At 37.6% G+C, this 57,671-nt stretch carries 58 protein-coding genes, 1 rRNA gene and 2 riboswitches (1 of these 61 running past the window's edge); of the genes, 44 read left to right on the plus strand and 15 right to left on the minus strand.

The features are described 5' to 3' along the window. A 5S ribosomal RNA gene (gene rrf / locus J2S13_RS07435) occupies positions 1-104 on the plus strand; the annotation flags it as partial. Between the two features lie 86 nt (positions 105-190). Here rrf and J2S13_RS07440 read toward each other — a convergent pair. The 5 genes from J2S13_RS07440 to J2S13_RS07460 form a co-directional block, all read right to left on the minus strand. Continuing rightward, positions 191-946: an amino acid ABC transporter ATP-binding protein gene (locus J2S13_RS07440; protein ID WP_307257112.1), complete on the minus strand. Its 756-nt coding sequence runs from the start codon at positions 944-946 to the stop codon at positions 191-193. A 16-nt stretch (positions 947-962) separates the two neighbouring features. Beyond that, positions 963-1,676, minus strand: a complete 714-nt coding sequence (locus tag J2S13_RS07445; RefSeq protein WP_307257113.1) for an amino acid ABC transporter permease — start codon at positions 1,674-1,676, stop codon at positions 963-965. A 12-nt stretch (positions 1,677-1,688) separates the two neighbouring features. Further along, complete coding sequence (locus tag J2S13_RS07450) at positions 1,689-2,405, minus strand: amino acid ABC transporter permease (RefSeq protein WP_370873983.1); 717 nt, start codon at positions 2,403-2,405, stop codon at positions 1,689-1,691. Positions 2,406-2,609: 204 nt separating this feature from the next. Continuing rightward, positions 2,610-3,461 carry a transporter substrate-binding domain-containing protein gene (locus J2S13_RS07455; RefSeq protein ID WP_307257115.1) on the minus strand — a complete coding sequence of 284 codons (852 nt, stop codon included), beginning with the start codon at positions 3,459-3,461 and terminating at the stop codon, positions 2,610-2,612. A 110-nt stretch (positions 3,462-3,571) separates the two neighbouring features. Continuing rightward, entirely contained in the window at positions 3,572-4,720 is a 1,149-nt protein-coding gene (locus J2S13_RS07460; protein WP_307257116.1) for an acyl-CoA dehydrogenase family protein, read from the minus strand. 427 nt (positions 4,721-5,147) lie between these two features. Here J2S13_RS07460 and rfbC point away from each other — a divergent pair, with 427 nt between their 5' ends. The 5 genes from rfbC (at position 5,148) to J2S13_RS07485 (ending at position 9,014) form a co-directional block, all read left to right on the plus strand. Beyond that, on the plus strand, positions 5,148-5,696 hold the full coding sequence (gene rfbC, locus J2S13_RS07465; RefSeq protein ID WP_307257117.1) for a dTDP-4-dehydrorhamnose 3,5-epimerase: 549 nt from the start codon (positions 5,148-5,150) through the stop codon (positions 5,694-5,696). Positions 5,697-5,867: 171 nt separating this feature from the next. Further along, the gene (locus J2S13_RS07470; RefSeq protein ID WP_307257118.1) at positions 5,868-6,632 is read left to right on the plus strand and encodes an enoyl-CoA hydratase-related protein; all 765 of its coding nucleotides are present in this window, start codon (positions 5,868-5,870) and stop codon (positions 6,630-6,632) included. A 246-nt stretch (positions 6,633-6,878) separates the two neighbouring features. Then, the gene (gene ssuE, locus J2S13_RS07475) at positions 6,879-7,400 is read left to right on the plus strand and encodes an NADPH-dependent FMN reductase (RefSeq protein ID WP_307257119.1); all 522 of its coding nucleotides are present in this window, start codon (positions 6,879-6,881) and stop codon (positions 7,398-7,400) included. Positions 7,401-7,513: 113 nt separating this feature from the next. Next, positions 7,514-8,488 (plus strand): S66 family peptidase, encoded by a 975-nt coding sequence (locus J2S13_RS07480; RefSeq protein ID WP_307257120.1) that lies wholly within the window; start codon positions 7,514-7,516, stop codon positions 8,486-8,488. Positions 8,489-8,879: 391 nt separating this feature from the next. Continuing rightward, complete coding sequence (locus J2S13_RS07485) at positions 8,880-9,014, plus strand: hypothetical protein (protein WP_307257121.1); 135 nt, start codon at positions 8,880-8,882, stop codon at positions 9,012-9,014. Between the two features lie 86 nt (positions 9,015-9,100). Here J2S13_RS07485 and J2S13_RS07490 read toward each other — a convergent pair whose 3' ends face one another. The 4 genes from J2S13_RS07490 to J2S13_RS07505 all read right to left on the minus strand — a co-directional run bounded on the left by J2S13_RS07490 (position 9,101) and on the right by J2S13_RS07505 (position 12,016). Then, the gene (locus tag J2S13_RS07490) at positions 9,101-10,438 is read right to left on the minus strand and encodes a nucleoside recognition domain-containing protein (protein WP_370873985.1); all 1,338 of its coding nucleotides are present in this window, start codon (positions 10,436-10,438) and stop codon (positions 9,101-9,103) included. A 25-nt stretch (positions 10,439-10,463) separates the two neighbouring features. Continuing rightward, on the minus strand, positions 10,464-11,204 hold the full coding sequence (locus J2S13_RS07495) for a FeoB small GTPase domain-containing protein (protein ID WP_307257123.1): 741 nt from the start codon (positions 11,202-11,204) through the stop codon (positions 10,464-10,466). Continuing rightward, positions 11,194-11,448 carry a FeoA family protein gene (locus J2S13_RS07500; RefSeq protein ID WP_307257124.1) on the minus strand — a complete coding sequence of 85 codons (255 nt, stop codon included), beginning with the start codon at positions 11,446-11,448 and terminating at the stop codon, positions 11,194-11,196. Before J2S13_RS07500 ends, J2S13_RS07495 begins: the two co-directional genes overlap by 11 nt. 250 nt (positions 11,449-11,698) lie before the next feature. Continuing rightward, the gene (locus J2S13_RS07505; RefSeq protein ID WP_307257125.1) at positions 11,699-12,016 is read right to left on the minus strand and encodes a thioredoxin family protein; all 318 of its coding nucleotides are present in this window, start codon (positions 12,014-12,016) and stop codon (positions 11,699-11,701) included. Between the two features lie 200 nt (positions 12,017-12,216). Between J2S13_RS07505 and J2S13_RS07510 the strand changes: the two genes are divergently transcribed. The 3 genes from J2S13_RS07510 to J2S13_RS07520 all read left to right on the plus strand — a co-directional run bounded on the left by J2S13_RS07510 (position 12,217) and on the right by J2S13_RS07520 (position 14,988). Beyond that, complete coding sequence (locus J2S13_RS07510) at positions 12,217-13,386, plus strand: FtsW/RodA/SpoVE family cell cycle protein (protein ID WP_307257126.1); 1,170 nt, start codon at positions 12,217-12,219, stop codon at positions 13,384-13,386. Positions 13,387-13,528: 142 nt separating this feature from the next. Then, a complete protein-coding gene (mscL, locus tag J2S13_RS07515) occupies positions 13,529-13,915 on the plus strand; it encodes a large conductance mechanosensitive channel protein MscL (RefSeq protein ID WP_307257127.1) in 387 nt (128 codons plus the stop codon). A 155-nt stretch (positions 13,916-14,070) separates the two neighbouring features. Beyond that, positions 14,071-14,988: a proline dehydrogenase family protein gene (locus J2S13_RS07520; protein WP_307257182.1), complete on the plus strand. Its 918-nt coding sequence runs from the start codon at positions 14,071-14,073 to the stop codon at positions 14,986-14,988. Positions 14,989-15,082: 94 nt separating this feature from the next. On the opposite strand, the gene J2S13_RS07525 is transcribed toward J2S13_RS07520, so the two are convergent. Then, a complete protein-coding gene (locus tag J2S13_RS07525) occupies positions 15,083-15,214 on the minus strand; it encodes a YuzL family protein (protein ID WP_307257128.1) in 132 nt (43 codons plus the stop codon). 205 nt (positions 15,215-15,419) lie between these two features. On the opposite strand from J2S13_RS07525, the gene J2S13_RS07530 reads away from it, so the two are divergent. The 18 genes from J2S13_RS07530 (at position 15,420) to sufB (ending at position 35,236) form a co-directional block, all read left to right on the plus strand. After that, entirely contained in the window at positions 15,420-17,801 is a 2,382-nt protein-coding gene (locus J2S13_RS07530) for a 3-hydroxyacyl-CoA dehydrogenase/enoyl-CoA hydratase family protein (RefSeq protein ID WP_307257129.1), read from the plus strand. 68 nt (positions 17,802-17,869) lie between these two features. Beyond that, positions 17,870-19,048, plus strand: coding sequence for an acetyl-CoA C-acetyltransferase (locus J2S13_RS07535; RefSeq protein WP_307257130.1), 1,179 nt, complete (start codon positions 17,870-17,872; stop codon positions 19,046-19,048). Positions 19,049-19,078: 30 nt separating this feature from the next. Beyond that, the gene (locus J2S13_RS07540; RefSeq protein WP_307257131.1) at positions 19,079-20,866 is read left to right on the plus strand and encodes an acyl-CoA dehydrogenase FadE; all 1,788 of its coding nucleotides are present in this window, start codon (positions 19,079-19,081) and stop codon (positions 20,864-20,866) included. 500 nt (positions 20,867-21,366) lie between these two features. Further along, positions 21,367-21,723 carry an arsenate reductase family protein gene (locus J2S13_RS07545; protein WP_307257132.1) on the plus strand — a complete coding sequence of 119 codons (357 nt, stop codon included), beginning with the start codon at positions 21,367-21,369 and terminating at the stop codon, positions 21,721-21,723. A 100-nt stretch (positions 21,724-21,823) separates the two neighbouring features. Next, positions 21,824-22,207 (plus strand): glycine cleavage system protein GcvH, encoded by a 384-nt coding sequence (gcvH, locus tag J2S13_RS07550; protein ID WP_307257133.1) that lies wholly within the window; start codon positions 21,824-21,826, stop codon positions 22,205-22,207. A 202-nt stretch (positions 22,208-22,409) separates the two neighbouring features. Continuing rightward, complete coding sequence (locus J2S13_RS07555; RefSeq protein ID WP_307257134.1) at positions 22,410-24,857, plus strand: Lon protease family protein; 2,448 nt, start codon at positions 22,410-22,412, stop codon at positions 24,855-24,857. Between the two features lie 219 nt (positions 24,858-25,076). Then, the gene (locus tag J2S13_RS07560; RefSeq protein WP_307257135.1) at positions 25,077-25,436 is read left to right on the plus strand and encodes a toprim domain-containing protein; all 360 of its coding nucleotides are present in this window, start codon (positions 25,077-25,079) and stop codon (positions 25,434-25,436) included. Next, positions 25,436-25,747 (plus strand): thioredoxin family protein, encoded by a 312-nt coding sequence (locus J2S13_RS07565; RefSeq protein WP_307257136.1) that lies wholly within the window; start codon positions 25,436-25,438, stop codon positions 25,745-25,747. Before J2S13_RS07560 ends, J2S13_RS07565 begins: the two co-directional genes overlap by 1 nt. A 286-nt stretch (positions 25,748-26,033) precedes the next feature. After that, on the plus strand, positions 26,034-26,384 hold the full coding sequence (locus J2S13_RS07570; RefSeq protein WP_307257137.1) for a hypothetical protein: 351 nt from the start codon (positions 26,034-26,036) through the stop codon (positions 26,382-26,384). A gap of 106 nt (positions 26,385-26,490) precedes the next feature. Then, a riboswitch (SAM riboswitch) is annotated at positions 26,491-26,592 on the plus strand. A 119-nt stretch (positions 26,593-26,711) separates the two neighbouring features. Next, positions 26,712-27,737 carry a methionine ABC transporter ATP-binding protein gene (locus J2S13_RS07575; RefSeq protein WP_307257183.1) on the plus strand — a complete coding sequence of 342 codons (1,026 nt, stop codon included), beginning with the start codon at positions 26,712-26,714 and terminating at the stop codon, positions 27,735-27,737. Continuing rightward, entirely contained in the window at positions 27,730-28,398 is a 669-nt protein-coding gene (locus J2S13_RS07580) for a methionine ABC transporter permease (RefSeq protein WP_307257138.1), read from the plus strand. Before J2S13_RS07575 ends, J2S13_RS07580 begins: the two co-directional genes overlap by 8 nt. Positions 28,399-28,414: 16 nt before the next feature. After that, entirely contained in the window at positions 28,415-29,263 is an 849-nt protein-coding gene (locus J2S13_RS07585; protein ID WP_307257139.1) for a MetQ/NlpA family ABC transporter substrate-binding protein, read from the plus strand. Positions 29,264-29,582: 319 nt separating this feature from the next. Further along, entirely contained in the window at positions 29,583-29,741 is a 159-nt protein-coding gene (locus J2S13_RS17030) for a YuzK family famiily protein (protein ID WP_503128654.1), read from the plus strand. Between the two features lie 303 nt (positions 29,742-30,044). Beyond that, positions 30,045-30,830, plus strand: coding sequence for a Fe-S cluster assembly ATPase SufC (sufC, locus tag J2S13_RS07590; RefSeq protein ID WP_307257140.1), 786 nt, complete (start codon positions 30,045-30,047; stop codon positions 30,828-30,830). A gap of 18 nt (positions 30,831-30,848) precedes the next feature. Continuing rightward, positions 30,849-32,159, plus strand: coding sequence for a Fe-S cluster assembly protein SufD (sufD, locus tag J2S13_RS07595; protein ID WP_307257141.1), 1,311 nt, complete (start codon positions 30,849-30,851; stop codon positions 32,157-32,159). Continuing rightward, a complete protein-coding gene (locus J2S13_RS07600) occupies positions 32,159-33,388 on the plus strand; it encodes a cysteine desulfurase (protein ID WP_307257142.1) in 1,230 nt (409 codons plus the stop codon). The genes sufD and J2S13_RS07600 overlap by 1 nt, the downstream gene beginning before the upstream one ends. Then, positions 33,378-33,812, plus strand: a complete 435-nt coding sequence (sufU, locus tag J2S13_RS07605) for a Fe-S cluster assembly sulfur transfer protein SufU (RefSeq protein WP_307257143.1) — start codon at positions 33,378-33,380, stop codon at positions 33,810-33,812. The genes J2S13_RS07600 and sufU overlap by 11 nt, the downstream gene beginning before the upstream one ends. Before the next feature lie 26 nt (positions 33,813-33,838). Continuing rightward, a complete protein-coding gene (sufB, locus tag J2S13_RS07610) occupies positions 33,839-35,236 on the plus strand; it encodes a Fe-S cluster assembly protein SufB (protein ID WP_307257144.1) in 1,398 nt (465 codons plus the stop codon). 117 nt (positions 35,237-35,353) lie between these two features. On the opposite strand, the gene J2S13_RS07615 is transcribed toward sufB, so the two are convergent. Then, entirely contained in the window at positions 35,354-36,928 is a 1,575-nt protein-coding gene (locus J2S13_RS07615; protein WP_307257145.1) for a bifunctional metallophosphatase/5'-nucleotidase, read from the minus strand. Between the two features lie 191 nt (positions 36,929-37,119). On the opposite strand from J2S13_RS07615, the gene J2S13_RS07620 reads away from it, so the two are divergent. From J2S13_RS07620 to J2S13_RS07680, 13 genes are all read left to right on the plus strand, one after another. Continuing rightward, positions 37,120-39,729: a single stranded DNA-binding domain-containing protein gene (locus tag J2S13_RS07620; protein WP_307257146.1), complete on the plus strand. Its 2,610-nt coding sequence runs from the start codon at positions 37,120-37,122 to the stop codon at positions 39,727-39,729. Positions 39,730-39,744: 15 nt separating this feature from the next. Continuing rightward, entirely contained in the window at positions 39,745-40,692 is a 948-nt protein-coding gene (locus J2S13_RS07625; RefSeq protein ID WP_307257147.1) for a phosphate/phosphite/phosphonate ABC transporter substrate-binding protein, read from the plus strand. 90 nt (positions 40,693-40,782) lie between these two features. Then, positions 40,783-41,550 (plus strand): phosphonate ABC transporter ATP-binding protein, encoded by a 768-nt coding sequence (gene phnC, locus J2S13_RS07630; protein WP_307257148.1) that lies wholly within the window; start codon positions 40,783-40,785, stop codon positions 41,548-41,550. After that, positions 41,547-42,350, plus strand: a complete 804-nt coding sequence (gene phnE / locus J2S13_RS07635) for a phosphonate ABC transporter, permease protein PhnE (RefSeq protein WP_307257149.1) — start codon at positions 41,547-41,549, stop codon at positions 42,348-42,350. Before phnC ends, phnE (J2S13_RS07635) begins: the two co-directional genes overlap by 4 nt. Continuing rightward, entirely contained in the window at positions 42,347-43,132 is a 786-nt protein-coding gene (gene phnE / locus J2S13_RS07640; RefSeq protein WP_307257150.1) for a phosphonate ABC transporter, permease protein PhnE, read from the plus strand. Before phnE (J2S13_RS07635) ends, phnE (J2S13_RS07640) begins: the two co-directional genes overlap by 4 nt. Positions 43,133-43,679: 547 nt before the next feature. Beyond that, positions 43,680-44,525: a DUF72 domain-containing protein gene (locus J2S13_RS07645; RefSeq protein ID WP_307257151.1), complete on the plus strand. Its 846-nt coding sequence runs from the start codon at positions 43,680-43,682 to the stop codon at positions 44,523-44,525. A 78-nt stretch (positions 44,526-44,603) separates the two neighbouring features. Continuing rightward, positions 44,604-45,428, plus strand: coding sequence for a sulfite exporter TauE/SafE family protein (locus J2S13_RS07650; protein WP_307257152.1), 825 nt, complete (start codon positions 44,604-44,606; stop codon positions 45,426-45,428). After that, entirely contained in the window at positions 45,428-46,819 is a 1,392-nt protein-coding gene (locus tag J2S13_RS07655) for a bifunctional metallophosphatase/5'-nucleotidase (protein ID WP_307257153.1), read from the plus strand. Before J2S13_RS07650 ends, J2S13_RS07655 begins: the two co-directional genes overlap by 1 nt. Positions 46,820-46,876: 57 nt before the next feature. Next, positions 46,877-47,179 (plus strand): YunC family protein, encoded by a 303-nt coding sequence (locus tag J2S13_RS07660; protein WP_307257154.1) that lies wholly within the window; start codon positions 46,877-46,879, stop codon positions 47,177-47,179. Positions 47,180-47,255: 76 nt separating this feature from the next. Then, a complete protein-coding gene (gene yunB / locus J2S13_RS07665) occupies positions 47,256-48,017 on the plus strand; it encodes a sporulation protein YunB (protein WP_307257155.1) in 762 nt (253 codons plus the stop codon). A gap of 67 nt (positions 48,018-48,084) precedes the next feature. Continuing rightward, a riboswitch (Lysine riboswitch) is annotated at positions 48,085-48,273 on the plus strand. 157 nt (positions 48,274-48,430) lie between these two features. Next, positions 48,431-50,005 (plus strand): Na+/H+ antiporter NhaC family protein, encoded by a 1,575-nt coding sequence (locus J2S13_RS07670; RefSeq protein WP_307257156.1) that lies wholly within the window; start codon positions 48,431-48,433, stop codon positions 50,003-50,005. A gap of 453 nt (positions 50,006-50,458) precedes the next feature. Beyond that, positions 50,459-51,973 carry a sodium-dependent transporter gene (locus tag J2S13_RS07675; RefSeq protein WP_307257157.1) on the plus strand — a complete coding sequence of 505 codons (1,515 nt, stop codon included), beginning with the start codon at positions 50,459-50,461 and terminating at the stop codon, positions 51,971-51,973. 1 nt (position 51,974) lies between these two features. Continuing rightward, positions 51,975-52,088, plus strand: a complete 114-nt coding sequence (locus J2S13_RS07680; protein ID WP_307257158.1) for a methionine/alanine import family NSS transporter small subunit — start codon at positions 51,975-51,977, stop codon at positions 52,086-52,088. A 54-nt stretch (positions 52,089-52,142) separates the two neighbouring features. Here the strand turns inward: J2S13_RS07680 and J2S13_RS07685 are convergent, their stop codons facing one another. Next, positions 52,143-53,144, minus strand: a complete 1,002-nt coding sequence (locus J2S13_RS07685) for a M23 family metallopeptidase (RefSeq protein WP_307257159.1) — start codon at positions 53,142-53,144, stop codon at positions 52,143-52,145. 380 nt (positions 53,145-53,524) lie between these two features. Here J2S13_RS07685 and lipA point away from each other — a divergent pair, with 380 nt between their 5' ends. Continuing rightward, positions 53,525-54,448, plus strand: a complete 924-nt coding sequence (lipA, locus tag J2S13_RS07690) for a lipoyl synthase (RefSeq protein ID WP_307257160.1) — start codon at positions 53,525-53,527, stop codon at positions 54,446-54,448. A 660-nt stretch (positions 54,449-55,108) separates the two neighbouring features. Here lipA and J2S13_RS07695 read toward each other — a convergent pair. Next, complete coding sequence (locus J2S13_RS07695; RefSeq protein ID WP_307257161.1) at positions 55,109-55,780, minus strand: YhcN/YlaJ family sporulation lipoprotein; 672 nt, start codon at positions 55,778-55,780, stop codon at positions 55,109-55,111. Positions 55,781-55,983: 203 nt separating this feature from the next. Here J2S13_RS07695 and J2S13_RS07700 point away from each other — a divergent pair, with 203 nt between their 5' ends. Continuing rightward, positions 55,984-56,259, plus strand: a complete 276-nt coding sequence (locus J2S13_RS07700) for a YutD family protein (RefSeq protein WP_307257162.1) — start codon at positions 55,984-55,986, stop codon at positions 56,257-56,259. A gap of 19 nt (positions 56,260-56,278) precedes the next feature. On the opposite strand, the gene J2S13_RS07705 is transcribed toward J2S13_RS07700, so the two are convergent. Both J2S13_RS07705 and J2S13_RS07710 read right to left on the minus strand, forming a co-directional pair. Next, positions 56,279-56,593 (minus strand): cytosolic protein, encoded by a 315-nt coding sequence (locus J2S13_RS07705; RefSeq protein ID WP_307257163.1) that lies wholly within the window; start codon positions 56,591-56,593, stop codon positions 56,279-56,281. A 73-nt stretch (positions 56,594-56,666) separates the two neighbouring features. After that, positions 56,667-56,933: a DUF3055 domain-containing protein gene (locus tag J2S13_RS07710; protein ID WP_307257164.1), complete on the minus strand. Its 267-nt coding sequence runs from the start codon at positions 56,931-56,933 to the stop codon at positions 56,667-56,669. 139 nt (positions 56,934-57,072) lie between these two features. On the opposite strand from J2S13_RS07710, the gene hepT reads away from it, so the two are divergent. Both hepT and nucF read left to right on the plus strand, forming a co-directional pair. Beyond that, a complete protein-coding gene (gene hepT, locus J2S13_RS07715; protein WP_307257165.1) occupies positions 57,073-57,510 on the plus strand; it encodes a type VII toxin-antitoxin system HepT family RNase toxin in 438 nt (145 codons plus the stop codon). A 70-nt stretch (positions 57,511-57,580) separates the two neighbouring features. Then, a protein-coding gene (nucF, locus tag J2S13_RS07720; protein ID WP_307257166.1) for a 5' nucleotidase NucF crosses the window boundary here: on the plus strand, positions 57,581-57,671 show its beginning. It continues 674 nt past the right edge of the window; only the first 91 of its 765 coding nucleotides appear in the window; the start codon lies at positions 57,581-57,583; its stop codon lies off the right edge, out of view.

The following is a 57,671-nucleotide window of genomic DNA, read 5'->3' on the forward strand; positions in this document are numbered from 1 at the left end:
GCGAAGAGGTCACACCCGTTCCCATACCGAACACGGAAGTTAAGCTCTTCAGCGCCGATGGTAGTTGGGGGCTGTCCCCCTGCAAGAGTAGGACGTTGCCAAGCAAACGAGAGAATAGCGAGATATAGCTATTCTCTTTTTTTTTTTTTGCCAAATAAATTCCAGGTGCCAGGCACCATCCAGGAATTTCCTATATATAGAATGTGTAATCTTCTGGGATGACGCGTTTTAGGAATTTTTTTGTGCGTTCTTCTTTGGGGGTGGTGAATATATCGTGTGCTGTTCCTTCTTCGACGATGGTTCCTCCATCCATAAAGATGACTTTGTTTGCGACATCTCTGGCAAAGGACGTTTCATGGGTAACGACTAACATGGTCGTGCCATCTTTTGCAATATCCTTCATGACCGCAAGGACTTCACCTACAAGCTCAGGGTCTAATGCTGAAGTAGGTTCATCAAAAAGGATGATATCTGGGGTGAGTGCAATTGCACGGGCAATCCCGACTCGTTGTTGTTGTCCTCCAGATAATTCGCTTGGATAGGCATCATATTTTGTAGAAAGACCGACCCGGTCCAATGCTGCTGTTCCGATTTTTGTGGCCTCTTTTTTCGTCATTTGTCTACCAATAATTAAGCCTTCTGTTACATTTTCTAATGCAGTCTTATTATTAAATAAGTTATAGTTTTGAAAAACGAAGGCTGTTTTTTGGCGAATTTGGTGAATTTCCTTTTTAGAAGCACTGTGTAAATCAACGGATATTTCTCCAAAGTTTGCCGATCCTTTGTCAGCTCTCTCTAAAAAATTAATGCAGCGTAATAGGGTTGTTTTCCCGGAACCACTCGGCCCAAGAATGACAACGACATCTCCCTTATCTATGAAAAGGTCAACGCCTTTTAAAATTTTATTTTCTCCGAAAGATTTATGTACATTTTGGATATTTAACATGTTTTCTCCTCTCTCCTTAAGCCTTGGATATTTTGTATCGACTCAAACGATTTTCAAACAGTTTAAAAGAAAATTCAACGACACTGCATAGTAAAATATACACAATAAAAATATCTAGATAGGCTTCCACATAGTTGTATCCTGCGTTAGCTGCAACTTTTGCACGTAATGTAATTTCTTGTAGTGAGATCGCATATCCAAGTGACGTGGCTTTAATTAAATTGACCGTAGCGGTACATAAGTTTGGCATAGCCACGACTAATGCTTGCGGAATAATAATGCGTTTATAGGCTTGAAATGAGGTGAGTCCGACTGAATAGGCTGCTTCTAATTGACCTTGGTCAACAGTTTTTAGAGCAGAACGGAACACTTCTATTAAAATAGCCGTTGTACTAAACGAAAAAATAATGAATGCATACCATAAAGGGTGAATTTTATACACATCGTAAGCAATATGATATTTTTCAAAAAGCGCTTTTAAAAAGAGTGGGATACTGCTATAAATAATAAAAATTTGAATGATAATAGGTGTACCGCGAACAAACGAAACGTATAGCTTTGAAAATGGACTTAAGAGTGGAACATTGTTTAAACGAGTCATAGCTAATAAAAAACCAAGAGGGAGAGCTATAAGCAATACTACGATTGTGACGACTAATGCGGTAGGGATACCCGATAATGCCACGAAAAATGTATTAATAAAAAATTCAACATTAAACCCCCCATTCATTCGAAGCCCTCCTTATGTCATTTTTAAAGATTTTTTTCCCTTATTAAGAGATTTCTCTAGTAAGCTAAAGATTTTATCAATGAGGAGTGATAAACCCCAATAAATAATTGCAAGTGCAATGAAAATTTCTAGTGCATGGGCATTGATGTTTGCCGCTACCATTAATTGAGCTTTCCCCACGATATCAATTAAACCAATAGTATAAGCTAATGCGCCTTCTTGTAATAGAGCAATTAGACTATTACCGAGGTTTGGTAAAGCAACCAATAATGCTTGTGGAAAGATAATGCGTTTATAGGCTTGAAAGGGTGTAAGTCCTACACTTACAGCCGCCTCATATTGTCCTGTTGGAACAGATAAGTAAGCTGATCGAATTACTTCAGAAATAATGCCCGCGAACTGCAGTGCAAATGTAATGATGACAAAGTATGCACTGTGAAGATCATGTAGATTAATATGAAAGTTTTCAAAAATTAATGGAACACCATAATAAATTAAGAATAATAGCACGATTGATGGGGTACAGCGCATGATTGTAATATAGGTACTTGCTAGAAATCTTAATGAACGATAACGGCTAAGTTTCGCCATTGTTAAGAGCCATCCTAAAATTAAGCCAAAGATAACTGCAAATAAAGTAACAATAAATGTAACTTTTAAAAATGGAAGCAATTGTGGAAAGGCATTCCAAAGATAAGAGGCATCAAAGTATTTGCCCAAGTTCGCCACCGCCTTTTCGAGAAAGGCTGTTGAGTATGCTCAACAGCCCTTCATTAACATGTTTTATTTACGTATTTTCGATGTATGAAGGAGAGCCTCTACAATTCTCTAAGATTTAAATTCTACCTAAAGTCGATGAAATTGAAGCTTAGAAAATGATATAAATCTTTATTTTCCTTTTTAGATGTGCTCTTCGTGAGATGCTGTTGGATCTTATGATTTTTTCTGTGATTGGTCCTGCACTTCAAATAAATCTCGGCTATAGAATTTTTTACTTAATTCACGAAGTTTTCCTTCCTCTTTTACCTTTTTAATAGCTTTGTCATAGGCTTCGGCAAATGCTTGCTCTTTTTTATTAAAGAGTGGCCATGTTTGTATAACGGTGAACTCATTGTAAAAAATGTCATTTTTTAAATTGTGATAGGCGCCTTTTGGATTGGTTACTTGTTCATTAAAAGGTCCTTCGATCATCACTCCACCATCAACGCGTTCTTCATTCACCCATTGAACAATATCAAGGGAGAATGTGTCGCCAGCTTTTAGTTTCACTTTGTTGTCGGGATGTTTTGTATTATAATTTTCGATCAAAGTATATTGGGCGCTATTTGCCGCGATTGGAGCTAATGACAGTCCCTTTTTAGCAAACTCCTCCAAAGTATTTACCTCTTTATTTTCTTTTTTAACGACTAAACCAGTGCTACTTAATCCTAGAAATTCTTTCGGGTAAAGAAACTTTTTCGTTCGTTCTTCGGTAAAGAAAGCATTCTTTACACCGACCTGAAACTTTCCTTGTTCAACCCCTATTAATAGATCATCACTTGTTGTGCCGACATATTTGAACTTATAGTCTTTTAATTCTTGATCAACTAGTTTCATTGCTTCAATTTCATATCCAGTAGGGTTTCCTTTATCATCTATGTAGGCGATAGGGTTTAAGCCTTGGTCGAAAGCAACCTTTATCTCCCTTACCCCGTTACTATTGGATTCTCCGGAACTACAACCTATAAGTAAACCTACTGCCAACGCTCCCACTGCTGTAAATAAAAATAGTTTTTTGCGAACCATAAGTAACCATCCTTTCACTTGATTATTCTTTTCACAAGCTCGATCCCGTTTCCTCTATCACAGTCAAAACTTGAGAAATACGTAAGCCGATGACCGTGGCGCTTCCACATTTATTCCTGCAATGCCGTTATGGCTAATTTCTGAATGGTCATATCGTCCATTGGTGGGTTATGAAGGCCTGCTCTAACATTGCGATAGTAACGTTGGAGAGGGTTTGATAGTTGAAGGCTTTTTGCACCGACTACTCTCATCGCCTTATCGACAATATTAATAGCAGCATTTGTCACGGTATGTTTCGCTACACTAATTTCATTTGTAAGAAGAGGACGGCGATTTTTGTCATCGTAAGCAGCTGCCACACCATAAAGGACTAATCGCGCCTTCTCCAGTTCTAATTCTATTTCTCCTAATAAATGCTGTACGTTTGGCAATTCAGCGATTACGGTTTGGATACTGTTAGGTTGATAGGTACTGGCAAAGTGAAGGGCATAATCTCGGGCTGCTTGGGCAATCCCTAAGTAGTTAGCGGGGATATGCAGAAGCCAACCATTAATTCCCTTTCCACGCGGATGGTTAGGTAATTCGACAAGTGCCTCTTCTTGAAGCTTCACATCGGTTAAAACAAGGTCATCACTTCTAGTACCACGCATCGCCATCACATTCCAAGTGTTTTCCAACGATAATCCTTGTTGATGATGGGGAATTAAGAAAAAACCGACTTTTTTAAATTCTTCTATCCATGCAGATACAAGATAATAATCTAAAACGGGAGAGGCAGTCGTAAATGTTTTACGTCCATTTAAAATCCAGCCAGTTTCAGTGCGAACCGCTTGGGTTCCAGGGCGACCACCACGTGTTGGACTGCCTGTAATGGCTTCACTAACAGCACGATTAATATAGATCCCTTTGTTCGTCTTTTCAGCAAAAGTCTCCAGTTTCTCTTTTTCCCATAAATTTTTCTCATAAAGTTCCCCAAGTACCCCTAATGTCCATCCTAAAGAAAGGGATAGATTTTCATCGAGAGCAGCAATGGTTTCTTGAATGAGCACCATGTCATAAGTTCCAAGACCTTGACCTCCATATTTTTTCGGAACAGTGATTAATGGATAACCTAATTTTTTTAAGATTGCCGCACCTTTTTTCGGAAAGATGGCTTGCTTGTCAGCGATTTGGGCTTCACTTAAGAATTCTTCTTTATGCTTTTCGATTTGTTCCATCCATTGTGCCTGTTCATCTGTTCGTATATATAAATTTTTCATAAGTCCACCTCAATTATTCACATTGAAATACTTGAATTCAAAAAATACTTGCAATCCAAAGTAATTAAAGTGGTTTAATCATAATTCTTATATTAAATATTGTCAAATATAAAATGGAACTTCCTTTAGTAGAGGTTTTCTTGATCTCTCACTAAATGTTAGTTGAACTTATCGGACCTTTAAGGGCCGTGATCCTCACCCATCTTCATTGTTTCCAAATTATTTGGAGGTGGAGGCTTTACTGCTCGTTAAGGTATTGAGATTAATCCCGCATATTTTCACTAGAGAAAAGGTATGAATGTATTGGTCAATTTCATAAAATTCTATATAATGTAAGTATTGTTCTTTAAAAGGAACAAATTAAATGAATCGGTTTTTTAGAAGGGATATAAGTCGCAACAAATGTTTACATTATGAGGTGGATCGAATGGAAATTATTGAAACAAGTTTACCAGGTGTAGTCATACTGAAGCCTGAAATCACCATGGATGATCGTGGATTTTCATTAGAGAATTACAACGAACAGATATTTTTTGAAAAGGGGATTAAAGTCAAATTTATTCAAGAGCATCAGCTTTTTTCGGTGAGGGAACATACGGTTCGCGGTCTCCACTATCAACTGAATCCAAAAGCACAGACAAAGCTTGTCCAAGTGACAAAAGGGGCCATTTTTAATGTGGTGTTGGATCTTCGAAAAGAATCCCCGACATTTGGTAAATGGGAAAGCATTATTTTATCCGACGATAATATGGAACAATTATTAATCCCGAAAGGCCTTGCACATGGATTTTGTACCTTACTTAGAAATACGGAAGTTCAATATAAAGTGGACGAGTACGATTCCCCTGAATTAGGGCGGGGAATCTTTTGGAATGACCCTGCTTTAGCCATCGATTGGCCGATTACATCCGCTTTCTTATCGGATAAAGATCAGAAATACCCATTATTTAAAGATAGTGAACATGATTTCAAATAAGAATGTGAAAAATACGTTTATTCGTGTTAAACAATGGGGGAGGTTTGAACCCCCCTCAGGAGTTTTTCTCACAGTCTAATTGTTGACTTTAATTAACAGAACATTCAAAATATAATTAACAGCATGGCAATAAATCAGGAGGAAATAAATGATAGGTGAGGGAGTGTAGAGATGGAATTTTTATCATGGAGATCCAAAGATGAAATTGCTTATATTAGATTAGAAAATCCCCAAGAGTTTAATACGTTAACATTGCAGCTGCTTGAAGAGATGGAAGATCTATTAAAGGATATCGCGGAAAAGAGAGAAGCTAAAGTTGTGGTAATGGAAGGGTCTAATAGAGTATTTTGTGCGGGTCATAGTTTAAGGGAAATTGAGGCGAAGACCGAGCAAGAAGTCTTAACTTTATTCCAGACATGTCAACGTGTAATGAAAACGATGAGAGAGATTCCTCAGCTGATTATTTCGAAGGTTGAAAAAGCGGCTGTTGCTGCAGGTTGTCAATTAGTAGCAGCTAGTGATTTAGCGGTCGCAAGTGATCAAGCGAAATTTGCGACCCCTGGAATAAATTCTGGCCTATTTTGCAGTACACCTGCAGTGTTTTTAAGTCGGAATATCGGTCGGAAAAAAGCGGTGGAATTATTATTTACAGGGAACTTTATGTCGGCTCAAGAGGCTTTACAATATGGATTAGTCAATAAAGTAGTTCCGTTAGAAGTATTAGATGAGGAAACGGATCAACTAGCGAGGGCCGTTACAAAACAAAGTTTAAATATTATCGAATTAGGAAAAAGACAATTCTACCAGCAAATTCAAATGGAAGATTTCCAAGCCCTTAATTATGCAACAGAAGTCATTTCCTTAAATAGCAAACATCCTGATGCAAAGGAAGGAATCCGGTCCTTTTTTGAAAAACGACCTCCAGTGTGGACTTAAAACCAAAAACATAAGAACAATTAGAAAAGGAGAGCAAATCGTGAGCTCTCCTTTTTTACATTTACGATCACGTAAAGAGTCAATCGAAAGTAGAAAGTCGTTCATTTGCATGAAAATGAATGAGAGAATACGTTTCTCAATCTTTTCATATTGATCTGAAATTATGATATAGTTGCTTATGAAGAACCTACATATATTTTGGTTATTGGCCATTTAGGATAAGAAAATGAACAAGAGGTGGGTATTATGACAGAGAAAATAGTGATCATTGTAGGGAGTCCATTAAGACCGTCCCGCTCGGATGCAGTCGCCGATTATTTACAAAAAGATTTACAAGCAAAAGGAAAAGAAGTGACACAAATTTCAGTCGCAGAATTACCTGGGGAAGATGTCTTCTTTGCTAATTTCAAAAGTCCTGAAATCAATAAAAAAATAGACATCGTGAAAGAAGCGGATGCAGTCGTTTTCGTTTCCCCTGTGTATAAAGCATCTATACCGGGAGCATTAAAAGCGTTTATTGATTTAATGCCGATGGATATTTTACGAGGAAAACGTGTATTTCCAATCATGGTGGGGGGAACCATCGCACACTTATTAACAATTGAAATGGTTCTAAATCCTCTATTATCTGTGATTGGGGCTACTCATATTGCTAAGGGAGTGTATATTATCGATCAAATGATCGAAATCGGTGAAAATGGGGATGTTTCAATTGATCCTGAAATTCAATCCCGCTTAAATACAAGCTTAGTTGAACTAATTGAATAGAAAAGAACAGGATGCTCGTAAATAATAGGGCATCCTCTATTTTTGATGAAAAACATTAACTTTTTTAAAAGCTTGCTTTATGATTAGGTTAAATGATGAAAGGGGTGTTTTTTATGTTTCCACCAAGACTCCAACCTGGAGATGAAATCCGTATTATTGCTCCTTCAACGAGTATGGCTGTTGTCAAAGGTAAGCAACTAGAAATCGCACAGGAAAGGCTCGAAACTTTTGGCTTTCGAGTAACGTACGGGAAGTATGTAGAGGAACATGACGAATTCTTTTCTACATCTATCCAAAATCGGGTAGAAGATTTACATGATGCATTTTCAGATCCAAATGTAAAAGCGATTTTGACTGCGATAGGAGGATATAACGTCAATCAAATCTTAACTTCTATTGATTATAATGTAATCCAAAAACATCCGAAGATTTTATGTGGATATAGTGATATTACAGCATTACAGCTTGCCATTTATAAGAAAACGGGCTTAATTACATATTCAGGACCTCATTTTTCAACATTCGGAAATGTACAAGCTTCTGATTATACGATTCAGAATTTCTTGACGGCCTTAACGAATGATGCCCCATTTGATATCGAACCATCTTCTTATTGGAGCGATGACAAATGGTATTTAGACCAAGCGGAGCGCAATTTCCATCCGCAGGGTGATTATTTCGTGATACAGGAAGGCTCAGCAGAAGGAAGGTTAATTGGCGGGAACCTCTGTACAATGAATTTACTTCAAGGGACAGAATTTATGCCATCTCTTGATCACAAGATTTTATTTATTGAAGATGACGAGGAATCCCATCCCTTATCTTTTGATCGTGATTTACAATCATTGCTACATTTACCAAGTGCGAAGAATATTCAGGCCATCCTGATCGGGCGTTTTCAAAAAGGATCCAATATGACAGACACGGCTTTATCTAAAATAATAAAAGGAAAACCTGAATTAAAGGATATTCCTATCATTGCTAATGTGAATTTTGGCCATACAGACCCAATCGCAACCATTCCTATTGGCGGAAAAGCAACGGTCATCGCCAAAAATGGCAAATCAACGATACACATCGAGCCTTGACCTAACATATAATGAGGAAAATACTTATTTAGTTTGACTCCCCTAATAGAGGGAGGACTGTCCCAAAAGCTATGATATTATAACAGTTTGATAGATTAAGCTAGGCTTTTTTTGGGACAGCAGCCTCTATTTGTTCTACGCACCCCCTTTTTTGAACATATTGAACCCGCTTCCTCCGTCTTTCTTTATTTTCACTATAAAAATCTAATTAAAATTCGATCAAAACTGTTAAAATTCTTTAACAAAATGGAAATTCTGACAAATTATGCGTTCTGGAATTGGCAAAAGGAATACAATTTTATTATAATAATAGAGAATTCGCTAGTGATGGGGGTGTAATAAGATTTAGATTAGAGGTACGATCTGAATAAAAACTAAAGAGGTTAACGTTATGACTCAAGAACAAGAAAAATTATTAGCGCTTATGCAAGAAGCGTATATTGAAGCTCAAAAAAACGATGCGAGTGTCATCAATATAATAAATTTGTTAAAAGAAAAAATGGAATTATTCACTAAACATCCATAGATTGAAAGAAAGACGATCAACTTCATTCCTAGAAAGAGGTTGATCGTCTTTCTTATTACAAAAATAAGGGGCTATTCCCGCGATTTTTATACCCACCCAAATGCGCGGACAATTTGTGCAACAGCGAATGTAACACCAATCGCAATCGAAGTTGGGAGAGCAAAAGCAACAAATGTCCATTTTTTACTTTTTGTCTCTTTGTATATATTAAATAATGTCGTACCACATGGATAATGAAGGAGTGAAAATAACATCATATTTAAAGCTGTTAACCAAGTCCATCCATGATCAAGAAAGATTTGTTTTAAAGAGTTTAAATCATCCACTTCAATCATTGAACCAGTGGATAAGTACCCCATAAGCAAGATGGGAAGGACGATCTCGTTTGCTGGTAATCCAAGAATAAAGGCCATTAAGATATACCCATCCATTCCTAATGCTTTGGCAAACGGATCAAGAAAGTTAACCATATACATTAAAATACTTGTGTCGCCAATCGAAATATTCGCTAATACCCATGTAAGAACTCCAGCAGGGGCTGCAACAATAACCGCCCTTTTTAAGACGAATAATGATTTATCAAGAGTCGCTCGAATGATTGTATTCCAAAACTTTGGTCGACGATATGGTGGCAGTTCTAATGTATAATGTGTCGGGACCCCTTTTAAAGCCGTTTTGGATAAAATCCATGAAACCGTTAAAGTCACTACGATTCCAATAAGAACCATTCCCATTACAACACCGGCAGTTACAAGTGTACCAAGACTCCCTGTGAATCCAGATGCCATAAAGAGGGAGGCCATTAAAATTAAAGTTGGCCAGCGCCCATTACAAGGAACGAAATTATTCGTTAAAATGGCCAGCATTCGCTCACGCGGTGATTCGATAATTCTTGTGGACATGATTGCTGCGGCATTACAGCCGAATCCCATGGCCATCGTTAAAGATTGTTTTCCATGTGCACCCGCTCTTTTAAATAAGCGGTCCATATTAAAGGCGACCCGAGGGAGGTAACCGTAGTTTTCCAAAAGGGCAAAAACCGGAAAGAAAATCGCCATTGGGGGTAACATGACGCTGACCACCCAACCTGTGCCACGGTAAAAACCGAGAACAAGTGCACCGTAAAGCCATTCTGGAGCATGAATCCATTTAAAAAAGGTCGTTAAATATCCTTCAAACCAATTGAAAAAATTAGCTAGCATACTTGAAGGGATATTGGCCCCCGCAATTGTAATATAAAATACGATCCCTAACATGGCGAACATAATCGGGAATCCCCATATTTTAGATGTGAAAATATGATCTAATTTTTCAGTTTGTTTCAATTTATTCTGGTCTTGATACGTAACTGTTTTGTCGCAAAGGCTTTTGGAAGTTTGATAGATTTTTGTTACAACTTCATCCCGAATATCCTCGTTAGACATTGATTTTGCTAACTTTAGAAGCTCATCATAATTGTTGGGTTTTGGTTCGGTATGCGAAGTCATGGTTCAACACCTCCTGCTCTTGTTTTTTTCTTTCTGAATACGTTTTTAATAATGATTCATCCCCATCAAGTAGGCGTAAAGCCATCCAACGTGGTGGTACATCAATTCCGAACGTCTCCTCTATATAAGGAAGTAACTTTGCTATTTTTTCCTCAATTTCGTCTGAGTAGGTCATTCTATATGGATTGGTTGAAATTTTCCCCTCCATCATTCGGTCAATCGTATCTAAAAGTTGGTCGATTCCAATTTTATTTCGAGCTGATATTTTGATCACCGGGACTCCAAGCTTTGTCATCAGGGCTTGATGATGAATTTCAATTCCTTTTTTCTTTGCTTCATCTATTAAATTAATACATACAATGACATTGTCCGTCATTTCTAATACTTGTAGGGCTAAATTTAAATTGCGTTCAATGGAAGTAGCATCTAACACAACAATTGTAATATCTGGGTGTTCAAATATAATATAGTCCCGCGCCACTTCTTCATCCGCTGAATTGGAAAAAAGCGAGTAAGTTCCTGGCAAGTCAATCATCGTGTAATGCTTTCCTTTATGGGAAAACTCTCCTTCTGCATGGATAACTGTTTTTCCTGGCCAGTTACCTGTATGTTGTTTTAAACCAGTCAATGTATTGAATAATGTGCTTTTTCCAACATTCGGATTACCGGCTAACGCGATTTTGATTGGTTGATTATGTTCCATAAGAGATCAACTCCCCGAAAATTTGTGAGCTTTCTTCTTTTCGAAGTGCAATGGTCGTATTGCTAACACGAAAGGCGATGGGATCTCCTAATGGACTTTTTTGTAAAACGATTACTTCTGCAGAGGGAACGAATCCTAAGTCCAGTAATCTTCTTCTCATCGTTCCTTTCACCTTTAATTCTTTTATTTTAATACAATCACCTGTTTTCGCTTCATTGAGAGCGATGGTTTCGGGATTATTCATTTTAAACTTTACCTCCCGCTCATGTTTTGCCTGTATCACAATATGTTTCTCGTGTGCAACTTTAGGATATTTATATCATATTCCGGAAGAGTAAGTTTGTCAAAACATTAACAAAAAAATAGGGAAAATTTATATGGAGAAAAATGAAAATCCTAAAGGATAGGATATCTATATGGAAAGAATTTTTCCTAAACAATCAAAAAGCCGCATAAATTTGAGCGGCTTTTTGAGGAAATGACTATTTCATCCGTTATTTATTATTTTGGAGAAAATCTTGGACTTGTTCTGGAGATTTTGCATTTGCACTATGTAAGTGAGCAATTTTTTTGCCATTTTTGAAAATAAGTAAACTTGGAATTCCCATGACATCATATTGATCGCTAATATCTGGAAGTTCATCTTTATTTAACTCATACCAGTCGTATTCATCATGTTCCTTAATAATGTCATCAATAAACATATCCATTCTTCGGCAATCTGGGCACCATGTCGTAAAAAATTTAACAATAACCGGTTTTTCTTTAGCAATTAATTGTTCGAAAGTCGTTTTGTCTTCTATTAGTTTCATTGTCAATCCCTCCTAACTACATTTTACGCAAAGAAATGAGGAAGATTCAATCTTGAAGATATGAAAAGGAGTGATTTTACCCTTTTTCCTCCTACATATCAAAATAACCACAATTTTCATATGCTTATCTATTGTGAAATTTAGTACAACAGGTATAATGTTAAAGGGATATTGTATTTTTAGAGTAGAGGAGACAATCGATGACTTCTCATAACCAAAATAAAAGTAGAATTGATTATAATTTAGTTTTTATCTTGATTTTGCTGTTTTTAGTGAGTTGTATTTCCATTTATAGTGCACAAACAACAGGGCAATATAAAGATAATTTTATGATCAGGCAAATTGTGTATTATATTATTGGAATCTTTATTATTCTTGGGGTGATTCGCCTTGATTCGGATCAGCTATTGAAGCTATCTTGGTATGTATATGGATTTGGACTCTTTCTTTTGGTATTACTAATTATTGCGCCTTATAGTATTGCACCAGTTGTAAATGGGGCGAAAAGTTGGTTTGTTTTACCGGGAATATCCATACAACCATCTGAATTCGTCAAAGTATTTTTGATTGTGACTCTTTCAAGGGTACTTGTCGATCATCATCAAAAAAATCCAGTTAAATCGACTGAATCTGATTTAATATTATTGCTTAAATTAGGTGGAATAACGGCAGTTCCATTATTATTGATCATGCAGCAACCAGATTTAGGAACTGGGTTAGTACTTATTTCAATCTTAATCGGAATGATTTTTGTTTCAGGAATTACTTGGCGTATTTTGCTCCCCATTTTCGGTACAGGGATGGCACTTATTTCTGCTATTTTGTACCTTGTGCTTTGGCATCCTCAATTATTAGAAAAATATTTAGGTGTTAAACAATATCAATTTGGACGGATATATTCTTGGCTTGATCCTTATACCTATGAGAGCTCAACGGGTTTCCATTTAACGAAGTCTTTGCTTGCCATCGGTTCCGGACAAACAGGTGGGAAGGGATTTGGCTATCGCGAAGTCTATTTGCCGGAAAGTCATACCGATTTCATCTTTAGTGTGATTGGAGAAGAATTTGGTTTTATAGGGGCAAGTATTGTCGTTAGTTTGTTTTTTATGCTCATCTTCCATATAACCAAATTAGCGTTAGAAACCAAAATCCCATTTTACTCCTATATGTGTGCAGGGGTCATTTCAATGATTACATTCCACGTATTCCAAAATATTGGAATGACGATCGGGTTATTGCCAATCACGGGGATTCCTTTACCATTCATCAGTTATGGAGGTAGTTCCCTAATGGGGAATATGCTCGCTGTTGGTTTGATTTTTTCGATTTATTTTAATGAAAGACATTATATGTTTTCCTCTTATAATTAAAAGAGCAGGCATAGATCCTAAAGATGCCTGCTCTTTTGCATTTTTTTAATACATCTTGAAATCAACCAGCTGATCATGTAAAAATAAAAATAATGTTGTTTAGCTTGGTAAAAAACGAAGGAAAGATGAAGGTGTGAGAATAATGTGGAATGATTTCAAAAAGTTTGCCATGAAAGGGAATGTGATCGATTTAGCTGTTGGGGTGATCATCGGTGCTGCCTTCAGTAAAATTGTTTCCTCCCTTGTTGATGACATCATTATGCCATTATTTGGATTTGTCTTAGGAGGCATTAATTTAAAAGGGTTAGAGTGGACAGTCAATGAGGCCGCAATCAAATACGGAAACTTTCTACAAACAATTGTAGACTTCTTTATTATTGCGTTTTCCATTTTCATTTTTGTCCGACTGATCAGCCGGATGAGAACAAAAAACGATGAAGTGAAAGAACAAGCTCCATCCTTAACAAACGAGGAAAAATTATTAATGGAGATTCGCGATTTATTAAAGCAAACAAAAGAAGGATTGTAGACAATTATAGAGGAATGAGGGAAGCTTTATTTGCGGTTTCCTCCATTCCTCTTTCTTCAATTTAGACAAAATAATATTCAAAACATTTCCAAAATATGATAAAATAAAAGAGTATATGTAACCGCTTTCATAACCAATTTAGGGGGTTACGAATGATGGAAATGATGATGAGGAATTTCTTTTTATTTTTATCTAAAAACCGGATGCTAACGAAAATGTCAAAAAAATATGGTCGAAGATTTGGTGCCGCACGTTTTGTGGCGGGCGAGACAATCGATGAGGTTGTCCAAGTGATCAAGAATTTAAATGAATCCAATTTAAGTGTGACCATTGATCACTTAGGAGAATTCATTAGTTCCGGAGAAGAAGCAAATGAAATGACATTGCAAGTGATAAAGGCTATTAAAGCCATTCGACATAAACAACTGGATTCTCAGATCTCTGTCAAACTCACTTCCCTAGGGATGGATATTTCTAATGAAATCGTTATGCGTAATATGCAAAGAATTCTTCGTGTAGCAGAGGAGAACGATGTGTTTGTTACGATTGATATGGAAGATTATGCTCACTGTCAAAGAACTTTAGATCTTTTCAAACAATTAAAGAAGGAATTTCATCATGTAGGAACAGTCATTCAAGCTTATTTGTACCGCTCAGAAAAAGATATAGAAGACTTAAGGAAATACTCTCCTCATCTTCGGTTGGTGAAAGGGGCTTATAAGGAATCCAAAGAAGTAGCCTACCCAATGAAGAAAGATGTGGATGAAAACTTTAAAAAAATCATTAAAATGCATTTAATCAATGGAAATTACACAGCTATTGCCACACATGACGATCAAATAATCGAATATACGAAGCAAATTATAAGAGAACATAAGATTCCAACAGATCAATGCGAATTCCAAATGTTATATGGAATTCGACCTGAAAAACAAATGGAATTGGCAAAGCAAGGGTATAAAATGAGAGTATATGTTCCTTATGGAGGGGATTGGTATGGATACTTTATGAGAAGGCTCGCCGAACGTCCTGCCAATGTGTTGTTTGTTTTAAAAGGAATGATGAGAAAATAAAGAATGGAATGGGAAGCGGACGGAACTTTTTTAAAATATCGAATTTGATTATTTTGACTATAACAAGATCGCCCCGTCCATTTCCAATCACCCACTATTTTTTATATTGATTGTTTTGACTATTAACTTTTCCACCGCCATCATATTCTACATTTGGACCGGCATTTCCCTTAACACTTGCAGCACTAACGCCTGCCTTCGAAGGGCTTTTCTTATGTTTCGCCATAATCTACACCTCCAGGAAATCAATTCTCGTTTTTACCCTTTCCAAATAATGAAAGAATATGTGAATTTTCCTTGAATCATAATATTTTGAAAATTTTATTGTTTTTAAACATAAAATATATTGCGATATTGATCATTATCGTTTATATTAGAGTTATCAATAAATGAATGAGTATTCATTCAAGGATACAAAGGGGGAAAATACTTTGGTTCAGCGTATCAATAAAGCAGCCGTTCTAGGATCTGGAATTATGGGATCAGGGATTGCGGCACATTTAGCAAATATAGGAATCCCTACATTATTATTGGATATTGTACCTCGTGAATTGACAGATGAAGAAAAAGCGAAGGGACTGACACTTGAAGATAAAGTTGTGAGAAACCGTTTTGCGGAAGGTGCTTTGAAAAAGCTTTTAAAACAAAAACCAGCACCATTAACTTCTAAGAAAAACTTAAACCTCATTCAAGCTGGAAATATGGAAGATGATATGGAAAAGCTTTCTGAAGTGGACTGGATCATTGAAGTAGTGGTGGAAAACCTTGATATCAAAAAGAAAGTGTTCGAACAAGTAGAGCGCTATCGGAAAGAAGGAAGCATTGTTAGCTCCAATACATCAGGTATTTCTATTGAAGCAATGTCTGAAGGTCGGTCAGAGGAATTCCAAAAACATTTTCTTGGAACACACTTCTTTAATCCGCCTCGTTATTTAAAATTACTCGAAGTTATTCCAACGAAACAAACGTCCCCTGAAGTACTTGAATTTATGAAACAGTTTGGTGAGGATGTTCTAGGAAAAGGTGTAGTTCTTGCGAAAGATACTCCGAACTTTATTGGGAATCGAATTGGAACTTATGGGTTGCTTGTAACTGTTCAAGAAATGTTGAAAGCAGGATTAAGTGTAGGAGAAGTGGATTCCATCACTGGCCCTTTAATCGGTCGTCCAAAAAGTGCAACATTCCGCACATTAGATGTCGTAGGTTTAGATACTTTTATTCATGTTGCCAACAATGTATATGAAAAAGTAGAGGGAGAAGAGAAAAAGATTTTTGAAATTCCATCCTTTATGAAGACAATGTTAGAAAATGGCTGGTTAGGTTCTAAATCAGGACAAGGATTCTTCGTTAAAAAAGGAAAAGAAATCTTAGAATTGAACCCAGAAACATTAGAATATGAACCTCGCAAAAAACTAAAATCAGCGGCAGTAGAAGCTAGTAAACAAGCAAAAGGAACTGTAAACAAAATGAAAGCGCTTGTTTATGCAGATGACCCAGCTGGAAAGTTTCTATGGAGTATATTAGCCCCTGTATTAACGTATTCAGCGGAATTACTAGGGGAAATCGCGGATGATATTGTAGCGATTGATCAGGCAATGAAATGGGGATTTGGCTGGAAATTTGGTCCATTCGAAACATGGGATGCCATCGGCGTAGAAAAATCTGTTCAAAAAATGGAAGCAGAAGGAATGAAAGTGCCTGTTTGGGTGAAAGAGATGGTGGCAAACGGACATCCTTCTTTCTATAAAGAAGATGAAATTTCAATGTTCTATCAAAATGGAGAATATAAACCAGTTCCTCAAAATCCTAAAGTGATTGATTTAAGACAATTGAAAAAACAAGGCAAACTGATTAAGAAAAATGCGGGAGCTAGTTTAATAGATATCGGCGATGGAGTAGCATTACTGGAATTCCATTCACCTAATAATGCACTTGGTTTAGATACGATCCAAATGATTAATTACTCCATTGATGAAGTGGAGAAGAACTATAAAGGACTCGTTATCGGGAACCAAGGGAAAAACTTCTGTGTAGGCGCGAACCTTGCCATGATGTTAATGGAGGCTCAAGATGACAACTACTTTGAATTAGATATGGTGATCCGTAATTTTCATCAAGCGATGATGAAAATCAAATATAGTGCAAAACCGGTTGTTGCTGCACCATTTGCGATGACTCTTGGTGGAGGAACGGAAGTATGTTTACCGACAGCACATATTCAAGCAACGATGGAAACATACATGGGACTTGTTGAAGTAGGGGTTGGTCTAATCCCTGGTGGTGGCGGAAATAAAGAACTTTATATAAAACATTTAGAAAGTATACCAAACGGAGTTCAATTTGATCTTCAAAATGTAGCAAATAAAGTGTTCGAAAGTATCGCAATGGCGAAAGTGTCCACATCTGGGGAAGAGGCTCGAGACAATAACTTCTTAAATAAAGCAGATGGAATCAGTGTGAATCAGGATCATCAATTATATGATGCAAAACAAGTGGTCATCTCATTATTTGAAAGAGGATATACACCACCAATTCGCAAGAAAGTTCCAGTAGTTGGGGAAACTGGTTATGCTGCATTGCTTCTTGGCGCTCAAACCATGATGAAATCGGGATATATTTCAGAACATGATTACACGATTGCGAAGAAATTAGCCTATGTCATTGCAGGTGGAAAGGTACCGTTTGGAACAAAAGTAGATGAACAGTATTTATTAGATTTAGAAAGAGAAGCATTCTTAAGCCTAATTAAAGAACCGAAATCTCAACAACGTATGCAACACATGTTATTAAAAGGGAAACCATTACGTAACTAATAAAGGGTGTATATAGAGCGGGATTTGAGAATGAAAAGGATGAATAAATAGTGAAGGGGAGGAACTTCATGAGAGAAGCAGTCATCGTTGCTGGTGCACGTACACCAGTTGGAAAAGCGAAAAAAGGAACGTTAGCCACGGTTCGACCAGATGATCTTGGTGCATTAGTTGTAAAAGAAACATTGAAAAGAGCAGGAAATTACGAGGGGAATATTGATGACTTAATCATTGGTTGTGCAATGCCAGAGGCGGAACAAGGATTAAATATGGCTAGAAATATCGGAGCATTAGCTGGGCTTCCGTACAATGTTCCTGCTTTAACAATTAATCGTTATTGTTCATCAGGCCTTCAAGCAATTTCATTTGCTGCAAATAAGATTATGGTAGGAGCAGCTGACACAGTGATTGCTGGAGGAGCTGAATCGATGAGCCTTGTCCCGATGATGGGCCATGTTGTTCGACCAAATATAAAGATTGCTGAAGAGATGCCTGAATATTATATGGGAATGGGGCATACAGCTGAAGAAGTGGCAAAAAAATACGGGATTTCCCGAGAAGAGCAAGATGCATTTGCTGTAAGAAGTCATGAACGCGCAGCAAAAGCGATTGCTGAAGGGAAATTCGATGATGAGATCGTACCTGTAGATGTCACTCTTCGTTCCGTAGGAGAAGACAATAAACTGGTCGAAAAACAAGTGACATTTAAGCAAGACGAAGGAGTTAGAAAAGGAACGAATATTGAAGCATTATCCAAATTGCGTCCTGCATTTTCTTTAACAGGTTCCGTAACGGCAGGGAACTCTTCTCAAACAAGTGATGGAGCAGCGGCTGTTATGGTCATGGATCGGGAAAAAGCTGAATCATTAGGGCTAAAACCAATTGCAAAATTTCGTTCGTTTGCAGTAGGTGGGGTACCACCAGAAATTATGGGAGTTGGCCCGGTTGTAGCTGTCCCGAAAGCATTGAAATTAGCGGGTCTAGAGGTATCTGATGTTGGGTTATTTGAACTGAATGAAGCATTTGCATCTCAATCCATTCAGGTCATTCGTGAACTGGGTCTTGATGAAGATAAAGTCAATGTGAACGGTGGTGCCATCGCACTAGGTCATCCACTTGGATGTACAGGAGCAAAATTAACGATGACATTACTAAATGAAATGCAACGTCGCAACGAACAATTTGGAGTTGTAACGATGTGTATCGGTGGCGGAATGGGTGCCGCTGGAGTATTCGAATTAATTTCATAATCATAAGGAAAGAAAAGGGAGGAAAATAAAATGTCAAATCAAACTGAAAAAACTTTAGTTAAAGGTGGAAGCTTTCTAATTGATGAAATTACTGTAGATCAAGTATTCACTCCAGAGGAATTTTCAGATGAGCAAAAGATGATTGCGAAAACAACAGAAGAATATGTGACAAATGAAGTGTTACCTCAAGTTGAATATCTTGAAAAACATGAATTTGATCGTTCTGTTAAACTATTAAAACAAGCAGGTGAATTAGGGCTTTTAAGTGCAGATGTTCCGGAAGAGTACGGCGGTTTAGGTTTAGATAAGCTTAGCTCAGCATTGATCACTGAAAAAATGGCCGTTGCGGGTGGATTTTCCATCACACATGGTGCTCATGTTGGGATTGGCTCCTTACCAATCGTATTATTCGGGAATGAAGAGCAAAAGCAGAAATATCTTCCTGTTCTAGCGACTGGAGAAAAAATTGCTGCCTATGCTTTAACAGAGCCTTCTTCAGGATCGGATGCATTAGGTGCCAAAACAGTAGCAAAATTAAATGCAGAAGGAACACATTATATTTTAAATGGTGAAAAACAATGGATTACAAATGCTGGTTTTGCCAATGTATTTGTTGTCTATGCAAAAATTGATGGAGATAAATTCTCTGCCTTCATCGTTGAGCGTGATTATCCAGGAGTTTCTACAGGCCCTGAAGAACAAAAAATGGGAATTAAGAGCTCCTCAACTAGAACATTAATTCTGGAAGATGCGGAAGTACCCGTTGAAAATTTACTTGGTGAAGTTGGAAAAGGTCATGTGATTGCCTTTAACATTTTAAATATAGGTCGTTATAAACTAGGTGTAGGTACGGTTGGATCTTCTAAACGTGCTTTAGAAGTGACCATTCCTTATGTTAACCAAAGACAGCAATTCAAAACACCAATCTCTTCCTTTAACTTAACGAAGGAAAAACTAGCAACAATGGCTTCTAAAATTTATGCAAATGAAAGCTTAAACTATCGTACAGTAGGTCTATTTGAAGATCGTATGAGTCAGCTTTCACCAGAGCAAGCAAAGGATGGCAAGGCAATTGCTGCATCTGTTGCTGAATATGCAATCGAATGTTCTATAGCGAAATTCTTTGGTTCTGAAGTTCTTGACTATGTGGTAGATGAAGGGGTACAACTTCACGGTGGATATGGATTTATGGAAGAATACGAAATTTCAAGAGCTTATCGTGATTCTCGTATTAACCGTATTTTTGAAGGAACAAATGAAATTAACCGTTTCCTAGTTCCAGGAACATTCCTTCGTAAAGCAATGAAAGGTGAATTACCGCTTCTTCAAAAAGCTCAAGCACTACAAGAAGAACTCATGATGTTAATGCCTGAAGACCCAGGAACAGAACCACTTGCACAAGAAAAATATTTAGTGAAAAATGCTAAGAAAATTGGATTGCTTGCAGCAGGATTAGCTGCTCAGAAATTTGGAAAAGCATTAAATGATGAGCAAGAAATTCTTGTGAATATTGCGAATATCGTAGCGAATGCCTTTGCAATGGAATCAGCTGTTCTACGTACTGAGAAGGCCATTGCAAGAGATGGATTAGAAAAGAGTAAGCAAAAGCTTTTATACACTGAAATTTTCTGCCAAGAAGCATTTAATCAAATTGAGCAAGATGCAAAAGAAACATTGGTAGCTACAGAAGAGGGCGATACATTACGTATGATGCTTTCAGCTTTACGTAAATTTACTCGCCATACACCAATCAATATTATTGCCAAAAAACGTGAAGCTGCTGTACAATTAATAGAAGCAGAACGTTACACAGTTTGATGACTATGTAACACCCATTAGGGGTGTTAATTCCCCCCCTAAATGTTTATTGAATATATTTTACGTTCTAACAAACTAGTAAAGCTAGGCCCCCGATTTCAAAAAAAGACTAGCTTAATGGTTTGCAATCATTGGATAGAACAATTTTTTGAATCGATTTTAGCTTGGCTAGTATCGCTAAGGTGAACCCGCCCCCTAAATTGGGTTAGCCTTGCTTGTTAGAACAACCCCTTAAATGACTAGCTGTGGAGACTAATCCTAAATGGATTAGTCTATTTTTTTAGATTCAAGTGAAATTGCATCATTAAAGTGGCTGGATTGACTATACTTTCCTGTTCATTTTGGATAAAATAATGGTAAATCTATATGATAATGCAGGCCCTTTTATGGAAATGTCGAATTTTTAAAGTAGGATCAAACAAAAACACATCCCCTTGTTTTAGCGGCAAGATGTTTAATGAATCCATGAATGGAAAAAATGAAAAAGGGTGGTGACGACTATGGCATTAGATTTTTATTGGTATCCTAAATGTGGGACATGTCGAAAAGCAAAGAAATGGTTTGAAGAGCATCAAATTGAGCTTAATGAAATACATATTGTTGACAACCCACCTTCACAGGGAACGATTGCAGAATTATATCGTAAAAGCGGTCTAGATATTAAGAAATTTTTTAATACAAGCGGCAAAAAATATCGTGAACTTGGTCTTAAAGATAAGGTTAAAACCGCTTCTTGCGAGGAATTAATTCAAATCCTTGCTTCAGACGGGATGCTTTTGAAACGTCCCATTGTCACAGATGGCCACAAGGTAACGGTGGGCTTCAAAGAAGAAAATTTCGAAGCAACATGGTTGTAGATGTTTGCCTTTAATGGTTTTTATTTGTGAAAAAGTGTTTTCTTGCTTAATGCAATTTTTATAGGTAAAGTTAATTTGAAAAATGTATGGAGGGATTTAAATGAGCACACCAAAGGAATTACGTTATTCTGAAGAACATGAATGGGTAAAGGTTGAAGGAGATAAAGTTCGTATTGGGATTACAGATTTTGCACAATCCGAACTCGGTGATATCGTTTTTGTTGAGCTTCCTTCTGAAGGTGATGAAATTAAAGCGGACGAGCCATTTGGTTCTGTAGAATCCGTTAAAACAGTTTCCGAGCTATATGCTCCTGTTAGTGGAAAAGTAGTGGAAGTAAATGAAGATTTAGATGATAGCCCAGAATTTGTAAATGAATCGCCATATGAAAAAGCATGGATGATTGTAATAGAACCATCTAATGCTTCAGAAGTAGACAAATTAATGACAGCTGAACAATATGAAGAAATGATTAAAGAAGACTAATCATTACTATTCATAGGGAAAGAAAACACTTAGGAACTTGGAGTGTTTTCTTTTTTTTTCGTGGGATGTGCGACTCTCCATGGTTTCCCTTCTTTAATATTGTGAAAATATTGAGGAATTTGTAGGATTTATGAGGAATCATGTAGAAATATGTTAAGAGATAGAGAATGCGTAAATCAAAGTATTCGAAGGAGTGATCCCTATGGAAACAGCTCAATATCAACAACTTCTCTCGCTATATAAAGTACCTGTATCGAAATTAAGCAGTCACTGTGATGGACAAATGTTTCAATTTGAAACAACGGCTGAGATCGAGCAGAAACAGAGTGAATTAATCGGTCAAAAGCGTGCAGTTGATGCGATGGACTTTGGTTTAACAGTTAAACAGCCCGATTATAATTTATTTGTAGTCGGCCCCTCTGGAACGGGAAGATTAACTTATACCCAACAAAAGGTCGGAAATTTAGCAAAGGAAAAGACCGTTCCACATGATTGGTGTTACGTCTATAATTTCGAAAATCCTGATCGCCCACTTGCAATCTCCCTGGAAGCTGGAGTGGGTGCTCGGTTTCATCATGATATTGAAGTGCTGTTAAAGGATATTGAAAGATTGATCAGAAAAACATTTTCTGAGGAACCATTCGAGAACAAACGACGCACTCTTCTAGCAGGATTTGAAAAGCAGATCGAACAGTCGTGGAAAGATCTAGAAGACTTTGCCTCTAATTTGAATTTTCGCGTTGAACAAACGCCCTCTGGAATTGATACGTATCCTCTTAGATTTGGAAGACCATTAGAGAAAATAGAGTATGATCGTTTGACAAAGGAAGATAAAGAAGAGTTACAGAAAAAAAGTAGGCAATTGGAAGAAAAAATAAATCAAACCATCAATCAGATTCAAAAAGTGGAAAGCGAAATAAGAAAAAGTTTGGATTTGTTTATGAAGCAATCGGTTGCTTATTCGATAGAATGTCTTTTCCAGCCACTCTATGGGGAATATGAGGATAACCCAAAAGTCATTCGCTATTTGAAAGCATACTTTCAAGATGTGGTTGAGCATTTTTCCATCTTTTTACCGGCAGCAGATGAGAAAGAAGAATTCGACTTTTTGGAAGTAATCACAGGAAATAAAGAACAACAATTACAACGTTATACGGTCAATCTTCTCGTAAACAATAAAAGTGAAAAAGGGGCGCCTGTTATTTACGAAACAAATCCAACCTTTCAAAATCTCTTTGGAAAGATGGAATATAAAGGTGCTTTAGGAAATTGGACAACGGATTTTACCTTAATTAAACCAGGAGCCTTGCATCTGGCTAATGGAGGGTATCTGATTTTACAGGCATCTGAACTTCTTCAGCAACCATATGCTTGGGGCTTGCTTAAGAGAATGCTGCAGACGGGCCATATTCAAATTGAGAATCTTTATGAAGTACAAGGAGCCTATCCTACAAGTGGGTTAAGACCAGAGCCCATTCCACTCCGTGTAAAAGTGATTATGATCGGCTCCTATTATTTATTCGATTTGCTCGCAAGCTATGATGAAGATTTTTATAAGTTATTTAAAGTAAAAGTTGAGTTTGATACAGAAATGACAAAAGACCGAGAACATTATGAACAAATGGCTTATTTCGTTAAGGACTATTCAGACCGAGAAGGATTACTCCCTTTTCATCGAAGAGCTGTAGTGAAGATTATGAACTATAGTTCGAGACTTGTGGAAGATCAGAGAAAATTATCGACTCGTTTCCAGGAGATTACTAAGCTGTTAGTGGAGTCTAGTTATTGGGCGAGCCGCGAAAATTCTCGATATGTAGATGATATTCATATTAAAAAAGCTCTTGATGAACAGATGTATCGTTCCAATCGAATATTTGAAAAGTATAAGGAAATGATTGTGAGCGGTACGATTATGGTGGATACAGATGGAGCTCGTGTTGGCCAAATTAACGGACTTGCCGTAATGGGAACGAGAGAATACACCTTTGGAATACCTAGTAAGATCACCGCTCAAACTTTCGCCGGAAGATCAGGGATCATGAACATTGAAAGAGAAACCTCTTTAAGCGGGCAAATTCATAATAAAGGATTATTAATATTAACAGGTTATTTATCAGGCTTATTCGCAAAAAATCGGCCAATTCCCCTTTCAGCAAGCATCACGTTTGAACAAACCTATCAAATGATTGATGGGGATAGTGCCTCAAGTACAGAACTTTATGTGTTACTTTCTTCCTTATCAGGAGTTCCGATTAAGCAAGGCATTGCTGTCACAGGATCTGTGAACCAATGGGGGGAAATTCAACCGATCGGTGGAGTAAATGAAAAGATTGAAGGATTTTATCATGTTTGTAAAGAAAAAGGGTTAACGGGTGAACAAGGTGTGATGATCCCGAAACAAAATATTCAAAACTTAATGCTCCATGATGATGTAATGGATGCGGTAGAAAAGGGATTATTCCATGTATGGGCGGTAGAAAATATTACAGAAGGAATTGAAATTCTAACGGGTGTTAGTGCTGGTTATCCCCTTACAAACTTAGGAGAATTCCAACCTGAATCTATTTTTGCAAAAGTAGCCGATCGTTTTGACCAAATGTATCAAGCAGCTCAAAAAATGAATCCGATGAAGAAGGAAAAAGAAGAATAGAAATTCATCAAGCACCCTTAAGATGGAGGGTGCTTTCTTAGCTTTTTAGAAAAAGATAAAATTTGAACAGAGTTTCCTTTATCTCAGTCAAAAACTACGAAGCCCGTCCGCCGATGGGCAGGCGCTTAGGCATTTGTAATGTCAAAAGTGAATCCTTTGCAATTATGAATCAAGTGAGTGAAAATAGAACATAACAATGAACAGTAAGGAGTGGTGGAATTGGATCTGGTTGAGGAAAAGGTAATCATTGTAGAAGGGACAACAGACAAAAGAAAAATAAAAACAGTCATTAAAGAACCGGTCGAAATTATTTGTACGAATGGTACCATCGGGTTAACCAAGATCGATGAATTGGTCGATGAATTATTAGGGCGAGATGTCTATATTTTGGTGGATGCCGATGATTCAGGGGAAAAGCTTCGCAAACTGTTCAAACAGGAATTTCCAGAAGCAAAGCATTTATACATTGACCGTATGTACAAAGAAGTCGCAACCGCTCCTTATTGGCATTTATGTTCGGTATTATTAAGTGCAAATTTGGATGTCCATTCCAAGTATGTAGAAAAGGATGAGAAATGATGGTGCAAGATTGGTCACAACAGCCTGTAGAACAATTACTAGAAGAACCTCCTCAACTAGTTTTATATTTATACACCCCCCTATGTGGAACATGCCAAGTAGCGGGGAAGATGGTTCAAGTGTTAAGTGAGCTCCTTCCTGGAATTCCTTTCGCTAAGTTAGATTTGAACTTCCATGAACAATTGGCAACCAAATACCTGATTGAGAGTGTTCCATGTCTTTTATTTTTTCAAGACGGAGAAGTAGTCGAGAAAATATATGCCTTTCATTCAGTTCCACATTTATATCATGTTTTAACGAAGTACCAATAGATGGTGCTTTTTTATTTGGTGTGGCCTCACTTTTTTTAGAATTATTTCGTCACGATTTAACATATTTCTCGGGAAATGTTTATCCCGCATTCAGTGGTGAATGAAGAACCCCCCACTGAATGCAGTTTCACTTTAATATTCCTAGACCGGCGCTTTTTATTTGTAGGACCTTTGGGGATTATGTCGTTTTGATTGGATGGGCAGAAAAATTGTCGAACGAAACATAAAGGTTTTTCCCCTCAACAACAGGAAAAAGGTAAGAAAGAAATCTGTTTGAGGTGAGGGTATGGAGAATATACTAAATCGCTTAAAAAAAGAATGTAGAAAAAGAAAACATATTACTTCTTTACTTCCAGAGCAATTTTTAGATGCCTGTATCCAATGTGAACAGCAAGCTTGGATCATTTCCTTTTCAGAGAATGAAATCATTTATTCCAATCATGTAGTTGACCATGTGCCAATTTTAATAGAGGGAAAGTATGCTTCTATTCAACAGGCCTTCTTGGGAAAAGAACGTTTGCAAACATTAGTGAAGAGAAAAGAATTAGTTTATCATGGCTCCTATCGATCACTCTTACTGCTGGAATCGATCCTATGGCTTTGCAAAGAATATGAATTAAAAAATGAACCTGCATAATTGAAAGAATGTTTTAAATAAATAAAAGGGTTGTGGAAAAAGTCTTGACACTATTCATCTAGGAATGTTAATATTACCATTAATCAAATCAATATAGTTGTATTTACTCTTATCAAGAGAGGTGGAGGGATGTGCCCTATGAAGCCCGGCAACCGTCAGTTTTTGAAAAGGTGCCAATTCACACAAAATTATTTTTGAGAGATGAGAGGAAGGTAATATCGTGATCGTTCGTTAAACCTTTCTGTCATTCGGCAGAAAGGTTTTTTTATTGAAGCTAATTTCAGGCAAGATGCTAGTGAAAGAGGTGGTCTAATGGAAACGAAAGATATCATTCATATTTCGCGTGTTAAGAAGATATTTTCTACGAAGAATGGTGAAATTACAGCGGTAAAAGATATTAATCTAGCTATTAAACAGGGGGAAATTTTCGGAATTATCGGATATAGTGGCGCAGGAAAGAGCACGTTAATTCGAATGTTAAATGGGCTAGAGATCCCAACTAGTGGGGAAATTAGCGTGGCAGATCAGGTTGTTTCGAAAATTAAAGGCGCTACATTAAGAAAAGCAAGGCAAAATATTAGTATGATTTTTCAACACTTTAATTTATTATGGTCGCGCACGGTAAAGGAAAATATTGCCTTCCCCCTTGAAATTGCTCGGGTTCCGAAAAAAGAAAGAATGCAAAGGGTCAATGAATTAATAAAATTAGTCGGCCTAGAGGGACGTGGAGATGCTTATCCTTCCCAATTAAGTGGAGGTCAAAAGCAAAGAGTCGGGATTGCTCGGGCATTAGCTAATAATCCCAAGGTGCTCTTATGTGATGAAGCGACATCCGCTTTAGATCCACAAACAACCGATTCAATATTAGATTTATTAGTGGATATTAATGAAAGATTAGGATTAACGATCGTTTTGATTACACATGAGATGCATGTCATAAGAAAAATTTGTCATCGTGTCGCAGTGATGGAGCAGGGAACAATCGTTGAACAGGGTCCAGTACTTGAAGTCTTTAAAAAACCAAAACAACCGATCACCAAACGGTTTGTACAACAAGTGGCTGAACCTGAGGAATCGAAGGAAACCATTGAAAATCTACTTGAGCGTTATCCTTCTGGAAAAGTCATTAAGCTTTTCTTTTTGGGTGAAACAGCTGAACAACCGATCATTACAGAGATTGTCCGTCAGTTTAAAGTCTCCATTAATATTGTTCAAGGGAAAGTATCGCAAACACAAAACGGAGCGTACGGAACATTGTACATCCATATCAATGGAGATGAAGCGGAACTTAAAAATGTCATTTCATACTTAGAACAACATAAAGTAGAGGCGGAGGTCATCACCCATGCTTAAGGAATGGTTTCCAAACGTAGATTGGGCAATCATGTGGGAAGCCACATGGGAGACCTTATATATGACAGGAGTAGCGGTTGTTGCGACTTTTATCCTTGGAATTATTTTAGGTTTATTATTATTCCTAACATCTAAAGGGAATATGTGGGAAAACAAAGCGGTGTATGCTGTAACAGCAGCATTTGTAAATATTTTTCGTTCGATTCCATTTATTATCTTAATCGTTCTATTGATTCCATTCACAAATGTGATTGTTGGAACGATCATCGGGGAAAATGCTGCATTGCCAGCCCTTATTATTGGAGCTGCTCCTTTTTACGCGAGAATGGTGGAGATTGCCTTACGTGAGATTGATAAAGGGGTAATTGAAGCCGCTAAATCGATGGGAGCGAATATCAGCACGATTATTACGAAGGTGCTGCTGAAAGAATCAATGCCGGCATTAGTCTCTGGAATTACTGTAACAGCTATTGCTTTAGTAGGGTACACTGCAATGGCGGGAGTGATTGGGGCAGGTGGATTAGGGAATTTAGCTTATTTAGATGGATTCCAAAGAAGCAGAAATGATGTCACACTTGCTGCTACCATCATTATTTTAATCATTGTCTTTATTATTCAAATAACGGGTGATTTGATTACAAATAAAATAGATAAACGATAACGAGGAGGATTTTCTAATGAAAAAATGGCTTTATACTTTTCTCACTGCGTTCATTGTACTAAGTCTTGCCGCATGTGGGGGAAAATCAGATGATTCAAAAGATGGAAAAGGAGAAAGTACAAAAGGTGATGACAAAACCATTGTAGTAGGAGCATCCAATACTCCACATGCCATCATTTTAGAAGAAGCAAAACCTTTATTGGAACAAAAAGGCTATAAATTAAAAATCGAAAAATTCCAAGATTATGTTTTACCGAATAAAGTATTGGCTGAAGGCGAACTTGATGCAAACTATTTCCAACACATCCCCTATTTTAAGGGACAAGTCAAAGATCATGGGTATGATTTTGAAATCGCTGGTGGCATTCATATTGAACCGATCGGAGTTTATTCAAAAAAACACAAAAGTCTAGATGAGTTACCAAAAGGTGCTACTGTCTTAATGAGTAGTTCTGTAGCCGATCATGGTCGGATATTAACCATGTTAGAAAAAGAAGGAATAATTAAGTTAAAAGATGGTATCAAAAAAGATACAGCAACCGTGAAAGACATCGTGGAAAATAAAAAAGATTTAAAGTTTGATTATAATTATGAACCAGCATTACTCCCGCAAATCTATAAAAAAGGAGAGGGAGATGCGGTCTTAATTAACTCCAACTATGCGATTGATTCTGGAATTAATCCGCTAGAAGATGCCATTGCCATTGAAGATAATGATTCACCATATGTGAATGTAATTGCCGTTCGCAAGGGGGATGAAAAGCTTGAAAAAATTCAAGCACTCGTTGATGTCCTTCATTCTAAGGAAATTCAAGACTTTATTTTAGATGAATGGAAAGGTTCCGTAGTCCCAGTGAATAAATAAGAAAAGGAAAAGGGAATGAGCTAATCCACTCATTCCCTATTTATACGGATATGTTCTGTAGCATTTTTTTAATGAATTGAATTTTTAGTCAAATCTATTCAGGGGTGAAGGAAGGTTAAAGAGTATTCGGGAGAAAACACGAGGAATACTAAGAATATTCGTTTGTCAGTGCTCGGAGCATTTTATATAAATGATAAGATAAGGAGAGAGTTCCATACCCTTTTTGTGTAAAATTAACAAGACTGGTAACATTAATAAGGAATCAAAACGAAGGGATTGATTAATTATTAACTCACTAAAATTAGTGTACACAGATGGAATGGAGCGAGCGTTACGTGGTGCCCATGGGATTGGATATGAGGTGTACAAAAGAAAACATAGAGTGAGAATGGCTGTTGAAAGAAAAAGGGAAGTGGAGTATATTCACAGCAGAAGAGTTGTAGCTGACATAGATCGTAAATTTCATCACCATATATAATATGGAAAAAACCAGTGTTTTACTTTAACGCTGGTTTTTTTCAACGTAATTGTGGAATATAAAAAAGAAGAAAAAACATGCAATGAAAAATAGATTGTTTTTTCTCATTTAATCTTTTTGGAATTGATAGGTATAAGAAATAATACATAGGGAAGAGATATGAATTCTATGGGAACTTCTTAATTTAAACAAGTGTCTGAACTATTGAATATAATTTTAATTTGTTATAAGATTGTAATGAGAATAAAATGAGAATGGTAAAAGAAAAAATACTACTTTTCGATATTAACGGAGGTATAAAATATGGCTGGTTCAACTTTAGTAGTAAAAGACTTACATGTTGAAATTGAAGGAAAAGAGATCTTAAAAGGGGTTAACCTTGAAATTAAAGGTGGAGAGTTCCACGCAATCATGGGTCCGAATGGGACTGGTAAATCCACATTATCTTCAGCGATTATGGGACACCCAAAATATGTCGTTACACAAGGTAGCATTACATTAGATGGCCAAAACGTGTTAGAAATGGAAGTAGATGAACGTGCACGTGCTGGCCTGTTTTTAGCCATGCAATATCCAAGTGAGATTAATGGCGTAACGAACGCAGACTTCTTACGTTCTGCTATCAATAGCCGTCGCGAGGAAGGAAATGAAATTTCTTTAATGAAATTTATCCGACAAATGGATGAAAAAATGGAATTTTTAGAAATGGATCCTGATATGGCTCAACGTTATTTAAACGAAGGATTCTCAGGTGGAGAGAAGAAACGAAATGAAATTCTTCAATTAATGATGATCCAACCTAAGATCGCTATTTTAGACGAAATCGATTCCGGTTTAGATATTGATGCATTGAAAGTAGTTTCTAAAGGGATTAATGCAATGCGTGGCAGTGATTTCGGCTGTCTAATGATCACTCACTATCAACGTTTATTAAATTACATCACTCCTGATCATGTTCATGTCATGATGCAAGGTCGCATTGTTAAATCAGGTGGACCAGAATTAGCACAACGCTTAGAATCTGAAGGCTATGACTGGATTAAGAAGGAATTGGGAATAGAAGACGAAACTGTTGGTCAAGAAGCGTAACTTGTTAGGAGGATGGACATGACTGTAGATATTACACTACCAGTAGATCAGGAGTATATCCGCTCTTTTTCAAAAGAACTTGGTGAAAATGAATGGTTAACAACGATGCGTTTGAAAGCATTGGAAAGTGCAGCGGAACTCCCGATGCCAAGACCAGATAAAACAAAGATTGACAAATGGAATTTTACACAATTTCAACATCATTATGTGAAAAGTGATGCTTTCACTTCATTGGATGAGGTACCAGAAGAAGTTAAAGCACTTATTAATCTCAATGATCAACATAATAATTTATATATTCAACGGAATAATACACCGGCATTTTTAGCCATCTCAAATGAGCTAAAAGAAAAAGGGGTTATTTTTACAGATATCATCACAGCCGCTAAAGAACATAGTGACTTGGTCAAAAAATTCTTTATGACGGAAGCGGTGACTGTAGAGGAAAATAAATTAACGGCTTTACACACAGCGTTAATGAATGGTGGTATCTTCCTTTTTGTACCAAAAGGTGTTGTGCTTGAAAAACCAATCCAATCTATTTTCCTTCATGATCAAAACGATGCCACATTCTTTAATCATGTTCTCGTTGTAGCGGAAGAAAACAGCTCAGTCACCTATGTAGAAAACTACTTATCTACAACAGGGGAAACAGAAGGAATTGCCAATATTATTGTGGAAGTGATTGCTGGAAATAATGCGAAAGTCGCCTTCGGTGCAGTCGATCATTTATCAAGTGGAATTACGACTTACGTAAACCGCCGCGGGGTGGCAAAACGTGATGCTCGAATCGAATGGGCACTTGGACAAATGAATGATGGCGATACCATTTCTGAAAATGAAACCACATTACTAGGGGACGGATCGTTTGCCGATACAAAAACCGTTGTCGTTGGACGTGGAAAACAAACACAAAACTTTACAACAAGAGTCGTTCAATTTGGTAAAAACACAGAAGGATATATTTTAAAGCACGGCGTAATGAAAGATGAAGCAACTTCCATCTTTAATGGAATTGGAAAAATCGAGCATGGTGCATCTAAAGCCAATGCAGAACAAGAATCACGCGTGCTTATGTTAAGTGAAAAAGCAAGAGGAGATGCCAACCCGATTCTTTTAATTGATGAAGATGATGTAACAGCAGGTCATGCGGCTTCTGTTGGACGTGTAGACCCTGTTCAGCTTTATTATTTAATGAGTCGTGGGATTCCTCAAAAAGAAGCTGAAAGACTTGTCATTCATGGATTTTTGGCTCCAGTTGTAAATCAAATACCAATCGAGGCTGTGAAAAAGCAACTGACTGAGGTTATTGAAAGGAAAGTTCGATAATGAACATAAAAGAAGTCCGTCAATATTTTCCGATTCTAGACCAAGAAGTCAATGGGAATCCACTCGTTTATTTAGACAGTGCAGCGACATCTCAAAAGCCGCTGCCTGTTATTGAAACAATCGAAAAATATTATAAGGAATATAATTCGAATGTTCATCGAGGCGTTCATACTCTTGGCACAAAAGCAACCGACGCTTATGAAGGTGCCCGTGAGAAGGTTCGCAAATTTATCAATGCAAAATCGATGGAAGAAGTAATTTTTACAAGAGGGACGACAACATCTATTAACACCATTGCTGCAAGCTATGGACGTGAGCAAGTAAAAGAAGGCGATGAAATCGTCATTACGTATATGGAACATCATAGTAATATTATTCCGTGGCAACAACTAGCAAAACAAACGGGGGCAACATTAAAATATATTCCGATGCAAAAAGACGGAACTCTTACACTTGAGGATGTAAGAAAAACGGTCACTCCTCAGACGAAAATTGTTTCTGTTATGCTTGTGTCCAATGTGTTAGGAACGATTAATCCGATTAAAGACATTACGAAGATTGCCCATGAAAATGGTGCGATTATGGTGGTGGATGGAGCCCAAGGTGTTCCACATCTAAAAGTAGACGTTCAAGATTTGGATTGTGATTTCCTTGCCTTTTCTGGACATAAAATGTGTGGCCCAACAGGTATTGGGGTATTATATGGGAAAAAACAGCTTTTAGAAAATATGGAACCAGTTGAATTTGGTGGGGAAATGATTGATTTCGTTGGTCTATATGAATCAACGTGGAAAGAACTTCCTTGGAAATTTGAAGGAGGTACCCCTATTATCGCAGGTGCCATCGGTTTAGGAGCTGCGATCGATTTCCTTGAACAAGTAGGATTAGAGGAAATTGAAAAATATGAGCATCATTTAGCCGCTTATGCATTGGAAAAAATGGGTGAGATTGAAGGAATCGAAATCTATGGACCAAAACAAGCGGAAAAACGTGCAGGCCTTGTCACATTTAATATTGGCGATGTTCATCCTCATGATGTAGCAACCGTATTAGATGCAGAAGGAATTGCTGTTCGTGCAGGCCATCATTGTGCTCAGCCATTAATGAAATGGTTGGATGTGTCAGCAACAGCACGCGCTAGCTTTTATTTATATAATACTGAGGAAGATATTGATAAGCTTGTACAAGGGCTTATGAAAACGAAGGAGTTTTTCAGCGATGTCTTTTAATAATTTAGACCAGCTATACCGTCAAGTCATCATGGATCATTATAAAAAGCCTCGTAATAAAGGAAAGATTGAAGACGGCGCTTTAACCGTTGATATGAATAATCCAACATGTGGGGACCAAATTCATTTGACGATGAATGTGGAAGATGGAATCGTAACGGATGCTAAATTTGAAGGGGAAGGCTGTTCGATTTCGATGGCTTCCGCTTCTATGATGACACAAGCAATTAAAGGAAAAGATATAGATACAGCCATCAAACTATCAAAGATTTTCTCCGACATGATGCAAGGAAATGAATATCCTGATGATCTAGATTTAGGGGATATTGAAGCACTTCAAGGTGTGTCCAAATTTCCTGCCAGAATTAAATGTGCGACATTAGCGTGGAAAGCGATGGAAAAGGGTCTGAAAGAAGAAAAATAGTGCAATATTCATAAGGAGGAATAAATATGGCGAAGAAAATGCCGGAAATCGGGGATTACAAATACGGCTTTAGAGATAAAGATATTTCCGTTTACCGTTCAAAACGGGGATTAACTCGTGAAATTGTCGAAGAAATCTCCAAGATGAAAGAAGAACCTCAATGGATGTTAGACTTCCGCTTGAAATCTCTTCAACATTTCTATGATAAACCAATGCCACAATGGGGTGGAGATTTACAAGAATTAAACTTTGATGAAATTACGTATTATGTAAAACCATCTGAGAAGTCAGAGCGTTCATGGGATGAAGTACCAGAAGAAATCAAACAAACTTTTGATAAGCTAGGAATCCCAGAAGCGGAACAAAAATATTTAGCAGGGGTTTCAGCTCAGTACGAATCTGAAGTTGTGTATCATAATATGAAAGAAGATCTTGAAGAGTTAGGAATCGTCTTCAAAGATACGGATTCTGCCTTGAAGGAAAATGAAGATATTTTCCGCAAATATTGGGCAAAAGTGATCCCGCCAACTGATAACAAATTCGCTGCTTTAAACTCGGCTGTCTGGTCTGGAGGTTCCTTCATTTACGTTCCACCAGGTGTAAAAGTAGATACGCCACTACAAGCATACTTCCGAATTAACTCAGAAAACATGGGTCAATTCGAACGTACATTAATTATTGTAGACGAAGGGGCACATGTCCATTACGTAGAAGGCTGTACAGCGCCAGTCTATACAACAAACTCTTTACACAGTGCGGTTGTTGAAATCTTTGTTAACAAAAATGGTTACTGCCGTTATACGACGATTCAAAACTGGGCAAACAACGTATTTAATCTTGTTACAAAGCGTGCTGTTTGTGAAGAAAACGCGACAATGGAATGGATCGACGGGAACATCGGTTCTAAATTAACGATGAAATACCCAGCAGTCATTCTTAAAGGAGAAGGTGCACGCGGTATGACACTTTCCATTGCTATCGCTGGAAAAGGACAATGCCAAGATGCAGGGGCAAAAATGATTCATCTTGCACCAAATACTTCCTCCACAATCGTATCAAAATCGATCTCAAAACACGGAGGAAAAGTCAATTACCGTGGAATGGTACACATGGGACGCAAAGCAGACGGAGCACGTGCCAATATCGAATGTGATACACTCATCATGGATAACCAATCCACTTCCGATACAATTCCATACAATGAAATTTTAAACAATAATATTTCATTAGAACACGAAGCAAAAGTTTCCAAAGTATCAGAAGAACAATTATTCTATCTAATGAGCCGTGGAATCTCCGAAGAAGAAGCAACAGAAATGATCGTAATGGGCTTTATCGAACCATTCACAAAAGAATTACCAATGGAATACGCAGTAGAAATGAATAGATTGATCAAGTTCGAGATGGAAGGATCAATTGGTTAAGACATTACAAAGCCTGTCACAGCAATGGTTGTGGCAGGCTTTTCACATGGTTAAGAAACAAGCTTTTGTAAGTTATTGATTTGCTCCCATTTTAAACAAAGTGAAAGTGGGAGCAGTTCAATGGACCACTTTGAAATTGTTCGTTACACGCGCTTTGATGATCGGGTGCTGTTGAAAGTAGTCACTGATTAGATCAACCATGTCACGTTGAATCTCTTTGACGACTCGTTTTTGACAGAACATATCGAAATTCCCGCCCCCACTTGCACGATAATTGTTCATGACGACTTCGTATTCTCGGTCCATCTGTAACGGCTCTTCTTTGTAAGAAAGATGTGTGATGCGTGAACCGAATGGGCGTGATACATCAATTATATAGTGAATGCCTTCCCACATATCATAATTGAAATGTTGAGGTTTTGGTGTCGTATAAGTAGGATTTACTTGAATAGTATCATCTTCTTTTAAAATAAAATAAGTCGCGCTTTGTTCGATGGCATCTTTTATATTTTGACCTGTAAGTGCTAGAACAACTAACGAGTTTGGGAAAATATAATTAGAAACAACCTCACGCATGGTGACGGAATGGGAGAATCCAGGCGAATCATTACTTAATAAAGCCGTAACTGAAATATCGACACCGCTTGCTTCCATTTGAATCGTTTGGATCAATTCAATGAATGGATGTTTTTGAAGGCGCACGTGAAGTGGATTGATAATCGTCATATCTCCTTGAATTATCCCGATTGGTTGATCTAGCCAACGTTGAGTAGAAGCTTCTAAAGAAGATACCATTTGAATGATTTTTTCACTTGCTTGTACATCTTCCAACGTATGAATATACGCTTTTTTACGAGTGATGCGCCAGCCGTGACTTGCACTATGCACTAACGTTAGCTGAATTTCGCCATATGCTGATCCGTGATGTCCAGGTTGAATGACGAGACAATCGTCAATACATCCAGTTAATATACGATGTTGATGTCCTGTTAATAAGACATCCACATCGGGTAATGTTTGTGCTATACGGTACCCTTCATTTTCCCCGGTCAGCTGTTCGGTAGGCTCCCCTGTCTCGATATCTCGTTCGAATCCACCGTGATACGCGACGATGAGGACGTCTGGCTTTTCTTCTTTCTTTATATGCTCTATCCACTTTTGTAGCGTAGAAGTTGCTTCTATAAATCTCATCCCTTTTAAATGGTCTGGCTTTTCCCAATTTGGTGTATACTGAGTTGTTGCCCCTACTATCGCTACCTTTATACCAGAAGTGAATGTTTTAATGAGATATGGTTGACCAAAATAAGGTTCATTTTGCTCAGAATCGACTACGTTTGCTGCAAGCCAAGGGAAGTGAGATTCCTTGACAGCTTGGTGTAAAATCGATTGTCCAAAATTAAATTCATGGTTCCCAACGACTGCTGCATCTATTTGAATCGTATTTAGCGTTTCAATAATAGGATTGGGACGATCTGCATGCTCTTTTACGTAATGAGACATAAGTGGTGTTCCTTGTATACAATCGCCGTTATCGACCACTAATAGATGGTCGGTTTCTTTACGCTTTTGTTCCACAATGGAAGCGAATTTGGCTAAACCAAGGTCAGCTTCTTCGTTTGTTCCATAAAGGAGTGGGAGGATATTGCCGTGAATATCACTCGTATACAATAGTGTAATCATTATTTCGTTCATAACTCTCAAACATCCTTTCATCTAAACCTTATTTTCCGTGTTCGCCAAAAGTATAACGGGAAGAAGGTTTCTTTTGTGTATAAATGGAGGATGTTAACATATATTTTCACAATTTTAACAATTTATGTATTCGTTTTTAAAGGTGTCTTAACAAAGTTTCGTTACAGTGAGTAGTGGGAGGGGGGAGAGTCATGAAACAGATTCAACGGTTGAACTTTATATTGTTCTGCCTAGTGCTTGGATTATTAAGTCATCCAGATTTATTGTGCGCAGAGACATTAGATGATCCAGCACCGATACTTTTGCCAAGTGAACCGAATGGGAAATCCGTCTTGTTTGATAACATGCACGGACAGACAGCAGGACAAGCCGATTGGGTAATAGATGGAGCATTTTCTGATTTTGCCGTTGGAATAATGGAACGAGGATATCGAGTGGAAGAGTTAAGGAAAACAGAACCACTAAACTTACAAGATTTAATGAAACATGATGTCTTCATTATACCGGAAGCGAACATTCCGTTTAAAAAAGAAGAGCAGGATGACATGATTGCATATGTTGAAAATGGTGGAAGCATCTTTTTTATTTCGGATCATTACAATGCGGATCGCAATAAAAATCGTTGGGATTCATCTGAAGTGATGAATGGATTTAGACGAGGAGCTTTCAAAGACCCTACAAAAGGGATGTCACAAGCAGAGAAACAATCGGAAGCGATGCAAGGAGTTGAAAGTTCTGATTGGTTAAATGAATATTTCGGCATTCGATTTCGATACAATGCTCTCGGAACAGTTGTTGCGAATCAAATTGTCGATGCGTCGGATACATTTGGGATTACAGAAGGCATATCAGCTGTAACGATGCATGCCGGTTCTACGTTGGCAATTACAGACCCAACACGAGCGAAAGGAATTGTATACGTTCCAAAACTTGATTCGAACGCTAAATGGGGACCTTCTGTTGATGAAGGGGTATACCATGGTGGCGGAATAGCTGAGGGACCTTATGCTGCTATTTCAAAATTAGGGTTAGGAAAGGCTGCATTTATTGGAGATTCTTCTCCTGTTGAAGATGCAATACCAAAATATCGCAATGAAGAAACAGGCAAACAAAAGAAAACATATGATGGATTTATTGAAGCAGATAATAGACAATTACTGTTAAATATGGTGGATTGGTTGGCACAACAAGAATCGTACGAAACATTTGATCAAGCGGATGTTTCATTGGATGCCCCGTCACCATTATTGACGAAAGAATATCCAGAAAATACAACTGAACCTCAAGCAGAGCCTTGGTCACAGCCATCTCCTACATACTTGTGGTTTGATTCCTCTACATTTGCGTCGGGTTCATTCGGTTCAAGCGAACAACCATTGCTAGAATCAACTTATTCACTCACATACGAAACACCACTCACACAAGGTGAACCATTTTCTGTACAAGTCAAAATGGAAGGGTTAAAGCCTGGGCAAATGATGACAGGATACACGCTCGGCATCTACATAGCGGGAGGCCAACAAATTGCCAAAGTTCAAAATGAAGATGGGAGTTGGCCAAGTCACTACGGATATAGCTCTCCCTTTACGCTTATTGCGAATGAAAACGGAGTTGCGACGAAACAATTGTTTCTCAAACTCGATGAGAAGATAGAAGGCGATGTTAATATTCGTCTACGTCAAGGGAAAGCAAACCTTTTAACTGAATCGGTCACAATCGGTACGTCGGGTTCAATTGAAGAACCGCCACAAATAATGTCCCTTCAACAGGCACGTAACGTAAAAGACGGAACAGTCGTTAAAGTAGCGGGGACTGTGACAACGAAACCTGGTCTTTTTGGTGGTCAAGGTTTTTTTATGCAAGATGATGAAGCGGGCATATACGTCTTTCAGCGTGAAGGCGACATACAACGAGGAGACTATGTTCAAGTACAAGGTACAGTTCAAACGTTTCAAGGCAAAAAAGAATTGACCGAGGTACAACACGTAAAAATTTTAGGTCAACGTGAACTACCAGCATTCCAACAAGTTGATCAAATCGATGAGAGGAATCAAGGAAAACGCATCACATTAGAAGGTTCGATTCAACAATTGAAAGCATATCCGAATGCGTTTGAATTTGAGATTCAAAATGATAATAGACGAACGAAAGTACGTGTCGATCAACGCACTGGGGTGACGATGGAAGATTTCATTTCTCTTTATGAAGAAGGGGACATCGTGTCAGTTTCAGGCATTGCATCCATCCATTATGAAACGTATCAATTGTTAGTGACAGACTTGGGGCATGTGCAGAAACTTACAAGTTCTACCCCACCTGTCATCGGCGACTTGCCATTTACGACTTTTGATATTACGAACACGTATGACATACCCGTTCCTGTGACAGACCTAGATGGGGATTTAGACGAAGTACATGTCAAATTGAATGGGGTTTCATTAGGAGAAACAATCGCGATTTCACCGTTAGCGTATAAGCCAGGTCGTTATGAATTAACAATTAGAGCGACTGATCAAGCTGGTCATCGTGTCGAAAAAACGTATGAAGTAGAAGCTGTCATTCATTTAGGACGTTTAGATGAACTCGTGAAATACGGAAAAACACAATCTTATTTGGATGACAAAATGGAACAACATTTGTTGAAAAAAGTAATCGACGTTCAACGAGCAAAAAATGATGAAGCTCGATTGAACAAATGGAACGCATTACGTCATCAAATCCGAGTACAAAGTGGTAAGAAAATTGAACCATCCTTTCTTCCATTTTGGGATGTTCCTGTAGAAATGAAAAAAGCGATGTAATGGAGGGAATATAAGATGAAAAAATGTTTGCGAATGGGAATACTTTTCCTCGTATTATCACTTGCTGTATTAACAGCATGTAGTAAAGAAGAAGGAAAAACAGGTGCAAGTAAGGCAGGGGCAAAAGGTGATCAGACAGAATTGGAAGAACTCGTCGTTCAATTCGTTCCTTCTCAACAAGCGGATACGTTAGAGGCAAAAGCAAAACCATTAGAAAAATTGTTAAGTGATCAATTAGGAATTCCGGTAAAAGTTAGTGTTTCGACTGACTACAATACAATCGTAGAAGCGATGAAATCAAATAAGGTTGATATCGGTTTCTTACCCCCTACAGCGTATGTCATTGCAAAAGAACAAGAAGCAGCGGACATTTTACTTCAAGCACAGCGTTATGGTGTCAATGATGATGGTACACCGACAGATGAATTAGTCGATTCCTATAAGTCTATTTTTGTCGTTCGTGCAGATTCAGGAATTAAGTCTATTGAGGATTTGAAAGGTAAAAAAATTGGATATCAAAACGTTACGTCTTCAGCAGGTTTTGTATGGCCGGCAGCAACATTGATGGAGGCGGGGATTCACCCATTAGATGATATGAAGCCTGTCACATTAAAGGGTCATGACCAAGCAATCATTTCATTATTAAATGGAGATATTGACGTAGCGGTTACGTTCCAAGACGCTCGTAATATTGTAGCAAAAGATTACAAAACTGTATTTAAGGATACAAAAATCATTAAATTTACAGAACCGATTCCGAATGACACAATTACTGTTCGTCCAGAAATTAGCGACGACATGAAAGAAAAGATTAAAGAAGCGTTTATCGCAATTGGTCAAGATGAAAAAGGACAGTCAATCATTCGCGATATTTATTCGCACGAAGGATATGTTGCATCAAAAGATAGTAACTTTGATATCGTGCGTGAATATGAAAAGAAAGTAAGTAAAGAAGTGAACTAAACTAAACATTCATATATAGCATGAAAAGAATAAAGGGAAATCGATCTCGATTAGAGAGCTTCGATTTCCTTCCAAGAAAGTAGGAATCATGTGATTGAATTTAAAAATGTATCGAAAATATACCCGAATGGGACACGAGGATTAAATAAGTTAAATGTAACGATTGAGCGAGGCGAATTTATCGTGATTGTTGGATTGTCAGGAGCAGGAAAGTCAACTTTTTTACGCTCGATTAACCGTTTGCATGAAATTACCGAGGGAGAGATCCTCGTGAATAAACAATCGATTACGAATGCAAAAGGGAATGACTTGTATGCGATTCGCCGTGATATTGGCATGATTTTTCAAAACTTCAATTTAGTTCGTCGTTCATCTGTCATGCGGAACGTTTTATCAGGACGAGTAGGCTATCATTCTACATTACGTATGATTTTTGGGCTTTTTCCGAAACGGGATAAAGAGTTAGCATTTCAAGCGTTAGAGCGTGTTAGACTTCAAGAAAAAGCGTACGTGCGAGCGGATCAATTGTCAGGAGGACAGCAACAACGTGTGTCTATTGCAAGAGCACTCGCTCAAGAAGCCACAATTATTTTAGCAGACGAGCCAGTCGCCTCACTCGATCCATTGACGACAAAACAAGTGATGGATGATTTAGCAAGAATTAATCAAGATTTGAACATTACGATGGTTGTTAATTTGCACTCGATCGATCTTGCCAAACAGTACGCCTCTCGGATTATCGGTTTGCGAGACGGTGAGGTAGTATTTGATGGTCCAGTGCGAGAAGCGACAGATGAAGTATTCCAAGAAATTTATTCGAGGCAAAAAGAAGGCATTCAAATGAGGGTTGCCAAATGAAAAAAGTTCAAACAGCACAACGGCCAATCAATTACTCGATTCCCCCCTCAAAAACGAAACATGTTATGTCATTCATACTCATTTTCATTCTTGTCTGGTTAAGTGGTAAACAAATTGATTTTTCCATTACGGAATTGATGGAAGGTTTGCCAAACATGTGGGAGCTTCTTATTCAACTTTTGCCACCTGATTGGAGCTATTTTAAAGAAGTGACGAATCCAATGTTAGAGACGATTCGCATGGCAATTGTGGGAACGACAATTGGTGGACTTCTTGCATTCTTCCTCGCAATGTTAGCTGCAAAAAATGTCTTTTCTTATCCATGGATTACAGGACCGACTCGCTTTATTTTAAATTTAATTCGTACACTTCCCGAATTATTACTGGCCTCGATATTTGTCGCAGTTTTTGGAATTGGTCCTATCCCTGGTATTTTTGCCTTAACGTTCTTTTCATTAGGAATTATTGCAAAATTATTTTATGAATCAATTGAAGCGATTGATCCAGGACCGATGGAAGCGATGACAGCTGTTGGGGCGAATAAGGTGAAATGGATTATGTTCGGTGTTGTGCCACAAGTGATGTCATCGTTTGTCTCCTTTTTCTTGTATGCGTTTGAAATCAACATTCGAGCAGCTGCTGTTTTAGGGTTAGTCGGTGCTGGAGGAATCGGTTTATATTATGAAAAGACACTTGGATTTTTTCAATATGACCGCGTATCAACAATTATTATTTATACATTACTCGTTGTCCTCGTCATTGACTATTGTAGTACAAAAATAAGGGAGAAATTAACATGATTACGCGTAGCACAATGAGCAGATTTCGTCAATTTTCGATTGTGGTTATCGTTATTCTCATTTATATATGGGCATTTAGTGGATTGCCGTCGATCGGCTTGAAAGAAACGTCTGTCGAAGTGGTATCAGCGATTATATCTGGCATTTTTTCACCGGATTGGGATTACGTTTATGATCCAGGAGGAGAAGACTTATTACGAGGTTTGCTAGATACGCTTGCAATTGCAGTTCTCGGTACTATTATCGCAGCCATCTTATCAATTCCTTTTGCTTTTTTAGCAGCTCGAAATATTACAAAAAGCAGAGCGGTCGTCGGAGTGAATAAAGTATTGTTAAGTTTTATTCGGGTTTTTCCAGATATTGTGCTTGCTCTCCTCTTTATTAAAGCGGTAGGACCTGGTGCGTTTGCTGGAGTACTCGCATTGGGTATCGGGGCAATTGGAATGCTTGGCAAACTGATTTCAGAAAGTATTGAAAACGTAGACCTTAATGCGAGAGAAGCACTCATCGCTTCGGGGGCAAATCCAGTTAAGACATTCATCTTCGCTGTCGTGCCTCAAGTTCTCACTAACTATTTTTCATTTGTAATGTATCGACTAGAAGTGAATATGCGTGCCGCGACGATTCTAGGAGTGATTGGAGCGGGGGGGATTGGTACGCCGCTCATTTTCGCATTAAGTGTGCGAAATTGGGAACGTGTCGGTATTATTTTACTCGGTATTATCGTAATGGTCACACTCGTCGATCTTATTTCAAGTAAAATTCGAGCTCGCTTTACATAGTGGAAATTGGTTGGTTCAATTAGGAAAGACATAATGATGTTATTTTTCAAATAAATATAATGAGAACAGCGAATGTCGAAAGCACGTTGTATGGTTTTTAACGGATACAACGTGCTTTATGTTGCTATTTTCTCATAATGCTTTCAGTGTTCGGATGTATTAAGATTTGCCATTTGAAAAGAAGGATCAAAGGGGAATTAAGAGTCCAGCAACCTATGCCTATTTTTTCGTGAAGATAGGAGTTGGATTTAAAAGGATTTGTTCAATTCCCAGAATATATGCTCCTTTTTCGTGATTTTTTGCCCTACATCATCAAGCGTTTATCCATGCAAATGTAGAGGGGTTAATTTGCTCACGATTTCACAAAAAGCTTATCATTTCCATGTCGAGGTCCTATTTCAAGCTCGCATTTTGTGAATTTTGATTAACATTGTACAAGTAAAGTCGCGATGCTTTATTTTTCGTAAATTCACAACTTAATCTCATCACTTCACAGACAAACTTTCATAAAAAATATGGTAAAATAAAAGCCAATGAGGTGTTGAACTTGATTTATATTGGAGTAACGGGTTGGGGGGATCATGACTCTCTATATCATGCAGGTATCTCTTCAAGGGATAAGCTAAAGCTTTATGCTGGTTATTTTCCGATTGTGGAAGTGGATACTTCTTTCTATGCCATTCAGCCACGGAAAAATGCAGAGAAATGGGTAAGGGAAACTCCCCGCTCTTTTCAATTTATCGTCAAGGCTTATCAAGGAATGACAGGTCATTCGCGTGGGGAAAACCCCTTTGATTCCAAACAACAAATGTTTGATGCTTTCAAGGAATCTCTTGAGCCTTATGTGAATGAGAATAAATTAGCTATGGTTTTATTTCAATTTCCACCATGGTTTGATTGCCAAAAAAAACATGTGAATTATTTAAGATATTGTAAGGAATCGATGAGGGGATTCCCGCTTGCAATTGAGTTTCGTCATCAATCCTGGTATTCCGAAGATTTTAAAGAGAAGACGCTTGAATTTATTAAAAAAGAAGGCTGGATTCATACTATATGTGATGAACCACAGGTGGGAAATGGCTCAGTGCCGATTGTGTTGGAAGCCACACATTCAGAAAAAACGTTGTTCCGCTTTCACGGACGAAATGTATATGGGTGGAGGAAACCGAAACAAGAGAATTGGCGAGAAGTTCGTTATTTATATCGATATAACGAACAAGAACTCAAAAATTGGACAAGAAAAATTCACGCACTAGCAAGTGAAAGTCGGGATATCTATGTTTTATTTAATAATAATTCAGGTGGAGATGCAGCAGATAATGCTAAACAAATGATCGAGCTCTTGGGTATAGAATACACGATTTTGGCCCCTAGGCAGTTGGATTTATTCTGAGCTTTGACAAATGACGAAGGATACCTCGATCCGAATTGAATTTGATAAAATTTTACTTATAGCGGGGAGTTAAAATAGATGGAATGGATTGTACTCATCCTCATTGGACTAGTATCTGGTACTCTTGGTTCGATTGTAGGTCTTGGCGGAGGCATCATCATTGTCCCTGCTTTATTAACTTTAGGTACGTATACGACACTGATTAACGAAATCACTCCGCAACAAGCCGTAGGTACTTCACTTGTCATTATGATTTTTACTGGATTATCTTCTACATTAGCTTATATGAAACAAAAACAAGTGGATTATCGAAGTGGCTTGATTTTCTTTATTGGAAGTGGACCAGGAGCGATTATAGGTGCTTGGGTAAATAAATGGATGAAGTTGGATGACTTTCAATTGTATTTTGGAATTTTCGTTATTTTCATCTCATTTGTGTTAATGATAAGAAATAAAATTAAGCCATTAAAAAGTGCTGGAAATCATGGTATTAAACGAACATTTGTTGATTCAAATGGGAATGAATATCAATATGGGTATCATTTATTTTTAGCTATTTTCATTTCCTTTATCGTCGGTTTTTGCTCTGGAATCTTTGGAATTGGTGGCGGGTCTTTAATGGTCCCAGCAATGATTATTATTTTTGCCTTTCCTCCTCATGTAGCGGTAGCCACTTCGATGTTAATGATTTTTCTATCCTCCCTCGTGAGCTCTACTACACATATTATATTAGGAAATGTGGTTTGGCTATATGCAGCGGCTTTAATACCTGGTGCATGGATTGGGGCCAAACTAGGTGCTTTCCTTAATGCAAAATTAAAATCGAACACGGTTGTGACTTTATTGCGCCTAATTCTAATTATTGTTGGTATACGTTTAATATCTGAAGGAATTGCAGGTTAATGGAAAATAGAGGTGAGAAATTGTTAGAAACCGTTCATATATATCATATTAATGATTTTCATAGTCATTTTGAAAATTGGCCAAGAATGGATGAATTTATGAAGAAGAGAAAAAGCTGGCATCAAAGTGAAGGGGAAGAAGTATTTCTGTTTGATCTCGGGGATCATATCGATCGATCTCATCCATATACTGAGGCTACGTTAGGAAAAGGAAATGTCCAGTTGTTAAATGAAGCAGGTTTTGATGCAGTTACGATTGGAAATAATGAGGGAATCACATTGCCGAAGGAAGCGTTGCAACATCTTTATGATGAGGCAGATTTCGAAGTGGTTTTATCCAATTTATACGATCAACATGGACAAAGACCTGGATGGGCGAATCCTTATAAAATATACGAGTTAAAAAATGGGATGACTTTAGCGGTTACAGCTGCTACGGCTTATTTTTCAAAATCATATGAATTGCTTGGATGGAAAATCAAAGATCCTATTGAAGAATTAAAAACACAAGTAAAATCACTTGCCACACAAGCTGATATCATCATTGTTCTCTCTCATTTAGGACTTTATGATGATGAAAAAATTGCAACGGAAATTCCTGAGGTGGATATTATTATTGGCGCCCATACTCATCATATCCTTCATGAAGGGAAAGAAGTTGGCCAGTCTTTACTCTGTGCAGCGGGGAAATTTGGTTATTTTGTCGGCCATATTATGCTTGAGGTAGATTCTACCCAAAAACAAATTTGTCAAAAGAAAGCCATTCTTTATGACACTAACGAGTTGCCTGAAACAAGTAATGAAGAAGGAAGAATTCAACAATTTTATGAAAAAGGGAAGGATTTGTTAAAGGAACCAGTTGTTTTCCTTGACCATTCGATTGAATCAGATTGGTTTCAGCCATCCCCACTCCCGCAAATTTTGTGTGAAGCATTAACAGAATGGTGTGAGGCAGATTGCGGGATGCTCAATGCTGGTTTAGTGTTGGATTATTTACCAAGTGGGACAGTGACGAAATATGATATTCACCGCATTCTCCCTCATCCTATTAATCCTTGTATAATCGAAATAAGTGGGGCTGAATTAAAAGAAGTGATCAAACAAACCCTTGATCCGAAATGGACTCAATTTCAACTGCAAGGATTAGGATTTCGAGGTCGAGTAATGGGGAAATTCATTTATGATCGAATTGAAATCAAGGATGAAAACGAAGAAATCCTTGTGGATGGGGAACTGGTTGATTTAGGGAAAACTTATAAGCTGGCCACAACTGATATGTTTACATTTGGTCGTTTCTTTCCCGCGCTTTATCGGGCAAAGAAAAAGCAATATTTTATGCCTGAATTCTTGCGAGATTTATTAGAATGGAAGTTATTGAAGATGCATGGCTGACAAGCATTATTCCGTATTCTTTTCATACATATAATATGGAAAGGAGCGGATAAAGAGATGATTCATCTTTCACCAATGGATCTAGATGGTCACACCTTTCTAACTGTGTCAGTAAAGTTACCGAAGACGAATTTATTAGTTGTAACAAATGATCAAGGATATATTATGTGTGGAGCTCTTGATGTTCAGTTATTAAATGATAAATTAAAAGATCGAAATATAATTGCTGGAAGAGCGGTCGGGGTCAAAACGATTGATGAGCTATTAGAATCTCCTTTAGAATCTGTCACAGTCGGTGCAGAGAAACTCGGAATCCATAAAGGGATGATCGGAAAAGACGCCCTTTTAAAAATGATTTAATTTTAAAAAATAAGGTATTCTTCTGTCTATCTCCTCCTTTCAATGCATAAGTATAGCATATGAAGGGGGGAGATTTTTGCGTAAATTTCGTAGATATAGACCCCGAAAAGGACCATTGCCATTTCGATATGTACTAATCATCACATTCATGATCTTTGTCTTTTCCACGATTGCAAGTCTCTGGATTATTAATGAAGGAATTAAGCCTACACTTGTGACCTATGCTGAAACCCAAACGAAGGCAATTGCTGCTAAAGTCATTAGTAAAGCAGTAAATAAGAAGGTTGCGAATGCCATCGATATTAACGATATTATTGAAACTGTTCCGAGTGGTGATGGAAAAGGTACGACAGTGACGAAATTTAATACGGAAATTATTAACCGAGTTTTAGGAGAAACGACGACCCTCGTACAATTAAACTTAAAAGAAGCAGAACGAGGAAATTTGCAAGCATTAGAGTTACTGTCAGATGTTGAAATTGAAAATAAAAAAATGGAAAAATCAGAAGGAATCGTTTATTCAGTTCCATTAGGTCAAGCAACTAATAATGCTTTGCTAGGAAACCTTGGTCCTCGGGTACCGATTCGTTTTAATGCCATCGGAAATGTTCGATCAGATGTGAAATCAAATGTGAAACCATATGGAATTAATAATGCGTTTGTAGAAGTCTCTATTCGAGTTCAAGTGAATGTTCAGATCATTGTTCCATTTGCTACAAAAATGACGACCGTTGAGCAGGATATTCCAGTAGCCATGGGGATTATTGAAGGGGGAGTTCCTCAGTTCTATAATGGAGGCAGTAATCAGGCTCCTACTTTAACTGTTCCTGTAAAATAATACAGCTTGTCAAAAGGACGCATAATTGCTAAGATTATTAAATAACATTATAAACCTTATCAAAATCCGGTGGGGTAGAGGCTGCAATTTTTATGAGTAATCTATGAGAGGATGACAACGTAGATCATAGATGAAAGGAAATTTTGCCGAAGTAAAAATAAATGGTCAACTTTATTTTTGCTGGGGTCACCTTGAAAAAGGGTGACACTGTCATTATGTAGGAGTATGGAAGGCATAATGGAGAGCTACAGATCGTGATGGAGAAATAATTTTACATTACAAAAGGTAATGATAGATTTCTCTATTATTACCCTTTTTTTATTATCCGTCCTCATCTTTCATTGGGCTTTAACTATTTAGTTATTGTCGCTTTCTTAAAACGTTCCTCTTTTTCATCGGTAGGAGGAGAAAAAATGGAAAACACTATTTACTCACTTTTACCACCTTTATTAGCCATCATTATGGTTATTTTAACGAGACGTGTATTATTGTCATTAGGAGTCGGAATCATTTCTGCTGCCCTGATCTTGGGGAAATTTAATTTGGGAGAAATGTTCACCTATTTATGGGATGCAGTGAAGGGAATATTTGTATCTGATGGTGAACTAAATACATGGAATATTTATATTTTGCTATTTTTATTGATTTTAGGAGTTATTACCGCTTTTATTAATATATCTGGAGGTAGTAGAGCTTTTGGAGAGTGGGCAACAAAAAGAGTGAAGACGAGAACAGGAGCTCAAATTTTGTCTGCCATTCTGGGAATGATTATTTTTATTGATGATTATTTCAATGCATTGGCTGTTGGACAAATTTCCCGCCCAATTACGGATCGCCAACGAGTTTCTCGTGCAAAATTAGCTTATATTATTGATTCTACGTCTGCTCCAATATGTGTAGTTTCACCCATCTCGAGTTGGGGAGCGTATATTATTGGAATATTAGGGACCGTTTTGGCCGCGCATCAAGTTAGCGAAATCAGTGCCTTTTCAGCCTTTTTATCCATGATCCCAATGAATTTTTACGTTTGGGTTACATTGGCATTTGTCTTTATTGTGGCATTTACTGAAATTGAATTTGGAAATATGAAAAAACATGAAGAACGTGCGATTCAAACAGGTGAAGTATTACCTCCAAATACGACCGTTCCAGGTGAATTAAAAGACGATCTTCCTGTAAGTACAAAAGGGAAAGTAGGAGATCTCATTTGGCCGATCCTAGCATTAGTCGTTGGAACCGTTTCTGCGATGATGTGGACAGGTTTTGAAGCAACAGAGGGAAAAGTGACCCTACTCAAGCTCTTTGAAAATACGGATGTAGCAAAATCGCTTGTATTTGGCGGTCTCTTTGGTTTATTTATTTCAATCTTGATGTTTTTACGTCAAAGTATGATTTACAAAGGGGTTCAGGGGAAAGTATTTTTTAAAGGAGTTTGGGAAGGAATTAAGTCCATGCTACCCGCCGTCTATATTTTATTATTTGCCTGGACTATCATCACGTTAATCGATCAACTAAAAACCGGTACGTATTTAGCTGGAATCGTTGAAAAATCTAATATGGATGTTTCGTTTCTTCCTGTTATTTTATTCATTGTTGCAGGGATTATGGCATTTTCAACGGGGACATCTTGGGGATCATTCGGAATTTTATTACCGATTGCAGGTGAAATAGCAGCCACTACAGATATCGACCTTCTTTTACCAGCCATGGCAGCCGTTTTAGCAGGAGCCGTTTTTGGAGATCATTGTTCACCTATTTCTGATACGACGATTCTTTCTTCAACAGGAGCAGGGGCCAATCATATTGATCACGTGATGACCCAATTGCCTTATGCCATTATGGTAGCGGCGATTTCGGGTATTGGCTATATTGTTCTTGGATTTACCGATAATGCATGGCTTTCTCTTCTGATTGTCATGGTCATCTTAGCCATCGTTACGATTATTTTAAAGAGGACAAGTAGAACCACGATTTCAGAAACCGTTTAATGAATGCTAGTCTATGACGAATGAAGTCAGTCATTTATCCTAATTAAACAGATAGTTTACAAAAAAAGGCAGTCCTTTAGTAAGTACTCTTACTTACGAGGCTGTCTTTAATTTATGGTTTCAGATCATTATTTTCTCGGAATTTATAACTAAACTAAGGGGAGAGTGTATATTCAGATCGTATTTTATGAAATAATTCTTTTATCAATATAGCGATGCACCTCATTAAAGCCTTATTATAAAGATGGATTTAACTTGAAATAAGGAGGTTTATTTTACAAGATTTTGAAAATAGATAGTATAATAAAAAAATAAACAATAATTTTCTGAAACTTTAAAAAATACACTTTTACTTATATTTAAAGCGTAGTATACTAGTAATAGATAGTTTAAATTATCAGAAAATATAAAATATTTAAATTATGGCATTTTAGACTATAAGGGGGTCACATTATGAGTCAGCGTCCAGAATGGGGGACAAGAGCAGGGTTTATTTTAGCAGCAGTTGGGTCCGCGATTGGATTAGGAAATATTTGGCGCTTCCCAGCTGTGGCTTATGAGAATGGAGGAGGTGCCTTTTTCCTACCATATTTATTTGCCTTACTAACTGCAGGTATTCCACTACTTGTAATGGAGTTCACTTTAGGGCATAAATATCGCGGATCATCTCCACTAACTTTTGCCCGTTTAAGTAAAGGTAGTGAATGGTTAGGGTGGTGGCAAGTAGCGATTTCGTTTTTTATTGCTACTTATTATTCGGTCATCATCGCTTGGGCAATGTCATATGCCGTTTTTTCATTTAATTTAGGTTGGGGGAAAGACCCGAAAAGCTTCCTAATCGGTGATTATTTACAAGTAACAGATGCCGGAAAATTCGGCGATATGGTACCAGGGGTATTCATCCCACTAGTGATCGTTTGGATTGTAGCTTTAGGAGTTTTATTTGCAGGAGTTAAAAAAGGAATTGAAAAAGCAAATAAAGTGATGATTCCTTTACTTGTTACATTATTTTTAATCATTGTTGTTCGTGCTTTAACATTAGATGGAGCGATAGAAGGTCTTAATACATTCTTTAAACCGGATTGGTCAGCACTATCAAATGGAACCGTATGGATTGCGGCCTACGGACAAATATTCTTTAGTTTATCCATTGGTTTTGCCATCATGATTACTTATTCAAGCTATTTACCAAAGAAATCCGATATTACGAATAACGCATTTATTACAGGATTTAGTAACTCATCATTTGAATTATTAGCTGGGATCGGAGTATTCTCAGCATTAGGATTTATGGCGGCACAACAAGGTGTTCCTGTTGATCAAGTAGTAGAAAGTGGGGTTATTTTAGCCTTTGCCGTATTCCCTGAAATCATTAATCAATTTCCATTTGCAAATGAATTTTTTGGAGTGTTGTTCTTTGGTTCACTAGTACTTGCAGGTCTAACTTCACTTATTTCCATCGTCGAAACATTTGTTGCTGGTGTGCAAGATAAGTTCAATGTATCGAGAACCACATCTGTATTAGTTGGTGGAGGATTAGCAGCTCTTATTTCGGTTGTGTATGCAACTCAGGGCGGCTTGAACTTCCTAGATGTTGTCGATTATTTCATTAATACATTTGGAGTAGCACTTGCAGGATTGGTCGAAGTAGTGTTTGTTTCATGGTATATTAAACAACTAAACCCACTTCAAAATTATGCCAATGCGATTTCTGATATTCGCCTAGGTGGATGGTGGAAACTTTGCTTAGGAGTGATCACTCCACTTGTGTTGGGATATATGACTTATGATAACTTGAAGCAAAATTTAATTAGTGCTTATGGGGATTACCCACGTAATTTTATTTTTAACTATGGTTGGACAGTCGCTTTAGGGGCGATTTTGATTGGGGTTGTTCTCTCTATGAAGAGTTGGAAAGGTCAAACATTAGAAATTCCATCAGAAGTAGAGAAAAAGGAGGTCTCTTAATATGGAAACAAGTGCAATCGTTATGATGGTCGTCGGAATTGCCGTAATTTGGGGAGGCCTAGGAGTCAGTGTAACCCATGCCGTTAGAAAAGCAAAGCAAGCTAAACAAGGATAAGGAAGAGGGCCCTAGCTAGTATTTCATCTACTTGCTAGGGCCTCTTAATTGTTTTTATTTATTTCGATTTTTTAATTTTTCCTGTCTTTCCCATTGCTTTAAGTGAGGAAAGGGATCAAATGACCACTCTGTTGAACCATTATCTTTGTACATGCCAAAATGTAAATGAGGTGGAAATTTACCAGATGTACCTGGAGGACCATATCCGGTACTTCCAACGCCTCCAATTAGCATACCAGGTTCGACTACTTGTCCGACTTTTAAATCTTTAGCAAATCCGCTTAAATGAGCAAAATAATGATACGTATTATTTATATCCCTTATGCCGATCCGCCATCCACCATATCGATTCCATCCTTTCATTTCAATAATTCCATAACAGGTAGAGCGAACAGGTACACCATAATCGGCAAATATATCAGTTCCTTCGTGAATTCTTCTTCCTCCCCATCCGCGGGCATCTCCCCAAGTATTTTTATAGCTATAATCGTGTTGGAGTGGGAGAGGAAATGATTTTTCATTTAAATTTAATGTTTGATATTGCTTATAGATCTTGGTATTCCCTATAATGATTCCAACTGCTTTATCTCTTCGATAATAATTCCATAGGGCCATGCGGATATGTTCATCTTCTGTTCCAAATTTTAATATGTGATTGGCCATAGCTGCTAATATATCTTCATTGTTCGTACGATCGGCTTTTCCATCACCGTTTCCGTCACTGCCAAATCCATTAAAAAAGGCGATCGTCATTGGATTTGTATCTTGTTTATTCGGGTTAAGGATTCCCGCCCATTTTTCTTCAGAGAAATGGATGGATATTTCCATCTGGGGCTTAGGCAAATCCTTTCTTACAAATCGCAAATTCCTTTCATATTGATCGATGGCTGCAAAATAATACCAAGGAATATTGGTAGCCGCTTGCATTTTTTGAAACAGTTCTTTCCTTATTTGATTCCTTTGTTCATCTGTTAGGGGCTCATTTGCTTGAATGCTGTCGCTAAGTGGGAAAAGAATTAGGACCGTTAGCAAAATGAGGAAAGAAATTTTTTTCAAACCAAACTCTCCTTTCACCAAGAAATCACTATATATATTTTTAGAAAAAATCCCACATTTTATTTAGATCAATTAATGGAAAACATGAAGGAACAATACTTGTTTTAGCCATTTTCCTATGTTAAAGTGACAAAAGAGAATATTTAATCATAAAAGGCAAGAGAATCATGGGAAATAAGTTTTACATAAGAAATTTGCTCAGAATACTTTTTATTAGGTGAATCATACTTGTCGAAAAGGTTTCGAGGAAATTATTCAAAAAATCGGGAAGTTAAATCTGTCAGTGCTATATATACAGAATCTACTGACGAAAGAGAATCGTTCATTCACCGTAGCTGTCGCTTATGCTTTTCTTACAACCGAGGAATGGAGATGGGAAAATGAGCAAAAAAGAAGAATATTTACGGAAACCGGATTGGTTAAAAATAAAGCTAAACACGAATAAAAATTACACTGGTTTGAAGAAAATGATGAGGGAAAAAAGCCTACACACGGTATGTGAAGAGGCGAAATGTCCAAATATCCACGAATGCTGGGGAGCAAGACGAACAGCTACCTTCATGATTCTTGGGGATGTCTGTACACGTGCTTGTCGTTTCTGTGCAGTTAAGACAGGGTTGCCAACAGAACTTGATTGGAAAGAACCAGAACGTGTGGCAGATTCTGTTGCTTTAATGAATTTAAAACATGTCGTCATCACTGCCGTTGCACGTGATGATTTAAAAGATGGTGGGGCAGCTGTTTTCGCTGAAACGGTACGAGCAATTCGCAGAAAAAGTCCATTTACTTCTATAGAAGTATTACCATCCGATATGGGCGGAATTTATGATAATCTCAACACATTGATGGATGCACGTCCAGATATTTTGAATCATAATATTGAAACTGTGAAAAGACTCTCTCCAAGAGTTCGCGCACGCGCAACATATGAACGTTCATTAGAATTTTTACAACGCGCAAAGGAAATGCAACCTTCTATCCCAACGAAATCTAGTATTATGATTGGATTAGGGGAGACGAAGGAAGAGATCGTTGAGGCATTAGATGATTTACGAGCACATCAAGTGGACATTGTCACAATCGGACAATATTTACAGCCATCGAAAAAACATTTGCCTGTTATAAAATATTATCATCCAGATGAATTTGCTGAATTACGCGAAATAGCCATGATAAAAGGATTCAGTCATTGCGAAGCAGGACCACTAGTCCGTTCTTCCTACCACGCCGATGAACAAGTCAATTCAGCGGCAAAGAAAAAACATGAATTAAGCGATGCCGAAGTCGAACAAAAACAAGCATAAATAGATGAAAAAGGGATGTCCCAGTGATGGGAACATCCCTTTTTGGTTATTTTGAGTATTGCATATCCCTAGGGCATATGCCTATTTCCCATGGTTATATGCACATTTCCCAAGTCCATATGCACTGCTTCTAAGAAGATTTGCGCTAATTCTTGAGAGATATGCACATTTCCCAAAATATATGCACATTTCCCGAAGATATATGCGCAAAACCGGCAAGCCCTGATCCCGAAAAAATAATGAGGCATCGGAAATGGATATGCCTATTTCCCATGGGTATATGCACATTTCCCAAGGACATATGCACTACTTCTAAGAGGATTTGCGCTAATTCTTGAGAGATATGCACATTTCCTAAAATATATGCACATTTCCTAAAATATATGCGTATTTCCCGAAGATAAATGCGCAAAACCGGCAAGCTTTGATCCCGAAAAAATAATGAGGCATCCGAAATGGATATGCCAATTTCCCAGGGTTATATGCACATTTCCCAAGTCCATATGCACTGCTTCTAAAAGGATTTGCGCTTATTGTTGAGAGATATGCACATTTCCCAAAATATATGCGTATTTCCCGAAGATATATGCGCAAAACCGGCAAGCCTTGCTGATCCCGTATATGAATAATTGCTCTAAAGCCCACAGGACGTGCATTCAGTTATCGTTTATTATGCTTTTCTTCATATTTTTCTCCCTTAGTTTCCCCGTTTTCGTTTTCGCCTTGGCTCATTGGGGATCCTTGTGGAGATTCTTTGACCATTCGATCGATGGTTTGATCAATCGTCGCTTTTACATTATTGGATCCGGCATCCATTGTGGCGATATTCTCAATATCCCGTCGTAGATGAGGATCATCGGTTACATAGACATGATACCAGCGTGGCACAACACTCATCGCGGTTTTCTTTACTTGATCGGCAACGGCTGTGCGTTCACGCTTGTCCTTATTTTGAGCATCCATAGTGTAAGCGATAAGGACTTCTTCACTTGTGACTAACACGGAAGCATCATCAACATTTGGGATGGTTACCGCTAATCGACTAATAGAATCAGCGACTTGCTCCCGATCCATCGTGTGCATATTTTTATAAGAAACATTTTCCCCTTGAACAGGGCTTTTTTGTTGCCTGACATATCCAAATTTTTCAGAACGATTTTCTGTCATAATGTTATTGTCCGCACGATCATTATATAAATCTTCGCGGTCACTAACATTTAAAGTATTGCCGTTTTGCTGGTAGATACCCGGCTGGTCTGCCATATCATTCGTATTACATCCGACCAATAAAGCAATACTTAGAAAACTAGCAGTAATCAATGATTTTTTCATGACTTGCACCTCCCTAATAAGTAGGATGACCACATTTTTTTCAATTTCCCTTAGTAATTCATTCCAAAGTGAAAAAGCAGAAAGACCATACCAACCTAAGTTTTTTTCAATTCCAGTATGGTATAATAAAGGGGCATTTTTATTTTGTATGGTAAAAAAGAACAAATGTATATATACATCATGAGATCGAAAGGGGTGTAAGGATGATTTGTATTAACCACCACTGCTATGAACTGGTTGAGGATTATAGGAATGGGTTTAAAGAAGATGATTTTCGCAGTCGATATAGTGAGATCTTAACGAAATATGATTATGTCGTTGGGGATTGGGGATATAATCAACTGCGTTTAAAGGGTTTTTTTGAAGATCATAACCAAAAGGCAAGTTTTGATACAAAAATAAGCACAATGAAAGAGTATTTGTATGAATATTGTAACTTTGGATGTGCCTACTTCGTCTTAAAAAAAGTAAAAAAATAGGTCAGTGTTACCTGACCTATTAATTTCCATGTTCGACATTTGTATATGGTCGTTGATTATCACGTTCTGGGTCATCATGTGGAGGGTGTGCCCCGTCCATTTGTCTCGGTAAATTTTGGTGAAGGGTTTTATTTTCATAACCAAATGGATTGTGAAAACGTTGTCCCTCTTCCCAAGGGGTCGATTTATTTTCTACTGGCTCTTCTTTTCCCTGTGGCGCACCATATGCACCTTCTGGAAGTTCTTCACTTGTTAAAAAATTCCTCATCGTTTCGACATTCGAAACATCTGTATATTCTTCTTGATTTTCCCTTAAATTATGCTTACCGTTCATGGTTCTGCACCTCCGTGAAAGAAATCAACCTTTCACTTGTAGTATGCGTATTAGGGAGAAAAGGATGCAATAATTAAATCACTTCAAATAAAAAGTCCCGGAGCTCGGCTGCATCTTCGTCGTCTAATTGAAATACCGACTCTAAATAACCTGGTTCTTCTAAATCATCCTGACCAATAATAGCATAGCGATTCCCCTGAAGGTTTAACACTAATTTCTTCCCATAATACCGATCTGTTTGAGTAATAGCTAAATCAAAACGTTGATGTTCTCCCATAAAACTAACAAAGCGAGTTTTCGTTTGTTCCTTTTCATCATATAAAAAAAACCTGTCCATCATCCTCACCTCCGCAAAAATTCATACTTAAAAGCTATTTTAGCATGTTCAACTATGCATCTCCATTGAATAGTGATTGTGAGGAAAAATATGTGGTAAAATAAGAAGGTGAGGAAAAGTAAAAATGGAGGGGTGTAGCGAAATGTATTTTATTGACCGAGATAAAATGGAAGAAACACTTCAATTTCTTGAAATACAATTAGAGACATTTACTAGTCAGAAAGAATGGAACACAGCGATTGAGAAAGCGGCATTAGAGCGAATCATACATACGGTAATTGAATCGATTCTGGATGTTGGAAATTCAATGATCGATGGATTTATCATGCGTGACCCTGGGAGTTATGAAGATATTGTCGATATTTTAACAGATGAAAAAGTAGTGACAGATGAACTTTCAGCAGCATTAAAAAAGGTCATTGGTTTCCGAAAAGAAATTGTTCAACATTATACGAAAATAGACCATTCCGAAATAGAGAATGTATTTAAAGAGAACTTAGATGAAGTCAAACAGTTTCCAACGAAAGTAAGAGATTATTTAACGAATGAACTTGGACCTGTTTCAGCTTTTAAAAGATGACGCTTTCATTTTTGAAGGCGTTTTGTTCATTTTTATTTCAAACGATGGAAGAAATTATGGAGGTTGTTTTATGAAAAAATATAAAGGGTACCTAATTGACCTAGATGGAACAATTTATCGTGGAACGGAGAAAATTAAAGAAGCGGAACATTTTATTTCAC

The sequence above is a fragment of the Oikeobacillus pervagus genome (genome assembly GCF_030813365.1).
Taxonomy (GTDB): domain Bacteria; phylum Bacillota; class Bacilli; order Bacillales; family DSM-23947; genus Oikeobacillus; species Oikeobacillus pervagus.

What these genes read in the sequence shown, in the direction of transcription:
- J2S13_RS07565 (WP_307257136.1), top strand. Translation starts at nt 25,436, where the DNA reads ATGGTGCAAGATTGGTCACAACAGCCTGTAGAACAATTACTAGAAGAA.
- J2S13_RS07460 (WP_307257116.1), bottom strand. Translation starts at nt 4,720, where the DNA reads ATGAAAAATTTATATATACGAACAGATGAACAGGCACAATGGATGGAA.
- J2S13_RS07655 (WP_307257153.1), top strand. Translation starts at nt 45,428, where the DNA reads ATGGAAAATAGAGGTGAGAAATTGTTAGAAACCGTTCATATATATCAT.
- J2S13_RS07695 (WP_307257161.1), bottom strand. Translation starts at nt 55,780, where the DNA reads ATGAAAAAATCATTGATTACTGCTAGTTTTCTAAGTATTGCTTTATTG.
- J2S13_RS07540 (WP_307257131.1), top strand. Translation starts at nt 19,079, where the DNA reads ATGTCAAATCAAACTGAAAAAACTTTAGTTAAAGGTGGAAGCTTTCTA.
- J2S13_RS07585 (WP_307257139.1), top strand. Translation starts at nt 28,415, where the DNA reads ATGAAAAAATGGCTTTATACTTTTCTCACTGCGTTCATTGTACTAAGT.
- J2S13_RS07650 (WP_307257152.1), top strand. Translation starts at nt 44,604, where the DNA reads ATGGAATGGATTGTACTCATCCTCATTGGACTAGTATCTGGTACTCTT.
- J2S13_RS07600 (WP_307257142.1), top strand. Translation starts at nt 32,159, where the DNA reads ATGAACATAAAAGAAGTCCGTCAATATTTTCCGATTCTAGACCAAGAA.
- J2S13_RS07625 (WP_307257147.1), top strand. Translation starts at nt 39,745, where the DNA reads ATGAAAAAATGTTTGCGAATGGGAATACTTTTCCTCGTATTATCACTT.
- J2S13_RS07580 (WP_307257138.1), top strand. Translation starts at nt 27,730, where the DNA reads ATGCTTAAGGAATGGTTTCCAAACGTAGATTGGGCAATCATGTGGGAA.
- J2S13_RS17030 (WP_503128654.1), top strand. Translation starts at nt 29,583, where the DNA reads ATGGAGCGAGCGTTACGTGGTGCCCATGGGATTGGATATGAGGTGTAC.
- rfbC (WP_307257117.1), top strand. Translation starts at nt 5,148, where the DNA reads ATGGAAATTATTGAAACAAGTTTACCAGGTGTAGTCATACTGAAGCCT.
- sufD (WP_307257141.1), top strand. Translation starts at nt 30,849, where the DNA reads ATGACTGTAGATATTACACTACCAGTAGATCAGGAGTATATCCGCTCT.
- J2S13_RS07470 (WP_307257118.1), top strand. Translation starts at nt 5,868, where the DNA reads ATGGAATTTTTATCATGGAGATCCAAAGATGAAATTGCTTATATTAGA.
- J2S13_RS07700 (WP_307257162.1), top strand. Translation starts at nt 55,984, where the DNA reads ATGATTTGTATTAACCACCACTGCTATGAACTGGTTGAGGATTATAGG.
- J2S13_RS07490 (WP_370873985.1), bottom strand. Translation starts at nt 10,438, where the DNA reads ATGTCTAACGAGGATATTCGGGATGAAGTTGTAACAAAAATCTATCAA.
- J2S13_RS07485 (WP_307257121.1), top strand. Translation starts at nt 8,880, where the DNA reads ATGACTCAAGAACAAGAAAAATTATTAGCGCTTATGCAAGAAGCGTAT.
- J2S13_RS07440 (WP_307257112.1), bottom strand. Translation starts at nt 946, where the DNA reads ATGTTAAATATCCAAAATGTACATAAATCTTTCGGAGAAAATAAAATT.
- J2S13_RS07615 (WP_307257145.1), bottom strand. Translation starts at nt 36,928, where the DNA reads ATGAACGAAATAATGATTACACTATTGTATACGAGTGATATTCACGGC.
- J2S13_RS07510 (WP_307257126.1), top strand. Translation starts at nt 12,217, where the DNA reads ATGACTTCTCATAACCAAAATAAAAGTAGAATTGATTATAATTTAGTT.
- J2S13_RS07500 (WP_307257124.1), bottom strand. Translation starts at nt 11,448, where the DNA reads ATGAATAATCCCGAAACCATCGCTCTCAATGAAGCGAAAACAGGTGAT.
- phnE (WP_307257149.1), top strand. Translation starts at nt 41,547, where the DNA reads ATGAAAAAAGTTCAAACAGCACAACGGCCAATCAATTACTCGATTCCC.
- J2S13_RS07675 (WP_307257157.1), top strand. Translation starts at nt 50,459, where the DNA reads ATGAGTCAGCGTCCAGAATGGGGGACAAGAGCAGGGTTTATTTTAGCA.
- J2S13_RS07455 (WP_307257115.1), bottom strand. Translation starts at nt 3,461, where the DNA reads ATGGTTCGCAAAAAACTATTTTTATTTACAGCAGTGGGAGCGTTGGCA.
- sufB (WP_307257144.1), top strand. Translation starts at nt 33,839, where the DNA reads ATGGCGAAGAAAATGCCGGAAATCGGGGATTACAAATACGGCTTTAGA.
- ssuE (WP_307257119.1), top strand. Translation starts at nt 6,879, where the DNA reads ATGACAGAGAAAATAGTGATCATTGTAGGGAGTCCATTAAGACCGTCC.
- J2S13_RS07445 (WP_307257113.1), bottom strand. Translation starts at nt 1,676, where the DNA reads ATGAATGGGGGGTTTAATGTTGAATTTTTTATTAATACATTTTTCGTG.
- J2S13_RS07520 (WP_307257182.1), top strand. Translation starts at nt 14,071, where the DNA reads ATGGAAATGATGATGAGGAATTTCTTTTTATTTTTATCTAAAAACCGG.
- J2S13_RS07660 (WP_307257154.1), top strand. Translation starts at nt 46,877, where the DNA reads ATGATTCATCTTTCACCAATGGATCTAGATGGTCACACCTTTCTAACT.
- J2S13_RS07710 (WP_307257164.1), bottom strand. Translation starts at nt 56,933, where the DNA reads ATGATGGACAGGTTTTTTTTATATGATGAAAAGGAACAAACGAAAACT.
- sufC (WP_307257140.1), top strand. Translation starts at nt 30,045, where the DNA reads ATGGCTGGTTCAACTTTAGTAGTAAAAGACTTACATGTTGAAATTGAA.
- J2S13_RS07555 (WP_307257134.1), top strand. Translation starts at nt 22,410, where the DNA reads ATGGAAACAGCTCAATATCAACAACTTCTCTCGCTATATAAAGTACCT.
- J2S13_RS07570 (WP_307257137.1), top strand. Translation starts at nt 26,034, where the DNA reads ATGGAGAATATACTAAATCGCTTAAAAAAAGAATGTAGAAAAAGAAAA.
- gcvH (WP_307257133.1), top strand. Translation starts at nt 21,824, where the DNA reads ATGAGCACACCAAAGGAATTACGTTATTCTGAAGAACATGAATGGGTA.
- J2S13_RS07680 (WP_307257158.1), top strand. Translation starts at nt 51,975, where the DNA reads ATGGAAACAAGTGCAATCGTTATGATGGTCGTCGGAATTGCCGTAATT.
- J2S13_RS07525 (WP_307257128.1), bottom strand. Translation starts at nt 15,214, where the DNA reads ATGGCGAAACATAAGAAAAGCCCTTCGAAGGCAGGCGTTAGTGCTGCA.
- J2S13_RS07535 (WP_307257130.1), top strand. Translation starts at nt 17,870, where the DNA reads ATGAGAGAAGCAGTCATCGTTGCTGGTGCACGTACACCAGTTGGAAAA.
- lipA (WP_307257160.1), top strand. Translation starts at nt 53,525, where the DNA reads ATGAGCAAAAAAGAAGAATATTTACGGAAACCGGATTGGTTAAAAATA.
- J2S13_RS07545 (WP_307257132.1), top strand. Translation starts at nt 21,367, where the DNA reads ATGGCATTAGATTTTTATTGGTATCCTAAATGTGGGACATGTCGAAAA.
- J2S13_RS07670 (WP_307257156.1), top strand. Translation starts at nt 48,431, where the DNA reads ATGGAAAACACTATTTACTCACTTTTACCACCTTTATTAGCCATCATT.
- phnE (WP_307257150.1), top strand. Translation starts at nt 42,347, where the DNA reads ATGATTACGCGTAGCACAATGAGCAGATTTCGTCAATTTTCGATTGTG.
- J2S13_RS07620 (WP_307257146.1), top strand. Translation starts at nt 37,120, where the DNA reads ATGAAACAGATTCAACGGTTGAACTTTATATTGTTCTGCCTAGTGCTT.
- J2S13_RS07495 (WP_307257123.1), bottom strand. Translation starts at nt 11,204, where the DNA reads ATGGAACATAATCAACCAATCAAAATCGCGTTAGCCGGTAATCCGAAT.
- J2S13_RS07705 (WP_307257163.1), bottom strand. Translation starts at nt 56,593, where the DNA reads ATGAACGGTAAGCATAATTTAAGGGAAAATCAAGAAGAATATACAGAT.
- J2S13_RS07480 (WP_307257120.1), top strand. Translation starts at nt 7,514, where the DNA reads ATGTTTCCACCAAGACTCCAACCTGGAGATGAAATCCGTATTATTGCT.
- mscL (WP_307257127.1), top strand. Translation starts at nt 13,529, where the DNA reads ATGTGGAATGATTTCAAAAAGTTTGCCATGAAAGGGAATGTGATCGAT.
- J2S13_RS07505 (WP_307257125.1), bottom strand. Translation starts at nt 12,016, where the DNA reads ATGAAACTAATAGAAGACAAAACGACTTTCGAACAATTAATTGCTAAA.
- hepT (WP_307257165.1), top strand. Translation starts at nt 57,073, where the DNA reads ATGTATTTTATTGACCGAGATAAAATGGAAGAAACACTTCAATTTCTT.
- sufU (WP_307257143.1), top strand. Translation starts at nt 33,378, where the DNA reads ATGTCTTTTAATAATTTAGACCAGCTATACCGTCAAGTCATCATGGAT.